This window comes from Paenibacillus phocaeensis (assembly GCF_900021165.1).
GTDB lineage: Bacteria > Bacillota > Bacilli > Paenibacillales > Paenibacillaceae > Fontibacillus > Fontibacillus phocaensis.
Genome location: NZ_FCOQ01000023.1, coordinates 1 through 57,671, shown reverse-complemented (window position 1 = coordinate 57,671; position 57,671 = coordinate 1). Strand labels below are relative to the sequence as shown.

Here is a 57,671-nt window from a genome sequence, read left to right as displayed (position 1 = left end):
TGCGGATGATCCCGCGACATGCGTTTGAGCAAGTCGACGTTCGGGGTAAATACGTCGTCGTGATGTCGCACAACCTGGACCTGGACCGGGAGGCGGTTCACCGGATGCTGACGCCGGAGGTCGCATATGTTGGCCTGGTCGGTTCCCGCTACCGGCTGGAGAAGATTCTGGAGCCGAGCCGGTCGGGAGATGAGCCGGACGGCGGGATCGATCCTAAGCTGCTGAACAAGCTGTATTCTCCAGTAGGCTTGGACATTGGCGCGGAAACCCCCGAGGAAATCGCCATGAGCATTCTGGCGGAGATGACCGCGGTCAAAAACGGCCGCAGCGGCGGTTTCCTTCGCGATCGTAAAGGAGCGGTCGGCGTTGGAAGTGGCGAAAGCGCTTTGACGTATTCGCGTTCTCCATTCCTTGACGCACCTTTATTCCCGGAGTCCTGCCGTGTGTGAACATGAAGCAGGAAAGCGAGCGGACGTCTGGGCGCTGATTCTGGCAGGCGGCGCTTCCCGGAGGATGGGAGAACCCAAGCTGCTGCTGCCGGCCCCGCACGGCAACCTGCTCAGGCAGACTGTGCATCAAGCGCTGGAGGCCGGGAACCTTCGTGTGGCGGTGATTGCCGCCGAAGGCGGTCCGGTTCGTCGAGAGCATATCCAGGGGCTTGCGGTGGAATGGCTGACCACATCGCACGCCGGGCGAGGGTTGGGTGCTTCGTTGGCAGCCGGGATCCGGCAGTTGGAAGAGCGCTTTGCCCCGGCAGCCGTCCTGATTCTGCTGGGGGATCAGCCGGAAATCTCGCCGGCAGCCGTCCGGCAAACGGCAGAAGCCTTCGCCGAAACCGGTGCCGGGATCGTTCAAACGCGCTATGACGATCGTCCGGCGCATCCCGTATTATTTGCGGCGCAGCTGTTCCCCAAATTGATGGCGCTGGACGGCGATGCCGGTGCCAAAGAGCTGCTGCAGCAATACAAGGACCAGATCTCTGAGGTGAAGATTTCCGGTCCAGCACCGCGGGATATCGACACCCCGGAGGAGTACGAACGGTATTTTCTGTCGGCATTTCCTAAAAGTTGACTTCGCAAAGGAGACACGATATCCTTAGGGCATCCAAGCATGAGGGGGACGGGACATGCCGCTGAATTACCGAATCGATCCAGAACGGGTTCGGATCCGCGAGACGACGAATGACGATGACGTGGAGTTCGAATTGACTTTCCTGCAGGATGAACCGCTTTTATCGAAAATGCGGGAAGTGCAGAAAGAGTTCGAGGACAACGACGTGTATACCGATGTTTTGTTTTATTTGAATCGGGATCAGGAACGCCAATACAAGATTATCGTTCGCAAAGATTTCTATGCGGACTTCCTGCTTGCATTATTGAAATATCGAATTCTGGAAGGGCTCGAATGGGCGGAATAACCAAGTCTTGAAGATGACGAACATACGAAAAAAATCCGTACCAGCGTTAAGATCACCCGGTACGGATTTTCTCATTTTTCTATGATACCTCCTAAACCGAAGACCGAACCTGTCCGCGCCGCTGTGCGCGTCTTGCAGCCCAGAACCTCCAGCCCGTCAGAAGCGCGGCCACGAGACAAATCGACGCCGACGTCATGAACACCACATGCATGCCGGACAGAAACAGGTCGGGGCGATCCGGCACCAGGCCGGTCACCCGCCGGCCGGCTCGGCTGCTCATAACGCTGAACAAGGTGGTGGTTGCGACGGTAATGCCGACAACCATGCCGATATTGCGCACGAGCGAGTTGATACTGCCGGCAATGCCGAGTTGGGTTTTCGGAATCTTCGACATCACCAGCGAATTGTTGGGCGATTGGAACAGGCCGCTGCCCAGGCCCAGCATGGCGATCCATACGCCCACCAGCGCTATGGGGCTGCTGCCGTGCAGACGGGCGAGCCCGATCTGTGCGATCACCATCACGATCAAGCCGGCGAACGTCAACAGCTCGGAGCCGATCTTATCGGATAACGCGCCGCTGAGCGGGGCGACGATGACCATGATAATCGGGAACAACATCATCAGAAATCCCGCGTGAGAAGGGGAGAGGTTGAGAATGCTCTGCGTATAGAACGGCGCCATGATATTAAAGCAGAAGTTGGCGACGAACACCAGGAATCCGGTCAGGATGCTTAAGCTGAACAACGGATTGCGGAACAAAGTAAGCTGAAGCATCGGCGCTTCGCTGCGTTTTTCGATCCATAGAAACACGATGAACACGACGGCTGCCAGCACGAGCGCCCCGATGATCCGAACGTCCTGATAACCGATCTGCTGACCCAGCAGCAACCCGGCGAACAACGCCAGGATGAAGAGGGGAAACAGCAGGCTGCCCGCTTTATCAATCTTCACCTTCAGTTTGGTCCGATCCGCCGGGAGCAGCTTCCAACCGATGGCGATGGCGATGAGGCCGACGGGCAGGTTGACCCAGAAAATATATTCCCAGCCCAAGGCGGAGACGATGACGCCTCCCAGACTGGGGCCGGCGATACTGCCCAGGGAGACGAACGTGCCGATGAGCCCGAGCGCCTTGCCCCGTTCTCCCGCCGGGAAGATATCGGTGACAATCCCCTGGCTGTTGGCCATCGTCATCGATGCCCCAAGCGCTTGCAGCAGCCGCGAGCCCACGAGCAGCGGCAAGCTGGAGCTGAAGCCGCACAGCAGGGAGCCAACAGTGAATATGACCATTCCCCATTTGAACACTTGTATTTTACCCACGATATCCCCCAATTTGCCGAAAAAGAGGATGGCCGCGCATATCATCATCAAATACGCGGTGACGACCCATTCAGCCTGGGCTACAGACAGTTCCAGCTCCTTGGAGATAACCGGAAGGGCAATATTGACGATGCTGCCGTCTAACGTCGACATAAACGTAAACAAATTTAACACAATGAGGATCAGCCAGCGTTTACGCTGAATGTCCGGATCCTCTTGATAGGAAGTCGTGCGAAGGTCCGAGCCTTGGAAACTTCGATTCATCTCAATACACCTCTCTATTCTCCATCCCACTTCGTTGCGTCTGCAACTAATTAAAGCATCCCCAGTGTACTCCAAATTAGTTGCGAGCGCAACAGATATCAGGTAAAATTTGCGTAAACCCAAAATGGCAAAGAGGTGCACGGGGATGAATAACCCTTCCGTGGGCAAATTGATTGCCTATCTTCAACGGATGAACCAAAAGGAAATGGCCGCGCTGTTGAAGCCGTACGAAATTGGCGGCGGGGGCAACCACAGCTATCTGTTGGCGATCTTAACAACGCCGGGGCTGAACCAGGATCAATTGACCAGTCTGGTTCAATTCGACAAGGCGACCACCACGCGTTCCGTCAAACAATTGGAGGAGGCCGGGTATATTGAACGCCGGGTCGATGAGCATGACCGCAGATCCATTCTGTTGTATCCAACGGCGAAAGGTCGGGCTTTTGAGCCTACTCTGCGCCAAATTCTTGCTGATTCTAACCGTCGATTGACGGCGGTATTAAGCGAAGCGGAGAAAGCCCAGCTTGAAGCGCTGCTGATCAAAATATATGAAAGCAAGCAGTCTGGTCATTAAGAGATCAAGTATTATTTCCCCTGGAACGATCGATGATGAAATGACGTGATCTCCCGAAACAGAGATTGGCCGTCGTCGGTGACCCTGAAGCGATCATTCAGCGGGAGATATAGAGCCCGGTAAGGTTCCGGGACCCAGATATATTGATGGACATAAGGGGTGACTCTGAAACCGCAATCGATCCAAAATCGGAGACGTTCGCGGTTTGTCTCGGTGTCCTCCGCTTCCGCCTCGATCACGATGGCTTCGGCTTGGTGTTCCTGCTCGGCATAGCCGCGGATTTGGGAGAAGAAGAGGTGGCCGAGACCGTGCCCCCTTTGATCTTGGCGAACCGCCATATAATCGAGAATCAACCGCTTGCGGCCCGGATTGCCGCTGATGCCGGTTACGGCCATCGCGATCGCCTCATGCTCATGATGTCCCGCATGCAGGCAGGCGATCCGGCGATCGAGCATCCCCCGCAGGATTTTCTCCGGTTTGGCCCCGTGCGGGAACGCTTCCCGATAAATCGGTCCGAGCTTGTCCCACCAGGCTTCATCCCACTCGGTTAAGGTTGTGAATGTCCATTGCATATGATGATCCCCTCGCTTGATGCTGTAGTTTACCTTTATTTTAACCGCTTTTCGCTTGTGCAGGACATATGTCCTTTCCAAACGGCAGAAGATATCCTTTAATAAGGTATTGATATAAAGGATCGGAAGATCCGTGAATGAGGAGAGAGACGATGAGGGGGATTTTGTTTGCGTTTTTGGCCGGGGCGTTTATCACCCTGCAGGGAGTGGCCAATACACGAATCAGTGCGGATATCGGCACATGGCCGGCGGCAGCGCTGACCCAGTTTACCGGTTTTGTCGCGGCGTTGCTCATTTGGGTGTTCGTGCGCGACGGAGGGATGAAGGATTTGCGGCAGGTACGCCCGCTATATATCAGCGGAGGGGCCTTGGCGGCGATTATCATTTTTAGCAATGTTACAGCGATCCAGCAGGTTGGGGTTACCTTAACCATCTCGGCGGTCCTGATCGCCCAGCTGTGTATTACCTTTCTCATCGACAGTCTGGGATGGTTCGGCGTACCCAAGCAAAAAATGCGGCTACCGCAATTTATCGGCATCGGCATGATGATCGCGGGAGTTATCATCCTCAAGTTTTAGCAGAGGCATCATGACCCCTGCGTCGGAGAGGAGAACGAACATGAAAGAAGTAGCGGACCCGGCCTTGTTGGCTGATTATATCGAAACGTATGGACTGCGAAAAGTTTTTCCCGAAGCATTGCTGCCTTACTTGTCGCTTTACGGATTTGAGCGGGGAGAACTGATCTGCACCCAAGGGGAACCTTCGCATTCCATGTACGTGCTGGTCCGAGGGAAGATCAAAATCTTCAACACTTCTCCGGAAGGACGCACGCTGGTGATCTCCTTTAAAAACCCGCTGGAGGTCGTGGGGGATGTTGAGTTTATTCGCGACGGGGATATAGTCAATACGGTTGAGGCGGTGTCTCCCGTTCATATGATCGGCGTGGAATATCGCTGGCTGCATCGATACGGTGCGGATCATTCGCCGCTGCTGTATTTTCTGCTGGACATCATCACGAAGAAGTTCTACATGAAATCCAGCTCCATGAGCTTCAACTTGCTGTATCCGGTAGAAATTCGACTGGCGAGCTATCTGTTGTCCGTTTCCTTTGACGAAGCGGATGCCCTGTTCCTCGGGAAGCTGGGGACGGCGGATCTGGCCGATGCCGCGAATTTGATCGGGACCAGCTATCGGCATTTAAACCGCGTGCTGCAGAAATTTGCAGGGCTGGGGTTGATCGAACGAAACCGGGAGGGCATCACGGTCAAGGATCGGGATGGCCTCCAGAATCTGGTCAGCCGGAATATTTATGAGTAGGGGGATATCAATGTGCTGTTAGGAATCTTGTTTGCGTTAACGGCCGGTGCGCTGGTCGGAATGCAAAATGTGTTCAATACGAAGGTGAATGAGCGGACGGGGAACTGGACAACAACGATGCTGGTGTTAGGTTTGGGATTTGCGGCTTCCTTCGCAATTGGCCTGTTCGTCGAAGGCAAAGGGATGTTTACCTCGTTAACCGGGATGCACCTCTGGTTCTGGTTCAGCGGTTTGATCGGAGTTGGGGTCGTCACCTGTATGGTGCAGGGGGTGAAGCTGCTGGGACCGACCTATGCCGTAGCCATCGTCATGACCTCGGAGCTGGGATTTGCCTTGCTGTTTGACTCCCTGGGCTGGTTAGGCCTGCAGAAGGTGCCGTTTACGCTTCATCAATTGATGGGCGTGCTTGTCATTGTCGGCGGAATTTTCGTATTTAAATTAGGCGGGCGGCGCGACAGCACTGAGAGCGTTGCTCGGAAGCAAGAAGTTATGAATTAGCGGGTTGGAAGGTTGAACGGAGATCTAGTTAGAGGAGGGTTCGTTATGGAGGGAATTATGGAGGCAAACATCGATAAAATCGCCTGGATCTGCCTGCGGGACGGCCGCATGTTGAACGTGCGTTCCAAGGGGAAGGAGCTTTTTTATGTGCCGGGCGGCAAAAGGGATGCAGGCGAGTCGGATCTTGAAACCTTGCAGCGGGAAATTCAGGAGGAGTTATCCGCCTCGGTCAAGCCCGATACGGCCGAATATTTTGCTACGTTCGAAGCGCAGGCCGACGGCAAGCCGGAGGGCGTGCTCGTGCGCATGACTTGTTACTTCGCCGAGGTGGAAGGCGAGCTTCAGCCGGCTTCCGAGATCGAGGAGATGGCTTGGCTCAGCTATGCGGAGCGCGATCGTACTTCGCTGATCAGCCGAATGATCTTTGACCGGCTGCATGAACTGAAATTGCTGTGACGAAAGGAGCGGTCATAACCATGCACATCAGACCTCTGCAAGCGGAGGATAACGCAGCGCTGGAGGCGGTGATCCGCGATTGCCTGATCGAGTTTGGCGGGAACCGGGAAGGGCTGGCTTGGCAAGATGACAGCTTGAGTTGCCTTTCCCGCTATTACGAGCCGGAGGGACGAGCCTATTGGGTGGTGGAGCAGAACGGCCGAGTGCTTGGCGGTGCGGGGATTGCCCCGTTTGCCGGGTCCGACGAGGTGTGCGAGCTCCAGAAAATGTATCTGCGGAGCGAGCTCCGCGGGACGGGGATTGCGGCTCGTTTGCTTCAGAAGTGCCTGGATTTCGCCAAGCTGCACTATGAGCAATGTTATCTGGAAACGCTGCAGACGATGGAGGCGGCAAATCGCTTTTATCGGAAGCAGGGCTTTCGTCAGCTGCAAGCACCTCTGGCAGGTTCGGAGCACTTCGCCTGCGATGCGTGGTATATTAGGGATTTACGATCATAACGATAGCAATTCAGCTCAAAAAAACGCCGTCCGGCGTTTTTTTGACGTTATAGGGCATTCTCCGACAACCTAAGGGATTTCCCTGATGGGAAGCGGAAGCGAAGAGTTCCATAATGGAATCAGAAGCTCGAATACCATTGATTCCCCGTCAAAGGCATTCATTTGGGCGATGAAGGAGTGAACGCTTCCGTGAAACGAAGATCAGGACTTAGCTTTTTTAAGAAGCCGGAAACGATTTCGGGAAACTGGACGAAAATCGAAGAGAAAAGCCGGGAATGGGAAAATATGTACCGCGGCCGCTGGTCGCACGATAAAGTGGTGCGGACAACGCATGGCGTGAACTGCACCGGTTCTTGCAGTTGGAAGGTATTTGTGAAAAATGGCATTATCACTTGGGAGAACCAGCAAATCGATTATCCGTCCTGCGGACCGGACATGCCGGAGTTCGAACCCCGCGGCTGTCCGCGAGGAGCTTCGTTCTCTTGGTACGAATACAGCCCGCTGCGGGTGAAATACCCTTATATGCGCGGTAAGCTGCTGCGCCTGTGGCGCGAAGCGATGACCAAACATCACGGGAATCCCCTGGAAGCCTGGGCAAGCATCGTGGAGAATCCGGAAGCCGCACAATCTTATAAACAGGCCCGAGGGAAAGGCGGTCATGTGCGCGTCACCTGGGAAGAAGCAACTCAGCTGATTTCGGCGCAATTACTTTATACCATTAAGAAATATGGACCTGACCGGATTGCCGGGTTTACGCCGATTCCGGCGATGTCGATGATCAGCTACGCCTCAGGCGCGCGCTTCATCTCATTGCTGGGCGGCGAAATGCTCAGCTTCTACGATTGGTATGCGGATCTGCCGCCGGCGTCCCCGCAAATTTGGGGCGAGCAAACCGACGTGCCGGAGTCGTCCGACTGGTACAACGCCGGATACCTCATCATGTGGGGCTCCAACGTCCCGCTGACGCGGACGCCAGATGCTCACTTTATGACCGAAGTTCGATATAAAGGCACGAAGGTAGTGTCGGTAGCGCCGGACCATGCGGAGAACGTGAAATTTGCCGATAACTGGCTGGCTCCGCATCCGGGGACGGACGCGGCGGTTGCGCAAGCGATGACGCATGTTATCCTTGACGAGTTCTATGTACAGCGCCAGGAACCGATGTTCCTGAACTACGCCAAGCAATACACGGACATGCCGTTCCTGATCTTGCTGGATCCGCACGAAGGCAGCTATAAGGCCGGACGGTTCCTGCGGGCAAGCGATTTGGGTCAGACAAGCGAGCATGCCGAATGGAAGCCGGTCATCTATGATGAGGCGGCTGGCGAATTGGTCGTACCGAACGGAACGATGGGTCAACGCTGGGAGAAGGATGTGAAGTGGAACCTGATTCTGGAGCGGGAAGACGGCAGCCGGATCCAACCGGCCCTATCGATCGAGCCCCATGGCGGCGAGTGGACAGAGATCGTATTCCCTTACTTCGACGCTGCTGGCAACGGCACCTTTACCCGGTCAATTCCGGCCAAAACCGTAACTCTGGCCGACGGTTCAACCCGGCTGGCCGCGACGGTTCACGATTTGATGCTCAGTCAATACGGCGTCAATCGCCCGGGCAGCACGTATGCTGCCAAGGGGTACGAGGATGCTGAATCGCATTATACCCCGGCCTGGCAAGAGCGGATCACCGGCGTTAAGGCGTCGCTTGTGGTGCAGATCGCCCGCGAGTTTGCGCAGAACGCGCTCGATACCGGCGGACGCTCGATGATTATCATGGGTGCCGGGATCAACCACTGGTTTAACAGCGATACGATCTACCGCTCGATTCTGAACCTAGTGGTCCTGACGGCTTCCCAAGGCGTGAATGGCGGCGGCTGGGCCCACTACGTCGGGCAGGAGAAATGCCGGCCGATCGAAGGCTGGTCGACCATCGCTTTCGCCCGCGACTGGCAGGTGCCGCCGCGGCTGCAGAACGCGACTTCGTTCTTCTATTTCGCCACGGACCAATGGAAATACGAGGAGATGAGCGCGGATTCGCTGAAATCGCCGACCGGCGGCGACATTCCGTACCGTCATCCGGCGGATTACAATGTGCTGGCGGCTCGTCTGGGCTGGTTGCCGTCGTATCCGCAGTTCAACAAAAGCAGCCTGGCGTTCGCCGAAGAAGCCGCCGCCCTGGGCAAAACGGACAATGCCGAGATCGTTCAGCATGCGTATGAGCAAGTGATATCCGGCGAAACGAAGTTTGCCGTAGAGGATCCGGACGCGCCGGAGAACTTCCCGCGTTCGTTGTTCGTCTGGCGCTCCAACTTGATCTCCAGCTCGGCGAAGGGGCAAGAGTTCTTCATGAAGCATCTGCTCGGTACGCATAACGGACTGTTGTCGAACCCGAATGAAGAAGAGAAGCCGGAAGAGATCGTCTGGCGCGATGAGGTTGAAGGCAAGCTGGATCTGCTGGTATCGCTGGATTTCCGCATGACGGCGACGCCGATGTATGCAGACATCGTGCTTCCGGCGGCAACCTGGTACGAGAAAGTCGATATTTCCTCAACCGATATGCATCCGTTCGTGCATCCGTTTAATCCGGCGATCGATCCGCTGTGGGAATCGCGGACGGACTGGGATATATACCGGACACTGGCTAACGTTTTGTCCGAAATGGCGAAGGAGCATATGCCGGGGGTGTATAAAGATCTGGTCACCTCTCCGCTCGGTCACGATTCCATGGCGGAGATTGCTCAGCCTTACGGGGAAGTGAAGGATTGGAAACGCGGAGAAGTGAAACCGGTCCTCGGCAAGACCATGCCTGGCTTTGCGGTCGTCGAACGCGATTATACGAAGATCTATGACAAGTACATTACGCTGGGGCCGAACCTGGAATCCGGCAAGGTTGGCGCGCACGGGGTTTCGTTCTCCGTGAAGGAAGAGTATGAGGATCTGAAAAAAATCAACGGTTCGTATATCGACGATACGATTAAAAACGGCCGGCCGAAGCTGCGTACGGCCAGACAGGCGGCCAATGCCGTACTTCACCTGTCCTCGGCAACCAACGGCAAGGTCTCGCAGCGCGCCTGGGAATCGGCGGAACAGGATACGGGCGTGGAACTGAAGGATATTTCGGCCGACCGTGCAGCCGAACGGATTACGTTCGCCAATATCACTGCGCAGCCGCGCGAAGTCATTCCGACCCCGGTGTTCAGCGGCTCGAACAAATCGGGACGCCGCTATTCGCCGTTTACAACAAACATCGAACGGCTCGTGCCGTTCCGGACGCTGACCGGACGCCAGCATTTCTATCTGGATCATCAAATCTTCCTGCAATTCGGGGAAGCGCTCCCGGTCTACAAACCAACGCTGCCGCCGATGGTGTTCGGTCCGCGCGACAAACAAGTCGAAGGGGGCAAGGATGCGCTGGTGCTGCGGTATTTAACACCGCACGGCAAATGGAACATCCACAGCACCTATCAGGATAATCAGCATATGCTCACCTTGTTCCGCGGAGGTCCGACGGTATGGATCAGCAACGAGGATGCCGAAGCGCACCAGATCAACGATAACGATTGGCTGGAGGTCTATAACCGCAACGGCGTTGTGACGGCAAGGGCGGTGGTCAGCCACCGGATGCCGAAAGGCACGATGTTTATGTATCATGCCCAGGACAAACACATCAATGTGCCGGGCTCGGAAATCACCCAGGAGCGGGGCGGAAGCCACAATGCTCCGACGCGGATTCACTTGAAGCCAACGCAGCTCGTCGGAGGTTATGCGCAGCTCAGCTACGGCTTCAACTACTACGGACCGATCGGCAACCAGCGCGATGTCTACGTTGCCGTGCGCAAACTGAAGGAGGTTGACTGGCTTGAAGATTAAAGCGCAAATCGCCATGGTGATGAACCTGGACAAATGCATCGGCTGTCACACCTGCAGCGTGACCTGCAAGAGCACCTGGACCAACCGGGAAGGCGCCGAATATATGTGGTTTAACAACGTGGAAACGAAGCCGGGCATCGGTTACCCGAAACGTTGGGAGGACCAGGAGCACTACAAAGGCGGCTGGACGCTGCGCAACGGCAAGCTGGAGCTGAAGTCCGGCAGCAAGCTGTCCAAGATCGCGCTCGGCAAAATTTTCTACAATCCGGACATGCCGGAAATGAAGGATTACTATGAACCCTGGACTTATGATTATGAGAAGCTGACGAATTCGGGGGAGAAGAAACATCAGCCTGTTGCACGGCCTAAATCCGTCGTGACCGGCGACAAGATGGACCTGGACTGGGGGCCGAACTGGGAAGACGATCTGGCAGGCGGCCATATCACCGGGCCGAAGGACCCGAATATTGAGAAGATCGAAGAAGAGATCAAATTCAACTTCGAGCAGTCGTTCATGATGTATTTGCCGCGCCTCTGCGAGCATTGCCTGAATCCAAGCTGCGTGGCCTCCTGTCCGTCGGGCGCCATCTACAAACGCGATGAGGACGGCATCGTCCTCGTCGACCAGGAAGCTTGCCGCGGCTGGCGTTACTGCATGACGGGCTGCCCTTACAAGAAGGTCTACTTCAACTGGAAAACCAATAAAGCGGAGAAGTGTACATTCTGCTTCCCAAGAATTGAAGCGGGTCTTCCGACCGTATGCTCCGAGACATGTACCGGACGCATTCGCTATCTGGGCGTGCTGCTGTATGATGCCGATCGCGTGCAAGAAGCGGCTTCCACTCCGGAGGAGAAGGATTTATACGAGGCGCAGCTCGGCTTGTTCCTCGATCCGCAAGATCCGAAAATCATCGAACAAGCCCGCAAGGACGGCCTGTCCGAGGAATGGATCGAAGGGGCGCAAAATTCACCGGTCTACAAGCTGGCGATCGAATACAAGCTGGCGTTCCCGCTGCATCCGGAATACCGCACGCTGCCGATGGTTTGGTACGTGCCGCCGCTCAGCCCGATTATGAGCCATTTTGAAGGCAAAGATTCGATTGAGAATCCGGACCTGATCTTCCCGGCGATTGAAGAAATGAGAACGCCGCTGCAATATCTGGCCAATCTGTTGACGGCAGGGGATACGGAAACGGTCAAAATCGCTCTGCAGCGCATGGCGATGATGCGTTCCTACCAACGCGCGCAATTCTCCAAACAAGCCTTCGATGAAAGCCGTTTAGCTCGCGTTGGACTTACCGCGCAGCAGATCGAGGAAATGTACCGCTTGCTGGCCATCGCGAAATACGAGGATCGGTTCGTGATCCCGACATCGCATAAAGAAGGGTACATGGACCCCTACCGGGCTCAGGGCACGACCGGGTTCGGCATGGACTGTGACGGCTGCGGTCCGGCTACCCCGATTCCCGCCAGCTCGTCGAAGAGCGGCCGAGATTTGTACGAACAAAACTTCTATGGGGGGATCTGGCGTGATTGATCTGGCCAAACTGGATGAACATCGCGAGCTGTTTGGCTTCTTTGCCGGGCAGCTCATCTACCCCGATAAGGAAACGTTCGCATTGATCCGCGAGATTGAGGAAGCGGACCTTCCCCAAACGGTGAAGGAGCCGTTGTTCAAGTACCGCGAACAGATGCTGCTGCTGACCATGGAAGAGATAGAAGAGCTGTACGTAGATACTTTTGATTTTGAGAAATCCTCCACTCTTTACATGACCTACTTTAAATATGAAGAATCCAAAGAGCGCGGACAACTGCTGACTTCGCTCAAAGCGGTCTATGAGATGTTCGGGATGGAGATGGTTGATCGAGAATTGCCGGATTTTCTGCCCCTTATGCTGGAGTTCCTGTATGTGGCGGATTGGCTGGACCATCCTCATGCCGAGGCGGGCATGCATACGGTGATTACGATCTTAGAAGACGGTACTTATGAGTTGATGAAGGCTTTGGAGCCCAAGGGGAACCCGTATTACGATCTGATCAAAGCGCTTCGGGAGACGTTTAAACGATGCTTGTCACAGGAGGTGAAGGTTCATGAATCTGTTTGAGCAATTTCTATGGGTAATCTTCCCTTATCTATGCGTGGCAACGTTTGTGGTGGGACATATTTTCCGCTACCGTTATGATCAGTTTAACTGGACGGCCAAATCCAGCGAATTTATCGAGAAGAAGAGGCTGATGCTGGGCAGTATGCTGTTTCATATCGGGATCATCCCGGTCATCATGGGTCACGTGGCAGGGTTAGGCATTCCGAAGGAATGGATGACCGCGATTGGCGTGAGCGAGCATTTGTATCATATCGGAGCGATGTACGGCGGCGGCTTCTTCGGCGTCGTCACGTTCGCCGGGATGCTAATCCTGACGATGCGCCGTTTGACCAAGAAAAACGTACGCCGCCTCAGCTCCGCGTCGGATATGATCGTGAACGGACTACTGCTGTTCATCATTTTCATGGGAATGTTCTCCACGTTGGTTACGAACAACGTACAGCCGGATTTTGATTATCGGGAGACGATCTCCGTCTGGTTCCGCAACCTGTTGATCCTCCGTCCGGAGGCATCCTACATGGCGGAGGTGCCGATCTCGTTCCAAATCCACATCTTGGCGGGGTTCCTGATCTTCTCCTTGTGGCCGTTTACTCGTCTTGTCCACGTCTGGAGCGTCCCCTTGAATTATGCCCGGAGAAGCTATATCCTTTATAGGAAGAATCGCTCGCATACTGCGGGACGTTAAGGATTTGAAGTTAGGGAGACGAGTACATGAATCCAACCTCCAGTTGCTACCAGGATATGATCGACCAGTTAAGAGAACAGATGGGGTATGACTTCGTGTCGCTAGCCTTCGCCGAATCGGCGGTTAACGATTTCGTCCTTACCTGGAAATACGCCTCGGGCAACTTGAATAACCGCTACAAACGCATCGTTCTCCAGTCGGGAAAGGGGATTGCCGGCATCGTGTTTAAGACCGGCAGTCCCATGTTAGTTCCCCGTGTTGTCGAAGGGCTTCCTCCCCAGGAGATGTACAATTATCCGATTCTGATCTCGGAACGGTTAACCAGCCTGGCGGCGATTCCGTTGTACTTGGCGGATCGGGTGGAAGGCGTGCTTCTGGCAGGCTATCGCGGGGAGCAGCGGATGTCGCAGGACGGGGTGCGCCGGCTGTATGAGAAGCTTCAGGGCAGGTTTGGCGATTTTGAGATCAAGGAGCTGATCCCGTGAATCCGTTATCCTTGAAGGTTCCGATCGAGCTGCTGCAGAAGCAATTTGAACACAGCTCCGACGCGATCATCTTCTTTGACGCCAGCCATCGGGTCATGGCGATGAATCCCCAGGCTGAACGTCTGCTGGATCGCCGGGTACTGGAGGAACCGGCCGGTTCAGACAGCAATGCGTTCTGTTTCTCCTGCCGAGGTTATACAAGTGAAGAAGAACCGATGTCCTGTTTGAATTGCTACCTTTCCAATACGGAGAAGGACTTCAGCTCCTTTCAACTGTACCTGGAGACGAGAACCAAAGGCGTGGTGCCGTTTTCGGCCAGTTTTCAGACGGTGGACGGGGCGGCGGGGATCCGGGTGCTGATCCTGCGCGATTTGACGAATCAGCTCATGACACAGCAGATGCTGAATCGCAACACCATGATGAAGAGCGTAATCAAAGCTCAGGAAGACGAACGCAAACGGATCTCCCGCGAGCTGCACGACAGCGTAGCCCAAGAGCTGATCAGCTCCCTGGTAGATCTGCGGGTGTTGAAATATTTGAATGTCCAGGAGGAAGCTTTGCAGAAAATCCAGCAAACCGAAGCTTCCCTTACGAGACTGCTGGAGCAAATCCGAAACCTGTCGGTGGAGCTGCGGCCCGCCTCGCTGGATGATCTCGGTTTGGACGCCGCCTTCCGCTCGCATTTTAAATGGATTGAGAAGAACTATGGCGTGCTGGTCCGTTTTGTTGCGGAGCTTAGCGGTCAACGATTTAATAGTGAAGTAGAGACGGTCGTTTACCGGGTATGTCAGGAGTCGGTGCTTAATGCCCTGAAATATGCCGACGTTGACGAGGTTGACGTACGTTTATTTGCCTCCGAACATCTGCTGGAGCTTATCGTTTCCGATGAAGGCAGCGGATTTGACGTGAACACGAACGATCCGAAGGGAACCGGGCTTGGTATCTACGGGATGAAGGAACGGGCCGAGCTGGTGGGCGGAGAGATTATTCTGACTTCAGAGCGGGGGAGAGGCACAACCGTGCATTTGCGGATCCCGCTTGCAGCGGTCTCTCCTTGAACGTCTGCTGCAAACGATGAAGGGCAGGGAGGTAAGGGAAGTGAAAGTGGTAATCGCGGATGATCATGCCGTCGTCCGAAGCGGTTTTGCAATGATCATTAATTTTCAAGAGGATATGGAAGTTGTGGCGACGGCTGCAGACGGGATCGAGGCGTACAAAATGGTTGCCAAACACCGGCCCGACATTCTGCTGATGGATCTCAGCATGCCCCCGGGGGAAAGCGGCTTAATCGCCACGGCCAAAATCCATGAGGATTTTCCCGAAACCCATATCATTATCCTGACGATGCATGATGACGAGGAATATTTGTTTCATGTACTTAAGAAAGGCGCGCGCGGGTATGTCCTGAAGAACTCTCCGGATGAACAGCTCGTCTCGGCCATTCGCATGGTGCATCAAGGCGGGGTTTATATTCACCCGAAGCTCGCTTCTTCCCTTGTTCGTGAATTCGTGAACCAAGATCAGCAGGCGGATGAGAGCAACCCGTACCAACTGTTGTCCACCCGTGAGGTCGAGATTCTGCCGCTGGTGGCCAAGGGTTACGGAAATAAGGAAATTGCCGAAATGCTGCATATCTCCGTCAAAACGGTGGAAGCACATAAAGCCAAAATCATGGAAAAACTGAATTTGAAATCAAGACCTGAGCTGGTGGAGTACGCCATCAAGAAAAAGCTGTTGGATTTCTAACGGAGGCTGGGGACATGGAACAAGGAACACTGCTGAGCGAATTGCCCGCCATGCGTATTCTGGAGAATGAGCATCGGTATTTGGCCAGCTTAATGAATGATTGGCATTCCATTGTGCTAGACTTTCAAAATGACCGCTATACAATCGAGCCGGCAAAGTCCCAATTCGCCCGATTGCGCGGGCTGCTGAGCGATTTCAAATCTCCTTTGCGCAAGCATTTTCACAAAGAAGAGGCTTATTTTTTTCAACGATTAGGGAAAAAGATCGGATACGATCAGGGACCGATCGTTTCGATCGAGCAGGAGCATGAGGAAATCTTAGCTTACCTTGACCATTTTCTTCATTATGCGAACGGCGAGTTTACGCTGGAAGAGATGAGGGTTTTATCCAGAGATGCGGGCGAAGCGTTCGAGATTTTGACGGTGCATTTCGTCAAGGAGGAAACCGTGTTGTTTCCGATGACCGGACAGGTGATGAAACTGACAGAACAAGAGCAGTTGAATAAGGAGCTGTACACCCTGATTGTTGAATAGATTCCTGTTCAATGAGCAGCCCATAAACATCAACCGATGCTTATGGGCTTTTTTGTGTCTAAATCGGTCCGTTAGGGAGTTTCCCGGGGCGAACGGGGGAAAACCCTATTCAGGCTCGATCAGGGAATCGGCTAAAATACGGGTGGGGAATTCGATGGTTATTCAGAAAGTCAATTTGGAAAAAGGTGATCGATTTGATAAGAAAAGTTCAATTACCATTGCAAACCTTAAATCTGATTGTCGGTTTTATGGTGTGGGTCATTATCTCCTCGCTCCTGTCGTTTATGGGCGACGATATTTCCATTCCTCCCGACAAGGTCGCGATCATTACGGCGATTCCCGTCGTCTTGGGTTCCGTACTCCGTATCCCGATCGGGTATTATGCCAACATCTTCGGGGCGCGGATCGTCTTCTTGATCAGCTTTATTCTGCTGCTATTTCCGGTGTATTACATCAGTGAAGCAAGTACGTATGTAGATCTGATCATTGGCGGGTTGTTCCTCGGGATTGGCGGGGCCGTGTTCTCTGTAGGCGTGACCTCGCTGCCGAAATATTATCCGAAAGAGCGCCACGGCCTGGTTAACGGCGTGTATGGTCTGGGGAATCTCGGGACTGCGGTGACCTCGTTCTCCGCGCCGGTTATCGCCACGCAAATAGGCTGGTCGGCGACGGTGAAGCTGTATTTGATCCTTCTGCTGATCTTTGCAGCGCTGAATCTCTTCTTCGGGGACCGCAAGGAACCGAAAGTGAAAACGGCGATGATGGAGCAAATCAAAGGGGTATACAAAAACGAAAAGCTTTGGCTGTTCTCTCTCTTGTACTTTATTACTTTTGGTTCGTTTGTCGCCTTCACCGTGTATCTGCCCAATTTCCTGGTGACGAATTTTGATCTGACCAAAGTGGATGCGGGAATGCGCACCGCGGGTTTTATCGCGCTGGCCACGTTTATGCGTCCGGTTGGCGGATGGCTGGCGGACCGGTTTAATGCCTTGATGCTGCTGATTGTCGTATTTGCAGGCTTCACGTTAGCGGCGATCGTGCTGGCTTTCTCTCCGACATTTCCCCTCTATACGGTTGGCTGCCTCGTCATCGCCATGGTTGCGGGAACAGGCAACGGGGTGATCTTTAAGCTCGTCCCGCAATATTTCAACAAGCAGGCGGGGATCGTCAACGGGATCGTCTCGATGATGGGCGGCTTGGGCGGATTCTTCCCGCCGCTGCTGCTGTCCTACATCCATTCGGTGACCGGCCAGTATTCCATCGGCTTTATGCTGTTGTCGCAAGTAGCGCTGGCCAGCTTGATTCTTGTGCTCTGGATGATCTACTCCGATAAGCTGAGCTTATCTTCGGAGGTCTTCAACAATACGGCACAGGGCATTTTGGTGACGGACCCGAAAGGCACGATTGTGGCGGTGAATCCGGCGTTTACGGCGGTAACCGGGTTTAATGAGCGGGAAGCCCTCGGTCAGAAGCCAAGCATTTTGCGTGCGAATCGGCAAGCTCCTGATTTTTATGTGCGCATGTGGAAGAGCATCAAGGAATCCGGCATGTGGCAGGGCGAAATCTGGAATAAACGCAAGAACGGCGAAATCTATCGGCAATGGTTGAACATCAGCGCTGTAAAAGATGAGACCGGAGAGGATATTCATTATGTGGGGACGTTCTCCGAGCTTCCGGATGCGAAATCGGAGAGATAAAGGCTGGCCAGGAAGGGAAAAGCGATTAAACAGGAACGGCTGTTTAATCGCTTTTTTTCTAAGTTAAATCACATAAATACATTCTTCGGCGGGCTTCGACCGGATGCCGAATTCAAACGTATCCTGACGAAGTCCCCGCCGCATCGTTTCCAGCGACAGAATATCCTGCGGCTGAATATTGCCCAAGTGAACGCCCGCGCCGAATTTCCGCAGCAGCAGCACCTGTTGATGCTTCAGCGGAGCTTCCCACATCAGCCTTGTCGTATCAGGGACAAACTTAAGGATATTGTCCAATATATCCTGGCGGCATTCACCTTGCTCATCGAAGATGCCCACGCCCATCCCGGATTCCCGGGCTTCGACCGTCATCAATTCGGCACCGGCTTCAAGATCGGCCTCCTGGGTTTCCGCCAAATGGGTCGCATCGATTAAGGAGCCGGATAATTTCTTACCAAATTCGGTGACGACACGCAAGCCCCTGCTTTTGCCTTCTTGAATCAATTCCGTACGACGTTTGCGGGGGAGCTCAATGGTGCCGTCCGACACCTCAATGCCGTTAAAGCCAAGCCGGCAGATGGTATTAAAGAATTCCGAGACCACATCCTGTTGAACCGCCGTCTCCAGCAAGGTTCCACCAGGCATCACCATGATGCCTTGCTGCTTGGCAAGGTTGATCTTGTACATCAACAGTTCGGTGCTGTAGAGCGGGGCGGTGCCGAACCCCAATTTGATGCAATTTACGTAACCCGCGGCCAGTTCAATGAAATCCGTAAAGGCGGTCCGCCCGAGTCCTTTATCGATGACCATTGTCAAGCCCGTGCCGGTAACCGGCAGCTCCGGCAAGCTCTCTTTGGGCTCAACCGATTGACGCCGTCCGCTCGGATCAAACAACTCGGCAGGCCATACGGCACGTAAGGTACTCTTCATACTGGAATCTCCTCGTTTCCTATTGACTTATCGTTTCACCGATGACATAGGCATCATATGCGAATCAGCCGCAGCAGGTGCCCATAAATTTACCAATTCATGGTGAATGATCAGTTGATTTGACGAGGAGGCTTGATCAGGAAAAATACCAGTCCCAACGTAACCAAAGACAAGCTGGACACGCTGATGAACACGACGCGGTCGGAGATGTCCATCATCCACCCGAATAGGGGGGGACCAAAGGCAACGCCCAAAAAGCGCAAGCTGTTGTACAGCGAGGTAATCATGCCGCGTTCGCTTTTTTGGACCGAACCGGTGATCATCGTATTCAGGCAGGGCAGAAGCAAGCCGGTTCCAATGCTGCTGACCGTCAGCAAACCGATAAATACATAAATGTTCTTAAAGAAGAAGATCGTTGCCGCCAGCGACAGGGTCATCATCACCAGTCCGATATTCATCAGCCAGCGGATCAGCAGCCCTTTCTTCTTGATCAAGCTGCCTGTCGTATAGGAAGTGATCACCATGCCGAGCAGGGGGATCGCCAGAATGGCGCCCTTAAGGACCCCGTCGATATGGTAAGGCGCATCTTCCAAGGTGTTGGACAAGTAAAACAGAACTCCAAATAAAATGAAAAGTCCCAATGACCCGGCGAAAAAGCAGGTGATCAACCAGCTTCCTTTTTTGCGGAAAATTTGCCCGATTTTATGAACGTAAGCCTTTAACTTTTGGGGTTCGCCCAGCTTGGGTTCCTTGATCAGAAACAGGACGGCCAGCAAAGACAAGGCGCAGAACACGGGGAATGCGAAAAACGAGGCATACCAAACAATCAGCACCAGTAAGGACCCTATAATCGGGCTAAGCACCTTGCCGACGCCGTTGGAAGCCTCAATCAGGCCCAAGGCTTTGCTCTCGGTCCCGCCTTTGTACAAATCCCCGACTAATGCCATGGCGATAGGTGCCGTTCCCGCCGCAGCCATCCCCTGAATGGCCCGAGCCGTGATGATGACGGCATACGAGTCCCAAATCGCGCCAAAACCGGCCAGAACCCCGGCACCGCCATAGACGATCAATGCCGGAATGATGATTTTCTTGCGTCCAAAACGGTCGGACAGATAACCGATCACCGGAATGAACAGGCCGGCGGCTAAGGAGAAGATCGAAATAATCAAGCTGCTTTGAAATTTGCTGATTCCCAGCTGGCGCTGCATTTCCGGCAAAACCGGCACCAGCATCGAGTTCCCGAATACCAGCACGATCGGAATCGTGGCGATGGCCACAAACTCCCAAATCCGTCCTTTCGATTCGTTTTGCTCCGAGGTTTTCGTTTTCTCCGTTGATGGTTCGGCCGCTTCCTCCTCGGGCAGAGAGATATCGCTCTGGAACGCAATGTGCAGCCTTTTCCGTGATTTGGTGTTATTCATTGGTTTAGCTCCTCAGCGTTGAAGTAAGAACCTAAAGGATATGTTCATTATTTGTCATTCGGAAATCGGGTATGCATCAGTTAAGCACGGCCCCCCACCTGTCGGGCATAAGCTGATATTGTTCATTGCAGAAGGGTAGGGGAAACATGATCCAAATCGTACAGGGGAATAACCACCGGCTGGCAGATGCGGAGATCCATGTGGTGATCGATGTGATCCGCGCCTTTACGGTGGCACATTACGCATTTATTCAGGGAGCAAACCGGATTATTTTGGCCGGTTCGCTGGAAGAGGCGTTTCGCTTCAAAAGGGGCCATCCGGATCATCTGCTGGCGGGTGAAATCAGTGGTTTACCTATTCCGGGTTTTGATTTAGATAATTCGCCTGCACGGATCGCGCAAGCGGACCTCTCCGGGAAAACGCTGATTCAGAAAACAACCAACGGGGTGGAAGCCACATTGAATTCCCTGAATGCCAAGCAGATATTCGTTACGGGATTTTCCAATGCCGCCACGACGGCAGCATGGATCAAAAGCCGGTTGATGGGGGGGCGCCCCGAGCCGTCGATGCATCTCATCGCTTCGCATCCGTCCGGTGATGACGATCTAGCTTGCGCAGAATATATCGCCGGTATTCTGCGGGGAGACGGACAGCCCACCGCGGCGCAAACGCTGGAGCGGATTCGCCGATCGGAGGCGGCCGCCAAGTTTTTTGACCCGGAGCAGCCGGCATTTTGGCCTGAAGATATGGAGCTGTGCTTGCGGGAATGCCCGTCCGATTTTGTGATGAAGGTGGCGATCCATGACGGGGTCCCTGTCATTGAACGGGAGCATATAAAGTAAGGGAGAATCATGTTGGATTCTCCCTTACTGGGTCCTACTCCGGTTTTTTGACAAGCAGCGGTGGGGGAATCAACCAGCCTTTGTCTTTGCTCATGCGCAAGATCCTTAATGCTAGTGCGGTTTTGGTCGCATGGTATTTGGCATACAACGCACCGATATCCTCACGGATCGATAACCCCATCGCCCCGCTGCAGCCGGCCAAGGAAGTGGCGGTATCCATGGCGAGTTTTGCCCCGATTTCCGGATCGGCAAATCTGGCGCCTGGAGGGATATCCTCCAGCTTCACTTCCGGCCGCTCCGGCAGCATCGGGGAAGGGGTGATCCCATTGTCCGTTAACAGCTTGTCCAATTCTTTAATCTCCAGCTTGGCTTGATCCATCAGATCCTTCAGAATCTCCTTGAGATCCTTATCGCCGGCATGATACGTGAACAGCTGATAGCAGGACAAAGTCATTTTGGCCGCCATCGAGCTTTCCCAAATGGTAAATATTTCGCCGTAATGCATCGGCTCGTGCTTCGGATTGCCGTCTAACACACCCATGAAGATTCTCCTTTGCTTTTTCAAATTACCTTGCTATGCGTAGTATGTCTCTGCATGGGAGGTTATATGATGGAGGTTTGTGTGTCCAACTAGGCACTTTTGCAGCAATTCATTTGTTATAGAGTTAGTTAAAGGCAAGGAGGGGAACTTTTTCCTGGATACGCCGTCTATACTTTATAGATTAGCAAGAAAGGAGAAACGAGAATGAAGTTAGGCAAAATTCGGCTGCGGCCGGCGGTTTACGGCGCGTTGGCGACAACGCTCGCCTGGATCATGACCGCGAACCCGGTTGCTGCCGCAGAGGCGGAGTTTTACCATGCCTATACGAACCCGGATACGAAAGAAGCTTACTATAATGCCTATTTAACGGCAGATGACGGAAAATCGGAGCGGAAGGTTTTGTCCTGGACAGAGGACGGGACTTGGTATGTGCTTCCCGATACCGTCAGCGATCTGTGGGGCGACGAAATGAGTCCCTATGTGCGTGTATTGACGCAGGGATTAAATCCGCCTCCGTTCAGCGAAGTCTACCTGGATACGTCCGCAGACCGGTTGGTAGGGAAGACCGGATATCAGAACTCCCCAAGCGGCAAGTTTGGGGTTCGAAAAGTGATTTATTTCGAAGGTTCTTCTTCCAAGCGGGTGGCTTTGTTCGTGAAAAACAACCAGAACGGCGTGATTCGACTGGTTTCTGATGGCGGAGAATGGCCGGTCACCTACTGGCTTCCGGACGGCACCCTGCTCATGGAACGATACAGCGAGGCGGCCAAGCAGAATGAAATCGTACGTCTGAATCCGGATACGCTTGAAACACATCGATTGTTGCTGGCTTCTTTGCTGGGTTATGACGAACAAGAGGGACAACTGCTGTTGACCTATAATGAACCCGCCCGTAAGCCGTATCTCTACGATGTGAGGACTCGAAAGGTGCGGAGCGTCACGGATCAGGAAGTCAAAAATTTCTATGACCCATTGCCGGTTCCGATTCAGACGAAAGCACCTGAGGTTCCTGCGGATTTGGAACTTGAGAAGTTGCCGGTCAAGGCGCTCGAGTACGTTCAGAAGGGGGATGCCAATCTGACGGTAAACGGTACGAAAATCGCCTTGCCGTTCGTCTTTTTTGGCCTCGACCGGAAGTTGTATGTTCCGATTCGCCCTGTTTCTGAAGCTCAGAACTGGCAGGTGAAGCAGGGGGAAGATAAAAATGGGAAGTCCTTCAGTTATACCGTTTCGACAGGGAAACAATCCGTTCAAGTGAATCCATCGAACGCCAAGGTTATCGAAGATCGGTTGTACATTCAAGCCGACGCCTTGAATCGATTGGCTACCGATTGGGCAATCGAATGGGTACCTGTTCAATAATCTTGACTTAGCCAAGAAAGCCGGCTGCTTCGTGCGGTCGGCTTTCTTCGTTCAGGCTAACGATGTAACGTATATTGATTCGCTTTACTAACGCGCCGAATCAACTCGACTTCCCGGGGGCTTAACTCCGGCGCATCGGCTGCGGCAAGATTCTGCAGCAACTGCTCGCGCGAGCTGGCGCCGGGGATGGTCACAGCTACAACCGGATGGGCTAACGAATACCGGATGGCCAGCTGCGTTAAGCTGCGTTCCGGCCGTTCCAGTTCTTGCAGCGCTCGCCGCAGGTCCATAAGCTCGTTCAGCTCGTAATCGAGTACGCCCTTGACCGGTTCGCGCTGAGCCGCCAGCGCACCGCTGGCTAACGGGCCTCGGGCGATAACGCGGATCTGATGCTCCTGAAGCAAAGGAAATACGGCTTCTTCGCCGCGCCGATCCACGATGCTGTAGGGGTTCATGACGCTGACGATCGAGGAGCGGGAGACATATTCACGTATCACATTGGGGCGTATGGAAGAAATCCCGTATTCACGGATAAGACCTTCCTGTTTGAGCTGTTCGAACGCTTCGATGGTTTCGTCAATCGGATCTTCGATCGTCCCGCCATGCAGTTGATATAAATCAATATAGTCGGTACCCAGCCGGCGCAGGCTGTCTCTGACTGCAGAGCGGATATATGCCTTGGAGGGATCCCAGCTCCAGCCTTCCTGACCCGGTATCCGGCGGTTGCCTACCTTGGTTGCCAGGATGACCTGGTCTCGGCGTCCTTTGATGGCCTTGCCGACGATTTCTTCGTTGGTTCCGGCGTCGTACAAATCGGCGGTATCCAGAAAGTTAACGCCCCGGTCCAGCGCTTCGTGGATCAGACCGATCGCTTTCGACTCCTCCGTCCCGAGCGACATGCAGCCAAGTCCAATTTCGCTGACGATCAGGTCGGAGGAGCCCAGACGGTTCTTCTTCATCTGCAGAACTCCTTTTCTCTATCCATGACGTTTTCATGATCTTATAGAAAATATCATAGCATCTTCCTTGTACGTCTGCTAGCAAACACCAGATCTAACAACCTTTCTTACATATACAAGCTCGCCAGCAGGATTCCGAGACTCGCCTCATAGATTTCGTCCAATTGCGACAAGGGCAGGGGATTTACGCCGGACCCCAGCTCAACCGTAAACCCGGGTCGCCGGAAATCATAGATGAACCAATCCTTAAATCCGGCATAACTCTCGACGTTTCGAATCGCTTCGTAACCGCTGACCCGGGCAAATTCGTTCGCCATGGTCTCGGCATAGGCCGGTTCGCGGTTCTCGAAGCCCCAATAGATGACCTCGCCTTGGGTATGAAACGCCAGCACATGGTCAAAGTCGCTCTGCCGAGTCAAGTTGGCCATCGCGATCGCTTCGGGTTCGGTCAGCGGCGCAGTACCCGGGTAATCCCGGGGGCCCCGCTCCACAGGATTCCGGGCGACTTCGCGTTCCCATAATGCCGGGAACTGGTCGTTTAAGTCAACGCCGTTGATATTCGCTTTCCATCCTGTGAAATCCGTATTGCCGCCGTTGTAAGAGAGCACATTGCTGCGATACGGCTCTTGGGCCGGCAATCCATGGATCGCCAGGTCAACGCCATCGGGGTTGACCATCGGCACCATCGAGAAGGTGGCTCCTTCGTAATAAGGCCACATGTTCAGACCGCGAATCGTGCTGCTGTTCGTAAGGGCTAGCAGGTATTGATTCAGAAACTTGATTAGCACGGACGTGGTGATCCATTCGTTTGCATGAAATGAACCGTTGACGTGCACTTGTTTGTTTCCTTTTCCGATACGCAGCTCGGGAATCGGCTTATCCATGACCGTATTCCCAATAGTACGGTAAGCCATAAACGGATAAATATCTATTAATCGGTTCAGGTCGTCCCGGAGCGCCGCATAGTCGTAAGGCTTGCGAATGTCGACCACGAACCAGGTCACCCGCAGCGGAAGCAGCAGGCGTTGTCCAACGCTCAATCGGTTTGGATTTACCTCCTGATTGAGCAGCAGGATTAAATCCATAGGAACTCCGCGATCCCTGGACAGCTTCCAGATGGAATCCCCGGCTTTGATCTGGTATTCGCTTGCTAAATACCCGGGGATGAGGACGGTCTGTCCAACGGCTAACCCCTCCGTTTGAATGCCCGGGTTGGAGTCCACAATCAACTGCAGCGGCAACTGAAAGATCTGACTGTAGTACCATAAAGTATCTCCCGGACGCACTAATATACGCATAACCTATCCCTCCTGCACAATATGCCTTATCACAGCCTATGAAGGAGGAAGCGTGCTCCATGCCAAAATGAATGGGCCCGTTTGAACGGAGGGATAGCGCCCCGTCCGGTTATCCTTTAAACTGAATAAGGAAAGAATCCTAAAAACGTGGTGATTGGTTTGTTTCAAATTATGTTAATCGAGGACGACCCGTCGTTGTTTCAAGAAATTCGCGAGCGGCTGCAGCAATGGTCCTATGGGGTACATGGCGTATCGGATTTCGGCCATGTCCTGCAGGAATTTAGTGCCGTTCGCCCGGATCTGGTGCTGATCGATATCCAACTGCCTAAATTCGACGGATTTCATTGGTGCCGTCAGATCCGGGCGCACTCCAATGTGCCGATCATTTTCCTGTCCTCACGGGATCATCCGACCGACATGGTCATGTCCATGCAGCTGGGGGCGGATGATTTCGTGCAGAAGCCGTTCCATTTCGAGGTGCTGATTGCCAAAATTCAAGCTACGCTTCGCCGGGTTTATAACTATAATACCGAACGCGTCGAGCTGAGAACGTGGCGCGGCGCGACGATTGAATACGGACGTAACGCCGTCACAACGGATCAGGGGACGATTGAACTCACGAAAAATGAGATGCTGATCCTCAAGCTGCTGGTGGAGCAGAAGAACCGCATCGTCAGCCGCGAGGCATTGATCCGAAGCTTGTGGGACAACGAGCATTTCGTCAGTGACAATACCTTGACGGTGAACGTGAACCGCCTGCGCAAAAAGCTCGAAGACCTCGGGCTGGATGCGTATATTGAGACGAAGGTAGGGCAAGGGTATATGGCGACGGAAGAGGTTCAGGCCTGATGATAGCGAAGTATTTGCGTGAACGCTTGAGCTGGATCCTGCTTGTGATCGCCCTGCAGCTGCTGCTCCTCTTCATCGCTGCGATCGACCCGGCGATCCCGTTTATGCCGATGCTGTATATCGTCTTCCTCTCCTTGTTGTCATTCGGGGGATTTCTGCTGATCCGCTATTCGAAGGAAACCCGGTTCTATCAAAGCTTGACCGCCTGGGACGATACGTACGACCTCAATGCCATCGCGGCACCGGAAAGCCCGCTTCAATCCGTCGTAATGGAGCGGCTGAACGAGCAGACGGATAAGTTCCGGCAAGAGACGTCGCAGCTCGTCGCTCAGTTGGAAGAGGAGAAGGACGAACTGATGTCCTGGATTCATGAGGTCAAAACGCCGCTCACCGCCATGCGGCTGATGATCGACCGGATGGGGGACGAGCCGCTCAAGGAGCAGCTTCGGTTGGAATGGCTGCGCATTCATCTGCTTTTGGACCGCCAGCTGCACCAGAAGCGCATCCCGTTTATTGAGAACGATCTATACATCGAACAGGTGAAGCTGGAGCCGTTGTTGATTCAAGAAATTCGCGAGCTGAGAGCCTGGTGCCTGCAGAAGGGTATCGGCTTCGATGTAGCCTTGTCTGTCCAGGAGGTGCTCACGGATGCGAAATGGCTGGCGTTCATCGTTCGGCAGTTGTTAACCAATGCGGTGAAATACAGCGAATCTTCCGAAATCCGCGTGCAATCGGGGATTTCAGCGGAGGGACAGGCTTGGCTGAGCGTCTGCGACGAAGGACGGGGGATCGACGCCAAGGACCTGCCGCGCATCTTCGAGAAAGGGTTCACCTCCACAATGAACCATGAGGATCATGCGGCCACCGGAATGGGGTTATACTTGGCGAAGAAAGCAGCGGATTCCCTGTCGATGCGGATTGGCGTCGATTCGAAGCTCGGCGAAGGCACCGCAGTTACGTTGCATTTTCCGAGAAGCAATGCCTACGTTCATACCTTGGGCATGTGACAACATTGTCACATGCCCGTTTGCTTTGTTCGGTGAATCGCAGGAACCCTCTTCCCGGGTAAGGTAAGATAGGGGCAGGACAAAGGAGTGATGAATCATGGCGATACTCGAAGCCAGCAAAATTCATAAAAGCTACGGCAACAAATTCAATCGTCAGGAAGTATTGAAGGGGATTGACCTGAACGTGGAGAAGGGAGAATTCGTCAGCATCATGGGGGCCTCGGGCTCCGGCAAGACGACCTTGCTCAACGTGCTGTCTTCCATCGACAAGGTCAGCCTTGGCAGCATCCGAATTGAAGGGAAAGAGTTCACGGGCCTGAAGGAGAAGGAGCTGGCGGAGTTTCGCAAAACCCATCTCGGCTTTATTTTTCAGGAGTACAATTTGTTGGATACGTTAACGGTCAAAGAGAACGTCTTGCTGCCGCTATCGATCAAAAACGTCTCTCGCAAAGAGGCGGACCTCAAGTTTCAGGAGATTGCCACCGAGCTGGGCATCTACGAAATCAAGGACAAGTATCCGAACGAAATCTCGGGCGGACAGAAGCAGCGGACGTCGGCCGCGCGGGCGTTCATCCATGATCCGAGCATCATCTTTGCCGATGAGCCGACCGGTGCGCTGGATTCGAAGTCCGCATCCGACTTGCTGAACAAGCTCAGCGAACTGAACCGCAAAATCGCGTCCACGATCATCATGGTCACCCACGATCCGGTGGCAGCCAGTTATACCAGCCGCGTCGTCTTCATCAAGGACGGACAGATTTATTCGCAGCTGAATAAAGGCGATGAACCGCGTCAGGCGTTCTTCAATGACATTATCAAGGCTCAAGGCGTGTTGGGCGGGGTGCAGGAATGAGTTTGACCCATCTGATTTACCGGAATTTGAAGAAAAATCTCAAAAACTATTACTTGTACGTGTTCGCTTTGATCTTCAGCGTCGCTCTCTATTTCGCTTTCGTCACGTTACAGTACGACCCGGCGCTGGACGAGATGAAAGGCTCCGTAAAAGGCGCTGCTGGCCTGGCCGCCGCTTCGGTGCTGCTCGTGGCGATCGTCGCCATCTTCTTGCTCTATGCCAATACCATTTTCATAAAACGGCGAAGCAAGGAGATTGGACTGTTTCAATTAATCGGGTTAACAAAAGGGAGGATCTTCGGCATCCTCAGCAGCGAAAACCTGATCCTTTATTTCGGCTCTCTGTTGATTGGGATGCTCGTCGGATTCTCCTGCTCCCGGCTGCTGCTTCTGATCCTGTTCCGGATTATCGGCGTCGATGCCGAAGCCACGCTGCGGTTCTCCCCACAGGCACTGGTACAGACCATCGTCGTCTTCGCCGCGATCTATTTGTTGATCATGCTGATGAATTTTTTGTTCATTCGACGGCAAAGCATTTTATCGTTATTCCGGGTCACCTCTACAACGGAAAATGCTTACCGCAAAATGCCGTTATCCGAAATTGTTATCGGCGTGCTGGGAATCGGGCTGATTTTCTACGGTTACCGGGTTTCGGCGGATTTGTTCAGCGGCGAGTATATGGAAATGCGGGAGTTATTTCTCGCAATGATCCTGATTTTAGGGTCGGTAATCATCGGGACATACCTGTTTTATAAAGGGTCGGTCAGTTTTCTGTTCAATCTGGTGCGCAAAGCGAAGGGCGGATATCTGTCGCTCAATGAGGTGTTGTCTTTATCCTCCATTATGTTCCGGATGAGATCGAACGCCCTGCTGCTGACGATCATCACAACGGTATCGGCGCTGGCGATCGGCTTGTTATCCCTTAGCTATATCTCTTATTATTCGACGGAAAAATCGGCCGAGCAAACCGTGCCCAATCATTTCACGCTGTTAAACCCTGCTGACGTGGACGCTTTCGTGCAGGCTTTGAAGACAGCCGGGATCGATACGCGGGAAACCCAGCGCCGGGTGCTTACGGCAGAGGCCGATATTTCGCAAATTTTCGGCAACATTCCGGAAGCGAAAGAGCGTGCCACACTGGCCGTCGTTGACGAACAAGAGGTCAAAGGCGTGGAACTGGATCCGGAGGAAGCGCTGTTCGCCGGTTCGAGTAATGCGTTGGAGCAATTCGCGGGCCTTAAGGATCAAGGCGAAGTCACCTTGAAGGGCCGCACCGAAAAGATCCGGGTGACTGTGATCGATACGAAAAAAGATGCGGTCGTGTCGCTGCGTTTTTCCTTAAGCATGCCGTCGCTGATTGTCGATCATACGATTTTTGAACGTTTAGTCCAGGATGCAGATCCGGGGATTCAACTCAGGTACCCGGTTTATTACGGGATCGATGTACTGAATTCCGAGTTGTTGAAGCAGGCGAATCAGATCTATCAAGACGGGGGCTTTGATAAGGGATTGCAATCAGGGTCTCAATATCAGATCATCCAGGATCAGAAAAGCAATATGGGCTTGATCATGTTTATCGTTGGTTTCCTCGGCCTAACCTTCCTGATTACATCAGGGTGTATCCTGTATTTCAAGCAAATGGGCGAAGGGGAAGAGGAGAAGCCAAACTACACGATCTTAAGGAAGCTTGGATTTACGCAGGCCAACCTGCTCCGGGGCATTCAATTCAAGCAGCTGTTCAACTTCGGAATCCCGCTGGCCGTTGGCTTATCGCATAGTTATTTTGCCGTCAGATCGGGCTGGTTCCTATTCGGAACGGAGCTGTGGACTCCGATGATTCTGGTGATGCTGATCTACACGGCGCTGTATTCGATCTTTGGTTTGCTGTCGGTTATGTTCTATAAGCGCGTGATCAAGGAATCGTTGTAAGCTATAAAGCAGGGCCTCCCCCTGTGCAAAACAAGGCGGAACCGTCCTCCTCGGACGATCCCGCCTTGTTGTTGTGGGTTAAGGTTTCTTTGGAAGATCGTAAGCATCCCGAATCAGCGCAAAATAGCTGTCCGCTAACACGACTTCAAATTCCGGTCCCAGCGCTTCCGTGATCGCAACAACGTCCGAAGGTCTCATGCTCCAAGCGTTGACCCCTACGGAAACAAACATCGGCGAGTTCCCGTCCCAAGAAGCTTTCGCTTCATTCAAAATGTTGATTCCATCTTTGGCAGTGGTCGTGCCTTTGAAATAAGACACGGGTAAATTGCCGTTGACGATTTCTACGTAATTAGAGCTCCCGCCGCCCAGGAACAGGCCAGGCACCTTCAAGTGTTTCACATAGGCTTCCGCTTTGGAATCGGTGAGAGGAACGTCCCGGTTGTCTTCACGGTTGATTACAAAAGGATACGACATGCCGGATTTCTTCAAGTACGGATAGGAATCCTTCATGAATTGAGCAAAGTGCTCCTCCGGCCAAACCTGCGGACTGAAATACCCGGCTCCTGACGGTCCGGCCACCAGCAGGTCGTTCTTCGTAGCGGTAGACTGGTAATAGTCTAAGATCGCAGGGGCCGCATCAACGAGGAGCGGGCTGGCCGTCCAGTTCATGGGCACTTGGCCGCGAGCCGGATCCTCCCAAAGGTTGCGCATATGATTTTGATCGTATTGCAGATTATCCCCCTCGCCAAACGTGAAGGTCACGTAGATCTTGTTGCTCAGCTTCGGAGTTGCCGGTTGGGCAGGTTTTGACGGCTTAGCTTTTGTCCCCGCCATTACCGTCATATTATGGAACCAGTCGGAAGGTAAGACGTAAACGCCATAACGGGAGGTCAGGTCAACCCCGGCGATTTCGCCTTCAACATCATTATCGAACCAGCCCAAATACGGTGTTCCCGGTTCCACATCCGCTAAGATTCGTTCGAACAACGCCCTTTGCTCAGGCACTCCGCTGGAGAGCCAGAATACCATCGCTTTGTTGGCCACCGCATAATCGCGGAGGTAACCGTACGGTTCCTTGAGCTCTGAGGAGAGCGGCTTCACGCTGCTGGCGGAGACCTTAAATTGGTTCCACATTTCAACGGTTACGGTGAGTTGCTGGGCATCCGCCGGAGGAACAAATTCGTAGACGAAATAGTTGCCGTTATCGGCAAACCGATGGTCCGCGCCCGGAAGAAATTTGGAGCCTTGACGGTCATATAAATAGGTTTCCTCTTCCGGCGTACCCGTTTCGAAGCGAAGGATTTCCTCGCCGTCCGCCGTCACGCTGATTTCGTGTACAGCAGGCCCCCAGCCGTCTTGGGTGAAGGCATCCTGAAAACGTAGATAAACGGCATCCCCGCCTAAGAACTCGGACAAGTCCAGGTCATACGCTCTTCGGTTGCTCGCATCCCGGATTTGCTCCGGTTCTGTGAGAACCGTTCGGAAGGAATCGAAATTATCCGGTGGGAGGGGGATGGACGTATTCGGGCTGAGCCCAACCAGCATTCGCTGGGTCGTCTGATTCCATAAATGCTCATATTGCCAAGTGTAAGCATCCATCCGATCCCGGAATTTCCCCTGCAGATCCTCGACCACCTTCAAACGATAGGGCGCCGCAGCCAGCTCTTCGGCCAATTCGGGACTGACGACGACGGCGTCCTTCAAACCGGCGAGCGTTGTCGCAACATTGATGGAGTCGGGGACGGCCGGATCGTAGACGATCACGCCTTTGACCTCCCGGGCGTAAGTCTTTACGAGATCCATAGCGTCGTCATGAATCCGATAAGGGACCCGAATATCTTGGATCCATGGATCCTGCTCGTTTTGCTGCACATAAATTCTCGGCTCTTTGCGATTGACGATGCCTTGCAGCGTCGTCAGCAGGATTTTGATATCGCCCGGCTCATTATAAACCTGAGCGACATCCAAACGCCTCGGCTTGGCGAAGGTCGGGAGCTCCTGATCCTTTGGCCAAACGATGCCGCTTTTCTTGTTCAACTCAGCTTGGGCTGAACCTTCTGCAGATGCTCCTAAAGGCAGGGTTAACGTACATACGAGGGCTAAACCTAATGTGATCCATTTGCGTAACATCATTTGTCACCTCTCTTAATCGGGAATAGGTTGCTGAGAACCGTGCAAATCGATAGGCCACCTCCTGGACAAATGGAATTAAGTTTGGTTGAAAAGGCTTACATGTTATATTTAATATATGGTTTATAAACTTTCAATACCTTCGACAAAACTTCGTAATGATCGAGTGAAAAAACTAGATTTTGACCAAGTTTTCGACTATTTTCGTTAATAAACTCCCAGACTCCTCACCGTATGTGTTTTGAAATATGAAATATAGCAAATAGGTCATATGAATCCCGCTATAAATACGGGCACATCCGCCTGCTTGAGGCAGTGATCCGGCTATGCAAGTTCTCAAATGCTGGAAATTTTGATATACTTGGGATGTTCTGTGCTACTAATTTCGGGCAGGTGAATTCATGAAACCGATTACCGTATACGACATCGCCAAGGAAGCGAACGTCTCCGTCGCAACCGTCTCCAGGGTGCTCAACAATACGGCGCCGGTCAAAAAAGAGACTCGCGAGCGCATTAACGAGCTTATCAGCAAATACCAGTTTCAACCCAATGCGCTGGCGCGAAGTTTGTCAAAGAAAGAAACGGGCATGATCGGCCTTATTCTCCCGGATATTACGAATCCCTTCTTCCCGGAAGTGTTGTCCGGCTTCGATCTGGAAGCGCGCAAGCGAGGATACACTTATTTCCTCTGCGATACCGTATCGGCCAGTGTGGACAGCGCGGAGCAATACATTCGGGAATCGCAATATTTATACGCACTGGCCGAGAAGCAGGTCGACGGGATCGTAATGATGGGAGGCAGAGTCGATTTGGCTAAGCCGGATGCCCAGCTTGTCGAAGAAGTTGCCGAAATCGGGAGAAGACTCCCTGTTCTTCTCGTAAACGGCCGGCTTCCCAAATCGGGATTGAACCGGGTGGCTGTGGATGAGCGGCACGGTGCAGAACTGGCTGCCCGGCATCTACTTGAGCTGGGGCATCGCGACATCGCGATCGTGGGAGGCTACCGGTATATGTCCAATACATTGCAGCGGACGTCCGCTTTTATCAAAAGGGTAGAGCAGGCCGGCCTTGAAATCCGCAAAAACCGGGTGCTTCATGGGGGGTTCTCCGTTGCCAGCGGCACGGAGTTCATGAACCAGCTGCTGGAGCTGCCAAAGCGGCCGACCGCGATATTTTGCCTCAACGACCTGGTGGCCATCGGTGTGCTGAAGGCGGCTGTCAAGGCGGGGCTGCGCGTTCCCGAGGATCTGTCGATCATCGGTTATGATGATATTCCGTTTGCCTCCAACAGCATTCCGGAGCTTACGACCGTTTCGCTGCGCACCCATGAACTGGGGCGAACCGCCGGGGAAGTGCTGCACCAAATGATTACGAAATCCAAAGTGAATAAGACCACATTGCTGAAGCCCAAGCTGGTCATTCGCGAGTCTACCGCGGCTCTTAACAAGAGTTAAGAGCTTCAACGCCCTGCGGCAAAAAAAGGGATTGACAACTCAAATCCGGCTGGGCTAGAATAACTGCGAAAGCCCTTACATTTCACTCGTAGTCTATATTCTTCTTTTTTTACCCTCCTAAATGGCAAGGAACGCAAACTTCTTTCACTACCAACTCCAAAGACAAGCTTTTCATCCGAACGACAGGCTGAACAACAGATTTATGGTTTTTCTAAGTGAAACCCGTTTCATTTATTTTGTATTGCATAAAATGTAACGGGTTTCATGAAAGGGGATTCATTAAAATTGCATATGAAAGATCTCAGAAGCTAGGAGGGGTCCGCGATGAGTACGCGTATCGAATCTGAATCCGTCGTAAGTCTATCCGGTCAGGCTGTCAGCATTCATGGGGAAAGCGTCATCCTGCTTTGCGCTTCGCTTTTTTATTTCCGGATTCCCCCTGAATTGTGGCGGGAGCGGCTGGAGCAAGTCAGAGATGTCGGGTACAACTGTATTGATGTCTACTTCCCATGGAATTTCCACGAGCTCCAAGAGGGGGTGTGGGATTTCACCGGAATGCGGGACGCGGATACCTTTCTGCGCCTCGCAAGCGAAGCCGGATTATGGGTTGTTGCCCGTCCGGGTCCGTACATTTGCTCCGAATGGGACGGAGGCGCACTGCCATCTTATCTGTATGCCAAAGAGCCGGCGATGCGGGTCAGGGACAACGATCCGGTATTTTTGCAACATGTGGCCAGATGGTATGCGCAGATCCTGCCGATTCTTCAGCGCCATGAAGTCACGGGTGGTGGCCGTGTCCTCTTCGTTCAGTTGGACAACGAACTCGACTTCTATGATTGCTCCGATCCCGCAGGATATATGGCAGCGCTGCGGGACATGGCCGGTGCGCATGGAATCTCCGTCCCGCTTATCGCCTGTGCCGGGCAAGGGGGCCTGTTGCAGGCATCCGGGTTGACGGATGGCGTTGTGCCGACCTGCAATTTCTATCCCGACGACCGCGATCCCCAGTTTGAGCGCAAGGTTCTGCATTATCGGGAGCTGCTTCATGAAGCGGGGCATCCGTTGCTTGTCACAGAGACGAACCGGAGTCATTACCTGCTGCGCAGACTGCTGTCGGCCGGGGCGAAGCTGCTTGGACCGTACTTGCAGGTATCGGGCACGAATTTCGGCTTCACCAACGCGATTAACAATTGGGGCAAACCGCTGGCTTATCTAACTTCGGATTATGATTTCGGGGGCATGATCTCTCCGGAAGGCCATCTCCGCGATGAAGCCTGGGAGGGCAGGCTTCTTTCCAGATTGATCCGCGCTTACGGTCCGGCGATCGCAGAAGCCGAGCCGGCATCCGGCACTTGGTCCGCCGAAGGGGAAACAGAAGGCGTGTATGGACCGCATGTGCTGCGCTTGCAGGGCGGCGGAGAGCTGATTTTCATCACGAACGGGGAGGATCGTCCGAAGCAAATTCAATTGATTCACCACGAAGATACAGGGATTCCCCCAACCGGAAGATTAACCTTGGCCGCTTCCCGGTCTATGGCGCTGCCGGCGAAGGTTCCGTTGTCCCTCTGGGGACTGCCAGGAAGGGTTATCTCCTCAACGGCGGAGCTCTATATGGCGGAACAACAGGGGGACGGGGCTGTACTCGCGTTTCATATGGAGGGGAATCACGGCAAGATCACGCTTGCCATCGAGGCGGTACATGAGCCGTATGCAGAGGGAATGCACATCTCAGGCGGCGGGGGGCAATGGGAACTGCATCTGTCCCGTGCGGAGACGGCGTTTTGCCGGTTCGAACTGAAGGGGGGCCGGCAACTCACGGTAATCGTCACCAATCGAATGACAGCGCTTCGTACCGAAACGATCCACCTGGACGGTACGATGACGGTAGCTGCGCTCCCATCGCCACCGCGCGAGGCAGAATCGCCGCCGGCGGTCGCATGGCAGTTTGTATCCGGGGAGGGATGGAGGCCGCCCCGGCAAGCGGTGTCGGTTCTAAAGACAGGCTCAAAGCCGGATGCCCTGGAACGGCTGGGCGTCTATCGGGGGTACGCCTGGTATGAGGGCAAGACGAATTGGATCCGCGGCGAGCACAGGCTGCAGGGTCTCCTGGTTCGTCAAGCAAGCGATGTGGTGTCGCTGTATACCGACGGGACTTATGCAGGCACCTTAAGCCCAGGGGGAGGCAGCGTATTTATCCCCATGAGCGGAAGGGATATAGCCAAGATCCAGGCGCGTGTGGAGATTTGGGGACACAGCAACTTCGACGACATCCGGCTGCCCTCCTTGCGTTTGCCTGCGCTCAAGGGGATTAAGGGGGTTGCAGTCATCACGGACGTTCACGACATCACCGCCAATTGGCGCGTGGATCCGAAGGGCGGTATCCCGGGGAAGAATCCGGCTGACAGGCTGGGCGAATCCTTATTGCCCCTCGTTGGATTTGGCAACTGGTTGTCTGCGGATCATCCCTCCCGGCACCTGTTCCGCAACACATTTGTACCTGGGGCCGGCTGGAGTTCGTGGACCCTGCATTTCCGAAATTTGCAAGGGGATGCCCAGCTTTGGGTGAACGGAATTGACGCCGGTTCCATCCATCCGCTGAATCCTTTTATCGAGCTGACGCCTTATGTCATCCCCGGTCAAGTGCTGCAACTGGAGGTCTACCTGCAGCGTACAATGGGCCAAAGCGCCGGACAAGTGCTGATCTACGAAGGCCTCGAGGCGTCAGAGTTCTCGATTGCCGCTGCAGAGGAGGCGCAGCTTAAGGCGGAGGCAGACGAGGCTGCGGCTTCGGCCGATCCGAAGGAAATGCCGCTGACACTTGCTCCAGGAGAGGTGGGCTGGTTATTCGCTTCGATCGATAATTCGGATCAAGGCAAAGGCTGGAGGGTTCATGCGACAGGGACAGGATTGAAATTGACGGTGTTCCTGGATGAGCAGATCGTCGGCCGGCTGTGGCTGCCCGGGGGTGCGGGAAGGCCGACGATGACCGGCGGCAGCCCGGATTCGTTCTATCTGCCAGGGCCTTGGTTTCATCGCGGAGGGGCGCGGCTGTCCATTTTCCTCGAGGCGGTGAATGAGCAGGCTGCGGGCCGATTGGATAAGCTTGAGTTTATCTCCGTATAGAAGGGAGGAGAAGGCACATGGAGATGACGACATCACCCAAAGTGCACAAGCGTCCGCAGCTCCAGCGGATTCGGAATGAGCGGTTCAGACGGCTATGGAACAACAAGACGCTGCTGTTGATGTGTTTGCCGGCCATCATCTTCTTTATCATTTTCGCTTATTTGCCGATGCCCGGCCTCTATCTGGCTTTCATTAAGTATAACTACACGGATGGCATCTTCAGGAGTCCGTTCGTCGGATTTGATAACTTTCGATTCCTGGTGATGACCGGCGATTTGTGGCGGCTGACTTTTAACACCGTGGTCTACAATCTGGCCTTTATCCTGCTTGGGAACGTGCTGCAGATCATCGTCGCCGTGTTTCTCAACGAAATTCGCCTCAAATGGTTCAAAAAGCTCACCCAAACCCTGATGTTCCTCCCCCACTTCATCTCGGCGGTCCTGATCGGCCTGATCGCTTACAATGTGCTGAGTTATGACTACGGTCTGCTGAACAGCATCCTGACCTCGCTGGGATTGGATCCGGTGAAAACCTATTCGAACGCCGGGATCTGGCCGTGGATCATCGTGCTGACGTATTTATGGCAATCGACGGGTTATGGATCCATCGTGTATTTCGCCGCCATTATGGGGCTCGATAACGAGATTATCGAAGCGGCAGAGATCGACGGAGCCGGCGCGTTCCAGCGCATCCGCTATATTGTGCTCCCTTGGCTGAAGCCCACCTTTATCATTCTGCTCTTGTTCTCGCTGGGCGGCATATTGCGCGGGAATTTCGGCTTGTTCTTCAACCTGGTGGGGGCAAACAATACGGCCTTATATGCGACGACGGATATTATCGAAACGTATGTGTTCCGCGCCCTCATGACCAACTTCAATTTCTCGATCGGCAGCGCCGTCAGTCTCTATCAATCGGTCTTCGGATTTATCGTTGTCATGACCGCCAACTGGCTGGTCAAGAAGGTTTCGCCTGACAATTCACTATTCTAGGAGGTGCGAGGTATGGATGACACTTACGAAGCCCGGAGCATCCGTACAGATCTAGGCGGCATCATCGTCAAAATCGTGGGCTACCTGTTCATCGGCTTCTTCTCTTTATGCTGCTTGCTGCCCTTTCTGCTCGTCCTTGGCACATCCTTTACGGCGGAATCAGCGATCAAGCGGTTTGGCTTCAATTTCTGGCCCCGAGAGTTCAGCACTTTCTCTTACAAAATCGTCTTTGAAAATCCGGACCTCATCATCGGCTCTTATCTCGTAACCATCGGCATCACGGTATGCGGCACTGCACTGGGGTTGTTCTTGGTGGCAATGACCGGGTATGCGCTGCAGCGGCCAGATTTTGCCTATCGAAACCGCATCTCCTTCTTTATTTATTTCACGACCTTGTTCACCGGCGGGCTGGTTCCATTCTATCTGCTCGTCACGCAGTATTTAAGCCTGAAGGACAACTATTTGGCCGTCTTGCTGCCCGGATTGCTCAGTCCCTTTCTGATTATTATGATGAAAAGCTTCGTCCGGTCGATTCCCCACGCGATCACTGAATCCGCCAAAATAGACGGGGCCGGGGATTTCACGATTTTCATCCGCCTGATCCTGCCCATGACAACGCCGGCATTGGCGACGATCGGGTTGTTTATCGCACTTGGCTACTGGAATGAATGGTACAACTCGATGTTGTTCTTATCGCCGGATATGAAATACAGGCCGCTGCAGCTGTTCCTGTATAACGTCATTACCAGTGCGGATTTCATCCGCAATTCGGCGGCCGCTTCCAACGTGGAGCTGCGGGATGTCCCGCTCGAATCGATGAAGATGGCGACGGCCATCGTCGCGACAGGACCGGTGATTTTATTCTATCCGTTTGTGCAGCGCTATTTCATCAAGGGGATTACCGTAGGGGCTGTCAAAGGCTGAGGCCGAGGCATCACAATCTGAAATAGATGAAGGAGGTATATGCGCATGGTTGGATGGAAAAAAGCTTCAATTTGGGTGATGGCAAGCCTGTTGGTGCTGCTGCTTGCCTCTTGCGGGAGCGGTTCCAACGGCAACAACGGGACCGGCGGGGATACGGCGAACAATGGGGGGAATTCGGCAAATTCCGGTCAGGAGACAGCCCCCGGAGCGGATACGTCCAAATTCGTGAAGATCAGCTATCTCGTGTTGGGAGATAAGCCGAAGAACGGTCAATTCGAGAAGGTGCTTGCGGAAGTCAACAAAATCATGAAGGAGAAAATCAATGCCGAGCTGGAGTGGAAATGGATCGAATGGGCGGATTGGCAGACCAAATACAATCTGGCGTTAGCCTCCGGCGAGCCGATTGATCTGATTACGATCGGAACCGACTGGCTGGACACCTGGGGGAATGCGCAGCGCGGCGCCTTCATGAATTTGGATGAGCTGCTGCCGAAATACGCCCCGGAAACGTGGAACTCTATCCCGAAGGAGGATTGGGAGGAGAGTAAGTATAACGGCAAGATCGTCTTGATCCCGGAGAACGATTATACCCAGTGGGTGAACCACGGCTTCTTCTACCGCGGCGACTGGGCGAAGGAAGCCGGCATTACGGAACCGATCAAGGATTGGGAAGGCATCGAGAAATATTTGAAGTACATTAAGGACAACAAGCCGGATGTGATTCCGTGGGACGCGGCATCGGGCACTCAGACCTGGGGCGGATTCGTGCAATCCTATACGGATGAGCTGGAGCTTCCGATCTCTACCGGATTCATGCCCGTATTTACAGCGAAATCATTTGAGGAGAAATTCACCGCGACCAGCCCGGTGTTCGAAGACGTCTTCCTGAAGTATGCCACGATGATGAAGAGCTGGGCGGATCAAGGCTTCTGGCGCGAAGATGCTCTGAACAACAAAAACAATAACCGCGATGCGTTGAAAGCCGGTTTGTCTGGGCTCGACCAACACCATACGCAGACGTTCTCAGGGCTTCGCGTGGAAATGGATAAGGCGCAGCCCGGTTCCGAGCTGCAGATGTTCCCGTTCTCCCGGACGCGCGGCACAAACCTGATGGAGCTGTCAATTACCCATGGCGGCACGTCCCTCGGCGCCCACAGTAAAAACCCGGAACGCGCATTGATGGCCTACGACTTGATCCGCAATAATGAAGAAATTTATCATCTAATCAACTATGGAATTGAAGGCGTACAGTATGTCATTAAGGATGGAAAACGTGCGCGTCCGGAAGGGTATGACGAGGCGAGAGACAATTTCTACGCCGATTTCTGGGGCGGCCGGATGGATAAATTTGAGATTCCAAGTGAAACGACCTGGGATCAAATTGAAGAAACGTTATATGCCGAATACGATAAGATCAAAAAGCCATATGTCTATGGACAATTTGTATTTGACAAAACGCCGGTGGAAGCGGAATTAACCGCTGTTTCGCAGGTCACCGGGGAGCTTGGACCGGCCATCGTGATGGGGAAAGTCGGAGATCCGGCGCAAGCGGTGGAGGAGTTCCGCAGCAATCTGAAGCAGGCCGGTTATGACAAGGTGCTAGCCGAGCTGCAAAAGCAGCTGGATGCCTATAAAGCTCAGTTAGGCCAATAGTGTGATTTTGGCAGGAGAAGAACGGACCCGCGTGCTCGGGTCCGTTTTTTTCATGTGGACGGACCGATCCGGCAATTTCAGGAGATTTGAAGCGAAAATGCAATTTCACAAGAAAATTGATTTACATTTTTCATCATGAGGCATATACTATAACTATAAAGTTGCACTGGGGAAACTTTAATGGATATAGACAACTTTGGAGGATTCAAGGGAGGGAAAGACATGATGGAGCAAAGTGTTGCGCCTCAAACTAATCAACTTAGTTCAAATGGAATCGATCATAATTCAACTGTACACGCTGCACTGGATGGCCGGACGAAGGGACTGAAGCGGTTGCTGCCGTTTCTCGGCCCCGCGTTCATTGCGGCGGTTGCTTATATTGATCCTGGAAATTTTGCTACGAATATTACGGCAGGTTCCAAATACGGTTATCTGCTGTTGTGGGTCATTTTTGCTTCGAATTTGATGGCTGTTTTGATTCAGTCGTTATCGGCCAAATTAGGGATTGCAACCGGAAGAAACCTGCCGGAGGTCGCCCATGATCGCTTCCCGAAAGGGGTATCCATCTTCTTATGGATCCAGAGCGAGCTGGTTATCATCGCGACGGATCTGGCTGAGTTTATCGGGGCAGCTCTAGGACTATACCTGCTGTTTGGTATTCCGATGCTGCCGGCCGCCGTAATCACCGCGATCGGTTCCTTTGCCATTCTGGAGCTGCAACGGAGAGGATATCGCGCGCTGGAAGCCGGAATCGCAGCCATGGTGTTAATCGTTGTTCTGGCCTTTGCCTTTCAGGTCATTGCGGCAAATCCGGATTTTGCTGCGGTTGGTGCAGGTATGGTTACTCCGCGGTTTGACGGGGTAGACAGCGTCTTATTGGCGGCGGGGATCTTGGGAGCAACGGTCATGCCGCATGCCATATATCTGCATTCTTCGTTGACGCAGAACCGAATCGTCGGTAGAAATGAAGCGGAGAAGAAGAAGATCTTCAAGCTGGAATTGATCGATATCGTGTTGGCGATGTTGATTGCCGGGGCGGTGAATATGGCGATGGTGGTCGTATCTGCGGGGCTGTTCTTTAAAAATGGGCTGGTGGTTGAAGACTTGGACGTCGCCTTTCACCAGTTCGGAACGATCGCCGGCCCGATGACTGCGATCTCCTTCGGGCTGGGCCTGCTGATTGCCGGCTTGTCCAGCTCCTCCGTTGGCACGATGGCGGGAGACGTGGTTATGCAAGGGTTCATTAATAAACGGATTAATTTGTATTTGCGCCGGGCAATTACTACGATTCCGCCGCTGGCGATCATCATCTCGGGGGTCAATCCCACCAACGCTCTGGTAATGAGCCAAGTCATACTGTCGTTTGGGATAGCGTTTGCCCTGATCCCACTGATTCTGTTCACTTCGAATCGCAAAATCATGGGCGGACTGGTCAATCATCGAGTCACCACAACCCTGGGCTGGATCATTTCCGCTTTGGTTGTATGTTTAAACCTGTTTCTGGTCGTTCAAATGCTGTTTTAAAGTCCTGGACCCAAAGATGCCTGGAGTTACTGTAAGATCCCATTGCATAGAAAAACGAAAGAGAACGGCCCGTCGGCTGTTCTCTTTTTGTCCGTCCTCTTAGAAGCAGGTGAACGAACGAATCCGATTCAAATCGATGCCGAAGTAGGCCCAGAAGAAACCAAACCATCGAAATCCCGCGATCGAGTTCCGTCCGACGAATACCGGGAAGAACCAGAATTGCTCTCCGTTGTTTAACCAAACGTAGGTGTTGCGGAATAGGCAGCGTCGGATTCCGCCGGGATCGATGGCAAAGGTGCTGACCTGCATTTGCGGGACAAATTGGGGAGGAGGAGAAGCCGGCGGCTGAACGCCTGCAGGTGCTCCGCCTGGAGTCCCTGGAAATCCCCCCGGCCCGCCGCCCGGGAACCCTCCGGGACCACCTCCCGGAAACCCGGGCGCTCCCGGTACGCCAGGTCCGCCCGGAAATCCTGGAAATCCTGGACCCCCACCGCCAGGCCCCGGTGTTGGAAAAAATCCCATATTCAATCGCTCCTTTTCGCTAAATAGGCATTATCATCATATGCATTCGCGGAGAGGGCGGTTGGGCGAACGTCCAGACCTTAAGCCCCGAGGCGGGTTTTAATTATCGAATTGAGATTAGCAGACCGGAGTTCTTTTCTCAGGAGTTGGATTTTTCCGGTTTAACGAAAAAGTACTTCATCATTGGCGGAGTAACGATCGTTGTGACCAGTACAACTAACACGATCACGGCAAAAAGCTCGTCTCGAAGCAGACCGGCATCTTGACCGATGGCGGCGATGATTAAGGCAACCTCGCCACGAGAGACCATAGCCGAACCGATCCCTAATGCGCTGCGCCAACCGAATCTGGCCAAGCGCGCTCCGTAAGCCGAACCTACGAGCTTGGTGGCGATGGCCAGCACACTTAATCCAAAGATCAACGGGATCTGGGAGGCCACTCCGGTGAAATCAACCTTAACGCCGATGGAAGTAAAGAATACGGGAACGAAAACCGCATAACCAATCGTTTCGATCTTCTCGGTCACTTCATGCTTGTAATCGGTCAGGCTGAGGGCGACACCCGCGATATAAGCACCAATAATGGCTGCGACACCCGCGTATTCAGCCATGTAGGCAAACAGAAAGCAGATGATCAATGCCGCGGATATCACCGATTCAGACACCCGAAGCGGGGCAAATTTGCGCATGACCCACGGAACGGCTTTCCAGCTTAAAAGGATGGCGACCGCAAAAAATAAAAACTTCTTCGATATCACCAAGCCCAAGTTGACGTCTCCGCCCGCAAAACTCATGACGAAAGCCAGTAGGATGATGACGAGCACGTCATCAATGACGGCTGCTCCGAGAATCGTAGTGCCTTCTCTGGATTTCAGCCTGCCCATTTCTTTTAATGCTTGCACAGATATGCTCACACTTGTTGCCGAGAGAAGGAGCCCGAGAAAAATCGCTTCAAAAATGGGCATGCCCAGAAGCAAGCCAGCTAAATAACCAAACCCGAAGGGGAGGGCTATCCCTGCGAGACCTACGTAGGTTGAGGCTTTCCCCGTTTGTTTAAACTCATCGACATCCGTTTCAAGACCTGCCAGGAACATCAGCAAGATCACGCCGATCTGGCTGATCTCTTCCAATACCTCGGTTTCGTTAATCCAACCCAGTAAAGCCGGCCCCAATAAGATTCCGATCAACAGCTTGCCCAGAACCGCCGGTTGTTTCAATCTAACACTCAGGTCACCCGCTAATTTGGACGCAATCAAAATAATGGACAGTTCTAAGATCAACATCACACAATCCTCCAATTACTGTTAATATTACATAAAATAACAAAAATCAAACGCAAAAAAACCTGCAACCACGGGTAGCATATACCGAAAAACGGCATAGGTTCCCCTTGGTGACAGGCTCCTCCAGATGCAACATATTAAATTTTTAATAACGAAGTTTATTATAACAAACCCGCCTGAAACGCGCCAGACTTTTTTGGGAGCTACTTAAAGCATGGTTTCTTGCGTCCCCTCGCCTCGGCCGATCAGCCGCAAAACCTTCGATTTGTAATCTTCCAATCCAACGCAGCATTCGCACATGCGATTCGCGATCGTCTTTCCGTTGCCGAAGAAGAAACGTTCAAACTGGTTTTGTCTGCCGCCGAATGCGCCGCCGCCTAGCTCCCAGGCTAACCTGAATAGGGCGATACGATCTTTAGCCGCGCTAGAAATTCCCTGCAGATAACTTTCGAGATAAGATTGGTTTTCCGAGTTGAAGTCTGCCTCAAATGGATTCATGATGAGCTGGCTTGCGCTCATCGAGCGGATCATTCGCATCACTACCTCATGCAGGTCGGGAAACTGGATTCCCGCCGCCGTCAGCGGAGCCAGCGCCGGAACATAGCGACCCGAGGGGGTGTAAGAACCTCCGGTTTCGGCGGCAAGACGCAGCGCCTTCAAGTTCTCCAGCCCGGCCATCACTTTGACGAGTTGATTGACGAAGAGGGGTTCTGCCTCCATATTTTGCTCTTCAGCCAACACCTGCAGAAGGCCCAGGAGAAATTCGGTTTTTGCGATATACCGGGTCAGGATGTGATGTCCTGCGTAGGCATGGAAGTTCCCTTCGCGAAACAACCGTTCGCAAAGTTGCTCTTCACCGTAATAAAAAACCCGTTCCCGGGGAACGAGGACTCGGTCGAAGATCACCATCGTATCCATCTCCTCATACCGGCTGGAGAGGGGGTAGTCGTAATTCGAATCGTGTGCATGGCTCTCGCGGCAAATAAACGTCATTCCTTCCAGGTCATTCGGTACCGCAAAGGCAAATGCGGTGGGATTCAATGGCCCTTCCCCCAACATAAAGGTCGGTGTGGGGAGAACGAGGATCTCTTCGCAGGTGGGGCCCTGGGTCGCCATCAGGAATGCGCCGCTCACGACAAGGCCCTCAGGGCGAATATCGATCACCTTGGCGGCAAGGGACTCTTCACGGTCTGCAGGTCCGGACATCTTGCTGGCCAGGGGCTGCACAAAGGCATGCGATAACGTGTTGTCGTTCTCGCGGCAGTATTCGTAATACGCCCGAAGGTTCTGAGCATGCTCCGGCGAGTACTCCTCCAGAGCGGAGGAGGCGGTATAAAATGACATTAAAGCCGTGTTCATATAGTCGGGCGAGCGGCCGAGAAAACCGTGATGGAGATTCGCCCAGATCTCGGACATCTTTCTTCTGCGGACCAGATCTGCGAGATTCGCCGGCGGCAAAAAAGACAAGCCCACGCGCTCCCCGGTTGTCGGCGAAATATACGTCATATCATCCCGATGGTGTTCTTCACACTGCTCATCGTACATCGCAGCCTGCGTCCGAATCAGCCCTCGAAAGGCAGGGTGTTCAGATAACGGAACGTTCACGCGTTCGCCGTTATACCAAAGCCGGATGCGCTGCCGATCAACGCGTTCGATGTACTGTTTTCCATTTTTGATGGGCATGATTATTCCTTGTCCCCTTTGCCTGAATTAATTGAGGTTTTTATATATAGTGCAGGGGAGATCAGGAATGTGCTTCGAAAAATCAAACAGGACCATGCGTCAAACGCATGATCCTGAGAACCTTACAACGATGAGGTAAAAGTCATTCTTATTCGGCAAAAATATGGTTTCCGATCTGAAGCTTCTGCGGCCGCGACCAAATCCACTTGCTGGTAGCCGTCTTCGGATTAAAGTAGTAGAGCGATCCATACGAGGGATCCCAGCCTCGGACTGCATCCAACGCGGCTTGGTAGGCCGTGCTGTCCGGCGTGAGCCAGATTTGTCCGTCATCGACCGCTGTGAAAGCGCCGTCCTGGAATACAACACCGTTGATCGTATCAGGAAATGAGGACGATTGAATCCGGTTCATGACGACTGCACCAACCGCCACCTGTCCCGTATAGGGTTCGCCCCGGGCTTCACTATAGATCACTCGGGCTAACAGATCCATTTCGCTTTGATTTAGCGAATATTTCTTAAGCGCTGCCCAGGTCTGAGCTCCTGCCGCTCCATCGACTTGAAGACCGTAACGCGATTGAAACGTACGTACGGATTGCTGCGTAACCGTGCCGTAATAACCGGTAAGTTGTGTGTTGAAGATGTCCAGTGCCTTCAGCCGGTATTGCAGATCCCAGACATCGCCGTTCGCAGAGCCCAGCTTGAGCGTCTCGGAGGCGGCTTCAGTCTGAGTTGCTCCGCCAAACAGGCCGGTCCCCAGCGCGATCACCATGAGTAGAAGGAATCCTCGGAATTTGTTCATTTCGGGTGACCTCCTTTCCCTACAACATTGTAGGGGAGACCTTGGAGCGGGACAACCCACAACTTTTGTCAGTTGACAGAAGCAGACCTAGAGTTTGGAAAAAATGAAGAAGAAGTTCAGACGCTGCCTCCCGGCCTTCCTGGACTTTGGTCCAGTTTAACTACAGACCATCGCCGTTTTTGTACCGTGGTATTTTATATTATGATAAAGGATAATGACATTGGGAGCGGAACAGGTCCCATACATGGGAAAATAAAAAGCCGAGGGATGCGGGGATATGACGATATTGAAGGAAACTACTGAACTAGGGGACAGGTGGTATCGGCAAGCGGAAAGCAAAGCAGGGCTCTATTTGGCTGCATTGCAGGATCAAATCCGTTCGAAGAGCTACGTGTCCGCGCTGTTCGAGGATTTGACGGAGTGGAGAAGCAAGCACCTTCCGCGCCGCTCGCTGCATTCGTTATGGCGCCGCGGCGCCAAGCCGCCCGATGCCTCCGAGGGTTCGCCGTATCTGGCATGGCTGGCTCGAACAGGGAAGCTGGAGGATTATCTGGAGCGAAGTGTGTCCTACATGTATCTCCGGGATTTGGGCCAAGATTTGTCCGATCCGCGGACCCGCATGAAGATTCAGCACTTGGTGGCGGAGATCAAACGTTGGATGGATCAACCGGCGGGCACGCCTAACGGAGCCTTAGCATCTGAAGTGATGATAAGTCCGGCTTCCGTTTATCGGTGGGCTCAGCGCGAGGGGGTGGAAGAAGCGGCGATTTGGGTCATGGGACGGCTTAAGCGCGCCCGGTCTCATCTCCCTCCGGAAATGGATGCCGAAGAAGCGGAGCGGAAGCTCATCAAAGTGATCCTCGGCGTTGTCATGCACGTCCTCGATGAGATGGACGGGGAGACAAACTCCACGGAACGATCCCGCCGACTGGGAGAGGCAATGAAGATCGGGTATTATTACGGACTCACCTATCCTTATATTGATGACCTCCTGGATTCCGGCGTATTAAATGCCGAAGAGCAGGAACAATATATACGTATGATCCGCATGACGGTCCGAACGGGCATCGTACCCGACATGGGGGAGTGGAGCGGCCGCCATCCGGAGCGGGTCCGATTTATCCAAGCCGAGCTCCGGGAAGCGTATGAATTTATTCGTGGTTATCAGAATCCGGAAACGCAGGATCTCTTTTTCGAGCAATCGTATCTCTTCTTTGAATCTCAGGATGCCGACCGCCAAAAAACCTTGGATCATGGGCATTATTCCAATGAGGAGTTATACCTGCCCATCATCTTGAAATCTGCATCTTCACGACTTATGGTACGTTCTGTGATCTCCGCCCCGCAGGATGAGGAGGTCGACCAGCGCGTTTTCTATTACGGCCTCTACAATCAGTTGGCCGACGATTTCGCGGACATGGATGCCGATCGCGAGGCAGGGGCGGTTACACCCTACACGTATTATTTGACCTACCGGCACGAACGGCCGGATCTCATCAACCCGTTTGAATTATATTGGGCGGTCGTTTCCCATTTGATCCACCACGTCTACCGCTCGGAGCCCCAAACTCGTGAACTCATTTTAACGCGCGCCATCAATGGACTGAAACGAAATCGCAGAAGAGTAGGTGCGGAGCGGTTTCATGAAGTGATGACGATCTTTTCGTTGGGCTCTCCCGCGCTGGAGGAGCTGATCCAACTGCTGGTCCTTCGAGCAGTGGACGTGGATTTCTATGATAAATGGCTGAGGGATCAGATGCTGGCGAAGATGAGAACGAATCGGCAAGAGAAAGAAGAATTCATTCAGCTGGTCCAAAATGCCCGCAGGTACATGAATACGTTGTTGCCGATCTCCACTGCGGCAATGCCACCGATCAAGGAGAACCCCCTGCTGGTCGATGCCGCGAATTACAGCCTGGAAGGAAGCGGGAAGCGGCTTCGACCGATTCTCGCCTGGGTGATGGGTGTGCAGGTGTACGGACTGGATCAGAATGCGCTGTCGCCGTTGTTCCGGGCTCTGGAATACATGCATACGGCTTCCTTGATCTTTGACGATCTGCCTTCGCAGGACAACGCCGCAACCCGGCGGGGCCGGCCGACATTACACGAGTTGCATGGCAGCGCCATCGCCGAGCTGACCGGCATCTTCCTGATCCAGAAGGCGACCCTGGAACAAGCTTCTTTGCAGGCGTTCGACAGTTCCTCTGTGCTTGCACTTCTGCAATACTTATCCCGGAAAGCCGCGGAGATTTGCATAGGGCAAGCGATGGATTTGAACGCCAAAGGGAAGGTGCTGTCGAGAGAGGAGCTGGATCAGGTTTGTTTCTACAAAACGGGGATTGCGTTCGAAGCCTGCTTGGTGGCGCCGGCAATTTTAGCTCGGGTTCCGGAGACGGAAATCGCCATTCTGAAGAAAATCGCCTACCACACGGGCATTGCTTTCCAAATCAAAGACGATCTGCTGGATGAGGAAGGAGATCCGAGTTTACTGGGGAAACCTGCGGGGAAGGACGCCGAGAATGCCAGCTCAACCTATGTAACGGTGCTGGGGCCTAACGCCGCAAGCCAAGCGATGTGGGAGCATTATTGCCTCGCGATGGAAGCGCTCTTGGAGCTCCCGCGACCTCCTGTATTTCTGAAGCATTTGCTGAATTCCATGATCGACCGGAATCATTGACGAACTCTTCATTAGCCGAGCTTTTATTTTATAGCGCCCTTCTCCAAGCGGAGAGGGCGCTTCTTCATGGCCAGCGGTATCGATCCGAAAGCCCTCGCGAACAAATAAAATTTTAAATAAGTCTTGATCTCTGCCACGCTCTCAATTACAATCCTAATTGATAGTGAGAATCAATATCAATTAGGATGAAGGGGGAGACGAATCACCATGTTTAAATTCAGAAACAGGTTTCTGGGTTATACCGCACTTCTTCTGCTCATTGCAGGATTAACCGGCTGTGGAGCCGGGGGAACGTCGGGAGGGACGTCCCATATCGGCAGCCAAGCCGGCTCGCCTGCCGATACAAACCAGGCGGCAGGCGGAGGGGCATTGGTCAGCACCGGGGAAGAAACCCGGATCGTGAAGCATGCGATGGGAGAAACCGAGATCAAAGGCACGCCGCTGAAAGTGGTAACCTTGTTCCAAGGAGCGACCGATGTGGTCGTATCGCTTGGCATGAAACCGGTCGGCGTCGTGGAGTCCTGGGTTCAGCAGCCCGTATATGAGTATCTGCGGGCCGATCTGGAAGGGGTTCCGGTCATTGGCCAGGAGACGCAGCCGAATCTGGAAGAAATACATAAGCTTCAGCCCGATCTGATCTTAGCCACGAAGTCGCGGCATGAAGATATTTATGAGCAGCTGTCGCAAATCGCCCCAACGGTCGTGACGGAAACGCTTTATGACTGGAAGGAAACGCTGGCGAAGGCGGGAGAGGCAATGAACGTCCAAGACAAATCCGACCAACTGCTCGCCGATTGGGAGTCGAGAGTAGCCGACTTCAAGCAGAAAATGGGCGACCGCTTGCCGATCGAAGCGACGATTACCAATTTCAGGGCCGATCAGGTGCGGATTTTCTATATGGGTTATGCGGGGAGAATTCTCAAGGATCTTGGATTTACGAGACCTCCCGGACATGATGATGAGGAAACCTGGGGCGTTCAACTGGCTTCCAAAGAGAGCATTCCGGACATGAACGCCGACATGATCTTCAACTTTAATTCCGGCACCGATACCGCGGCCATTCAGAAAAATTACGAAGAATGGACCAAGAGCAAGCTCTGGACCAACCTGGACGCAGTCAAAAACGGCAAGCTGGTTCAGGTGGATGAAGTGGCATGGAACAGTGCCGGCGGCTACAAAACCGCTCATATGGTGCTCGATGACCTGTACGAATATTTCGAGTTGAAAGAGTGAGGACATGTTTCCGCTTTTTGTACAAGAGAAATCGAAAATAGCGGGACTCGCGGCGCTGTTTATCTTACTTGCCGCCGCGTGTACCGCCAGCATGATATGGGGACGTACGGAAATTACGTTGCCCACGGCGGTGGAGGCCTTCCGGCATTATGACGAGGAGTCCGTCGAACATATCGTGCTTCATACCGAGCGGCTGCCCCGGACAGTCATCGCCGCCGTCGTTGGTGCCGGGCTTGCGGTGGCGGGTGCGCTCATGCAAGCCTTGACCCGCAATTCGCTGGCCTCTCCGAGCGTGTTCGGGATCAATGCCGGAGCGATTTTTTTCATCGTGCTGGCGATTGTGCTGCTGTCCGTGTCCTCCTTAACCACCATGATGTGGTTTGGTTTTGCCGGGGCGGCGATCGCCGCGGGGATCGTATATGCGCTGGGTTCGGTCGGACGGGAGGGCTTATCCCCGATCAAAATCGTTCTAGCCGGTACGGCGATCACCGCGTTGTTTACGTCATTCACGCAAGGGATGCTCGTGCTCAACGGGACCGGGTTGCAAGATGTCCTGTTCTGGCTGGCCGGCTCCGTCAGCGGAAGGACGCTGGAAATGTTGTATCCGGTGTTGCCGTATATGGCGGTAGCCGCCTTGGTGGCTCTATTCATGGGGCGGGCGGTCAACCTGCTGACAACCGGCGATGACATCGCCAAAGGCATGGGGCAGAATGTTCTGCTGGTCAAGACGCTCATGGGAGCCGTTATTGTATTGCTTGCAGGAGGTTCTGTCGCTGTCGCCGGATCCATTGGCCTCGTTGGCCTTGTTGTTCCCCATCTCATGCGCGCTCTGGTCGGGAACGATTATCGCTGGCTCATTCCCTATTCTTTGTTAGGGGGAGCGGTGCTGCTGCTAGGGTCCGATGTGTTCGCGCGATTGATCATCCTGCCGGAGGAACTTCCGCTGGGGGTCGTGACCGCCCTGATTGGCGGACCGTTCTTCGTCTATATCGCCCGCAAGGGAGGGACGAAGTTATGAAGGAAACGCTCGTGGTTCGCACAAAGAAAGAAACGGTATCCTTTCACATCGAGCGTAAGGCGGTGATGGCCATCGCCGTGCTGGTTCTCCTCGTCATTATTGCTGCGGTGGTCGGAACCAGCATGGGCAGCGAGCTGATCTCGCCGCTGGATGTGCTCAGGACGATTTTGGGACTTAACGCCGGGGAGTACGATTTCGTCGTGCTCACGCTCCGGCTGCCGCGCGTGCTGTTGTCTCTGCTTGTCGGGGCGGCGCTGGGCATGTCCGGCGCCATCCTGCAGGGGATCATCCGCAATCCGCTGGCCTCCCCGGATGTCATCGGGATCACCGGCGGCGCGGCGGTAGCGGCGGTTGGCTTCGTCACGCTGCTCGGCGGCGCGATCAGCATCAAGCTGCTGCCGGTATTCGCGGTCGCCGGTGCCCTCGCGACTTCGTTCATCATTTATGCGCTGGCCTGGAAATCCGGGGTGACCCCGATTCGGTTGGTGCTGATCGGGATCGGCATCTCCGCCATTACGGGAGCAGGCACCACGTTCATGCTGATCCTGAGTCCGTTCTTCATCGCCGGGCAAGCCTACATCTGGCTGACGGGCAGCGTGTACGGCGCTTCATGGACCGATGTATACACCCTGGTTCCGGTGATCCTGATTGTCGTGCCGCTGGCCCTGTGGCTTGCACGCAGCCTGAATGCGCAGGCGTTCGGCGACGAGCTGGCCACCGGGCTTGGCGCCGCCGTCCAGCGGCAACGGCTCGGGCTTCTTCTGTGCAGCGTGCTGCTTGCCGGGTTTGCGGTATCCGTCGCCGGTACGCTTGGCTTTGCCGGTCTGATCGCGCCGCACATCGCGAGAAGGTTGGTGGGCCCCTTGTTCGGGAGGCTGCTCCTCGCATCGGCGCCGATCGGAGCTCTGATCGTGCTGGGGGCCGACTTGATCGGACGAACCGCTTTTCTGCCGCTGGATGTTCCGGCCGGGGTATTCACGGCGGGAGTCGGAGCGCCTTTCTTCTTATACTTGCTGTTCAAGAACCGAAACCAATATTGAAGAGGAGGAGAACCGTGAGCATTTTGGAAGCCCAAGACCTCACCATTACTTATGGGGCGGAGCCCGTGATCGAGAACTTGAATTTGACGATACCGAAGGGGAAAATCACGGTCCTGATCGGCAGCAACGGCTGCGGGAAGTCCACGCTGCTGCGGACGATGGCGCGCTTGCAGAAACCGCGCTCAGGCGCGGTGCTGCTGAGCGGGGAAGAGATTGCCAAGCTGCCGACCAAGGAAATCTCAAAGCGGATGTCTATTTTGCCGCAGGGCCCTTCCGCACCGGATGGCCTGACGGTAAGCCAACTTGTTAGACAAGGAAGATATCCGCACCAGAGCTGGCTGAAGCAATGGTCGCGCGAAGACGAACGTAGGGTACGATTTGCGCTTCAGTCCACGCGTTTAACGGAACTGGCGGACCGCCCGGTGGACGCGTTGTCGGGAGGGCAACGCCAGCGCGCCTGGATTGCTATGACACTCGCCCAGGGCGCGGAGATGATGCTGCTCGATGAGCCAACGACCTATCTCGATATGAGTCACCAGATCGAGATCCTTGATCTGCTGTTCGAATTGAACGAGCAGGAGCATCGCACGATCGTAATGGTCCTGCACGATTTGAATCTGGCCTGCCGTTACGCCCATCACATCGTCGCCGTCAACGACAGATCCATTTACGCTCAGGGACGGCCGGAAGATATCGTCACCCGTGAGATGGTCCAAACCGTCTTTCGAATGGATTGCGAGATTGCCGTCGACCCGATGTTCGGCACGCCATTATGCATTCCACATGGGAGGGGCAGGAACATTTATGAAGAACAACAACACTACGGCCACTTGGCTTGAGCCGGATCAATTTCAGGCATTGGCCGCCGACTACCGGCTAACCCGGGAACCCTCCGCCGACCGGGCGTTCTCCATTCCGTTTGCCGATTTGTTGGATCCGGAGCAGAGCTTGAACTATTTTCGCGGGGTAAGCGGTATATTCAAGACCGATTCGCAAACAGCCGCCGTATCGCTGTTCGCCAAACGGTACGCCTTCCTCGTCATTGCCGCCAATTTATACGCGATGTTCCGCTTCAACAAAGGGCTGAACCTGGAGCTTGCGAACGGTTGGATCGAGTCGAGCTACCAGGGGGAAGCCTGGCTGCCCAAGGCGCGGCTCAACGATTGGCAGGTTAGCGAACCCTCGGGCATGCAGCGCGAAGAGTGGCGCGACGAGGTGCTCGAACGGATGTTTGCCGGTAATTTGTCGCGGGTATGGACCGCCGTTTCCCAAACGGTTAAAATTTCCAAAGCGGTGTTATGGGAAAATACGGCGATTTATGTCTACTGGTTGTACGAGAAGAAATTTGCGGAAGGGGCCGATCCCGAGCAGAAGCGGCGGATGGAGGAGGATTATCGCTATCTGCTCCATGACGCGCCGCCCCGAATATTCGGCGAATCGCGGAATCCGCTAAAGCAGTTCGACAGCCCCAAAGTGCTCAGGAGCGGTTATGAGAAACCGTTAAGAGTGCGCAAAACCTGTTGCTTATATTACATTACGTCGGATGAACCGGCCGACTATTGTTCGACATGCCCCAAGCGGACATCCTAAGCTTTACCTTGCAGGGATATGGAAAAATAAGCAGAATATATACGTGAGAGGATTTTCATAAGGAGGAGCTGTTCGATGTCCAACTCCATTTTAGATTGGGAAACCGGGAGCTGGTTAAACCCGCCGTTGTCGGTCAGACGGGAGGGGAGCCAGCTTAAGGTCATTCCGGAAAAAGGCAAGGATTTCTGGAAGAAAACGCTTTACGGTTTTGAATTTGAAGACGGCGCGGCTCTGCTTACCGACTGGCCAACGGACAAAGCGGTGGAGGCGTCCTTTTTGCTGACGACGTTCACCGAGTTGTATGATCAAGCCGGCATCCTGCTATATCACGGACCGGGGCAGTGGATCAAAGCAGGGATCGAAATCAACGACGGAATCCCCCAATTATCCGCCGTAGTCACGGACGGGTATTCGGATTGGTCCTTAACGGCGGTGCCCGAATGGCTGGGAGAAGAGGTCACCCTCCGCGCTTCCCTTATGAAGGATGCCGTCATTATCCGGGCGCGCACGAAGCGCCATGCTTGGCGTACGATCCGGGTGGCCCGGTTCCCTTACCTTTCCGGGAATCAAGCTGGTCCCTTCACATGCTCGCCGACTCGGGACGGCCTGGAGGTTACGTTCACCCGCTGGGCTTTTGCCGAGCAGGATCAGGATCTTCATACGGACCCGCCGACTCCAGAAATGTAATGCGAAAAAATACAACACAAGGAGTAACGCATGCTGAAAGCCTTTATTTTTGATATGGATGGCGTCATCATTGACAGCGAACCGATGCATTTTGAAATGGATCTCTATACGTTACATTCCATCGGCGTCACCTGCAGTAAAGAAAAGCTGGAGCAATATGTGGGAATGACCAATCCGGAGATGTGGAAACTCATTAAGGAAGAATATCGATTGCCGCATTCGGTTGAGGAATTGATTCAATTGCAATTAACGAAAAAATTCGCCTATTTGGATGAAACGGAGATGGAACCGATTGCCGGGATTCGGGAGCTTATTCAGGAGCTTCGTCAAAATAATATTCCGATCGGTCTGGCCTCATCCTCCCCTCGAGCTTTTATTGAGAAGGTGTTGGGCAAATTCGGCCTGCTGCATGAATTCGCGTGCATAACAAGCGGGGAGGAGGTCCCGCAAGGGAAACCCGCTCCGGACGTATACTTGGAAACCGCGAGAGCGATGAACGTGGAGCCTGAGCATTGCTACGTCCTGGAAGATGCCAAACACGGGGTGGCGGCAGCCAAAAGCGCGGGCATGCAATGTATCGGTTTCGTGAATCCCAACTCCGGAAACCAAGATCTGTCGGCAGCTGATTTCACCGTTAAATCGATCCAAGCTATCAACGTCAAGGAGCTTTAACGATGCGGTTTGTTGATATCTTCCGCGAAATGTGATAAGATTCCTGTAACTTATACGAGGGGAGCTGAAAAGGATAATGGATTTTTCTTGCTAAGAAACTTAAAACGGAAAAGCGAAAATTTTTCGCATGTTTTATCTTTCGTAAGCAAGAAAGTTACTTATCCTTTTCACTCCAGCGGAATATTTCGGATCTGACCGACACGACACGTGGGTCGGATTTGCCGTATTTGAATTGAGCTGCGAGAAAGTAACTTTCTTGCGGCTCAATTTTTTTTGCGGGAGGATGGTTTTATGTCATTAATTAAAGTCACGAACCTGACGTTCGCCTACGACGGCACTTACGACAACATTTTCGAGAACGTCAGCTTCCATATCGATACCGATTGGAAATTGGGGTTTACCGGGAGGAACGGACGGGGCAAGACGACTTTTCTTCATCTGCTGATGGGCAAATACGAATACGGCGGGCATATTTCCGCGGATGTCGGTTTCGAGTATTTTCCTTTCGAGATTAAACATCAAGCATACAACACGCTGGATGTCGTGGAGGAGATCGTTCCGGATTACGCTCAGTGGGAGCTGGTGCGCGAGCTTAACCTGCTGCAGGTATCCGACGATGTCTTGTACCGGCCTTTCGACACCTTATCCAACGGGGAGCAGACGAAAGTGATGCTGGCGGCTTTATTCCTGAAGGAAAACCGCTTTCTGCTGATCGACGAACCTACCAACCATCTGGACATGGAGGCGCGGGAACTGGTCGGCGATTATTTAAACCGCAAAAGCGGGTTTATCCTGGTGTCTCATGATCGAGCTTTTCTGGACCGGTGCGTCGACCACGTCCTGTCCATCAATAAGACGAACATCGAGATTCAGAAGGGCAACTTCTCCGTTTGGTGGGAAAATAAAAAGCGCCAGGACAACTACGAGCTGGCCGAAAACGAAAGGCTGCGGAAAGACGTCAAACGCTTGACGGAAGCGGCGAGGCGAACGAGCAACTGGTCGCATGAAGTGGAGAAGACGAAAAACGGTACGCGGAATTCCGGCTCAAAGGTAGATAAGGGCTACATCGGCCATAAAGCAGCTAAGATGATGCAGCGTTCCAAATCGATCGAACAAAGACAGCAAGCGGCCATCGAGGAGAAATCGCAGCTCCTCAAAAATATCGAAACCTCGGAAAGTTTGAAAATCGCACAATTGCCTTACCACAAACCCCAGCTCGCGGAGCTTGACCGTGTTTCGGTTTATTATGGCGAGAAGCAGGCTTGCCGCGATATCAGCTTTACGATTGAGGCAGGAGACCGGATTGCGCTTACCGGGCGAAACGGCTCCGGCAAATCCAGCATTCTGAAGCTGATTTGCGGCGAGGACCTCGCACATACAGGCACGATCCGCAAGGGGAGTCAATTGAAAGTTTCCTATGTGTCCCAGGACACTTCGCGGCTGCAAGGGAACTTGACCGATTTTGCCGGCGCGCATGACCTTGACGAGAGCTTGTTTAAGGCGATTTTGCGAAAGCTGGATTTTTCCAGAATGCAGTTTGAGAAGGATATCGCGGATTACAGCGGCGGCCAAAAGAAGAAGGTGCTGATCGCCAAAAGTCTTTGCGAAAAAGCACATCTGCTCGTATGGGACGAACCGCTGAATTTCATCGACGTAATCTCCCGCATGCAAATCGAAGATTTGCTGCTGGCGTATGCGCCTACGATTTTGTTCGTTGAGCATGACCGGGAATTTTGCGAGAACATCGCCACGAAAGTGATTCAATTGTAATTTGTCCGGCGATTTACAGGGATTCCTAGCGGTGAGAGACAGGATAAGGCTGGTTATAAAAACTATAAAAACGTATAAAAAACGCGCGAGTGTCAGCTCCAGTTGAGAGCTTGATTCGCGCGTTTTTCACGTTGTGATAGAGTCACATGAATAATTTGGGTTGACTCCCTAATTGATAATGAATATCATTATCATATGAGAAAAGGGGGTGAATTTCTGAATACCACAGACGCCAATAAAAAAATGGGGAACCTGTATTACCTCATGATTCTATTTTTGATCGGCCTAATTCTACTGTCTGCCGTATATTCCGTCTCGATCGGGCAGGTGCATATTCCGTTCAAACAAGCCATGCAAATCATGATTCATGCATTGACAAACGGCCAATGGGGGGCGCTGGACCAGGTTGAAAGCGAATCCTACTTGAATATTATTTTGCAAGTCAGGATGCCTCGCGTCATTTTCGCTCTCCTCATCGGCATGGGGCTTTCGTTGTGCGGGGCCGTCATGCAGGCCGTCGTGCAAAATCCGCTCGCTGATCCCTACATCCTCGGCATTTCTTCAGGTGCTTCGCTAGGGGCCACTTTTGCCATTTTGGTCGGGTTTGGAAGCGGCGCTTTATTGTCCCAGTTCGGCGTAGCTTTTGGCGCCTTTGTCGGCGCAATGATCACTTCGTTCGCCGTGCTTGTTCTCTCCAGTATCGGCGGAAAGGCTACTTCGGTGAAGCTCGTATTATCCGGGGTTGTCATCGGCGCTTTGTGCGGCTCGTTTTCGAGCCTGATCATCTATTTTGCCAACAATGCGGAGGGCATTAAGACCGTTACTTTTTGGTCCATGGGCAGTTTGGCTTCATCCAGTTGGGAGAAAGCGCCGGTGCTGGCGG

52 protein-coding genes (1 of these 52 running past the window's edge) are annotated in these 57,671 nt (G+C 53.4%); 40 read left to right on the top strand and 12 right to left on the bottom strand.

Translation table 11 applies throughout. From position 1 onward, the window contains the following. The 3 genes from BN3795_RS16510 to BN3795_RS16500 all read left to right on the top strand — a co-directional run. Positions 1 to 449: part of an XdhC family protein coding region (locus BN3795_RS16510; protein WP_198524738.1), annotated on the top strand (this coding region is incomplete at its 5' end). 234 nt of the annotated region lie to the left of the window's left edge; the window shows 449 of its 683 annotated nt. Continuing rightward, positions 442 to 1,071 (top strand): nucleotidyltransferase family protein, encoded by a 630-nt coding sequence (locus BN3795_RS16505; RefSeq protein WP_068785789.1) that lies wholly within the window; start codon positions 442 to 444, stop codon positions 1,069 to 1,071. The genes BN3795_RS16510 and BN3795_RS16505, both read left to right, overlap by 8 nt. A 55-nt stretch (positions 1,072 to 1,126) precedes the next feature. Continuing rightward, positions 1,127 to 1,417 (top strand): hypothetical protein, encoded by a 291-nt coding sequence (locus tag BN3795_RS16500; RefSeq protein ID WP_068785788.1) that lies wholly within the window; start codon positions 1,127 to 1,129, stop codon positions 1,415 to 1,417. Positions 1,418 to 1,508: 91 nt separating this feature from the next. Here BN3795_RS16500 and BN3795_RS16495 read toward each other — a convergent pair whose 3' ends face one another. Next, positions 1,509 to 2,999, bottom strand: a complete 1,491-nt coding sequence (locus tag BN3795_RS16495; protein ID WP_068785787.1) for an MFS transporter — start codon at positions 2,997 to 2,999, stop codon at positions 1,509 to 1,511. Positions 3,000 to 3,144: 145 nt separating this feature from the next. Between BN3795_RS16495 and BN3795_RS16490 the strand changes: the two genes are divergently transcribed. Next, the gene (locus tag BN3795_RS16490) at positions 3,145 to 3,573 is read left to right on the top strand and encodes a MarR family winged helix-turn-helix transcriptional regulator (protein ID WP_068785786.1); all 429 of its coding nucleotides are present in this window, start codon (positions 3,145 to 3,147) and stop codon (positions 3,571 to 3,573) included. 11 nt (positions 3,574 to 3,584) lie between these two features. Here BN3795_RS16490 and BN3795_RS16485 read toward each other — a convergent pair whose 3' ends face one another. After that, positions 3,585 to 4,145 (bottom strand): GNAT family N-acetyltransferase, encoded by a 561-nt coding sequence (locus BN3795_RS16485; RefSeq protein ID WP_068785785.1) that lies wholly within the window; start codon positions 4,143 to 4,145, stop codon positions 3,585 to 3,587. Between the two features lie 152 nt (positions 4,146 to 4,297). Between BN3795_RS16485 and BN3795_RS16480 the strand changes: the two genes are divergently transcribed. From BN3795_RS16480 to BN3795_RS16415, 14 genes are all read left to right on the top strand, one after another. Next, the gene (locus tag BN3795_RS16480; protein ID WP_068785784.1) at positions 4,298 to 4,723 is read left to right on the top strand and encodes a DMT family transporter; all 426 of its coding nucleotides are present in this window, start codon (positions 4,298 to 4,300) and stop codon (positions 4,721 to 4,723) included. A 40-nt stretch (positions 4,724 to 4,763) separates the two neighbouring features. Further along, entirely contained in the window at positions 4,764 to 5,462 is a 699-nt protein-coding gene (locus BN3795_RS16475; RefSeq protein WP_068785783.1) for a Crp/Fnr family transcriptional regulator, read from the top strand. 12 nt (positions 5,463 to 5,474) lie between these two features. Then, positions 5,475 to 5,960, top strand: a complete 486-nt coding sequence (locus BN3795_RS16470) for a DMT family transporter (RefSeq protein ID WP_068785782.1) — start codon at positions 5,475 to 5,477, stop codon at positions 5,958 to 5,960. 57 nt (positions 5,961 to 6,017) lie between these two features. Continuing rightward, a complete protein-coding gene (locus tag BN3795_RS16465) occupies positions 6,018 to 6,416 on the top strand; it encodes an NUDIX hydrolase (protein ID WP_068785797.1) in 399 nt (132 codons plus the stop codon). Between the two features lie 20 nt (positions 6,417 to 6,436). Then, entirely contained in the window at positions 6,437 to 6,913 is a 477-nt protein-coding gene (locus BN3795_RS16460) for a GNAT family N-acetyltransferase (protein ID WP_068785781.1), read from the top strand. Between the two features lie 189 nt (positions 6,914 to 7,102). Beyond that, complete coding sequence (locus BN3795_RS16455; RefSeq protein WP_068785780.1) at positions 7,103 to 10,780, top strand: nitrate reductase subunit alpha; 3,678 nt, start codon at positions 7,103 to 7,105, stop codon at positions 10,778 to 10,780. After that, a complete protein-coding gene (narH, locus tag BN3795_RS16450; RefSeq protein ID WP_068785779.1) occupies positions 10,770 to 12,317 on the top strand; it encodes a nitrate reductase subunit beta in 1,548 nt (515 codons plus the stop codon). The genes BN3795_RS16455 and narH overlap by 11 nt, the downstream gene beginning before the upstream one ends. Continuing rightward, on the top strand, positions 12,310 to 12,885 hold the full coding sequence (gene narJ / locus BN3795_RS16445) for a nitrate reductase molybdenum cofactor assembly chaperone (RefSeq protein WP_068785778.1): 576 nt from the start codon (positions 12,310 to 12,312) through the stop codon (positions 12,883 to 12,885). The genes narH and narJ overlap by 8 nt, the downstream gene beginning before the upstream one ends. Continuing rightward, positions 12,872 to 13,570, top strand: coding sequence for a respiratory nitrate reductase subunit gamma (gene narI, locus BN3795_RS16440; protein ID WP_068785777.1), 699 nt, complete (start codon positions 12,872 to 12,874; stop codon positions 13,568 to 13,570). The genes narJ and narI overlap by 14 nt, the downstream gene beginning before the upstream one ends. Before the next feature lie 26 nt (positions 13,571 to 13,596). Continuing rightward, the gene (locus tag BN3795_RS16435) at positions 13,597 to 14,055 is read left to right on the top strand and encodes a GAF domain-containing protein (RefSeq protein ID WP_068785776.1); all 459 of its coding nucleotides are present in this window, start codon (positions 13,597 to 13,599) and stop codon (positions 14,053 to 14,055) included. Continuing rightward, complete coding sequence (locus BN3795_RS16430) at positions 14,052 to 15,113, top strand: sensor histidine kinase (RefSeq protein WP_068785775.1); 1,062 nt, start codon at positions 14,052 to 14,054, stop codon at positions 15,111 to 15,113. Before BN3795_RS16435 ends, BN3795_RS16430 begins: the two co-directional genes overlap by 4 nt. A 40-nt stretch (positions 15,114 to 15,153) precedes the next feature. Then, on the top strand, positions 15,154 to 15,801 hold the full coding sequence (locus BN3795_RS16425; RefSeq protein ID WP_068785774.1) for a response regulator: 648 nt from the start codon (positions 15,154 to 15,156) through the stop codon (positions 15,799 to 15,801). Between the two features lie 14 nt (positions 15,802 to 15,815). Beyond that, positions 15,816 to 16,334: a hemerythrin domain-containing protein gene (locus BN3795_RS16420; RefSeq protein ID WP_068785773.1), complete on the top strand. Its 519-nt coding sequence runs from the start codon at positions 15,816 to 15,818 to the stop codon at positions 16,332 to 16,334. Between the two features lie 194 nt (positions 16,335 to 16,528). After that, positions 16,529 to 18,031, top strand: a complete 1,503-nt coding sequence (locus BN3795_RS16415) for a nitrate/nitrite transporter (protein WP_068785796.1) — start codon at positions 16,529 to 16,531, stop codon at positions 18,029 to 18,031. A 63-nt stretch (positions 18,032 to 18,094) separates the two neighbouring features. Here the strand turns inward: BN3795_RS16415 and comA are convergent, their stop codons facing one another. Together comA and BN3795_RS16405 are read right to left on the bottom strand one after the other, a co-directional pair. Further along, positions 18,095 to 18,958, bottom strand: coding sequence for a phosphosulfolactate synthase (gene comA, locus BN3795_RS16410; RefSeq protein ID WP_068785772.1), 864 nt, complete (start codon positions 18,956 to 18,958; stop codon positions 18,095 to 18,097). A 110-nt stretch (positions 18,959 to 19,068) separates the two neighbouring features. Further along, complete coding sequence (locus tag BN3795_RS16405) at positions 19,069 to 20,379, bottom strand: MFS transporter (protein ID WP_068785771.1); 1,311 nt, start codon at positions 20,377 to 20,379, stop codon at positions 19,069 to 19,071. 146 nt (positions 20,380 to 20,525) lie between these two features. On the opposite strand from BN3795_RS16405, the gene BN3795_RS16400 reads away from it, so the two are divergent. Beyond that, positions 20,526 to 21,221 (top strand): 2-phosphosulfolactate phosphatase, encoded by a 696-nt coding sequence (locus BN3795_RS16400; protein ID WP_068785770.1) that lies wholly within the window; start codon positions 20,526 to 20,528, stop codon positions 21,219 to 21,221. 34 nt (positions 21,222 to 21,255) lie between these two features. On the opposite strand, the gene BN3795_RS16395 is transcribed toward BN3795_RS16400, so the two are convergent. Then, entirely contained in the window at positions 21,256 to 21,762 is a 507-nt protein-coding gene (locus tag BN3795_RS16395) for a DUF3231 family protein (protein ID WP_068785769.1), read from the bottom strand. A gap of 204 nt (positions 21,763 to 21,966) precedes the next feature. On the opposite strand from BN3795_RS16395, the gene BN3795_RS16390 reads away from it, so the two are divergent. Further along, positions 21,967 to 23,124: a TolB-like translocation protein gene (locus BN3795_RS16390; protein WP_068785768.1), complete on the top strand. Its 1,158-nt coding sequence runs from the start codon at positions 21,967 to 21,969 to the stop codon at positions 23,122 to 23,124. A gap of 56 nt (positions 23,125 to 23,180) precedes the next feature. On the opposite strand, the gene BN3795_RS16385 is transcribed toward BN3795_RS16390, so the two are convergent. Then, positions 23,181 to 24,083, bottom strand: coding sequence for an aldo/keto reductase (locus tag BN3795_RS16385; RefSeq protein WP_068785767.1), 903 nt, complete (start codon positions 24,081 to 24,083; stop codon positions 23,181 to 23,183). A gap of 107 nt (positions 24,084 to 24,190) precedes the next feature. Then, complete coding sequence (locus BN3795_RS16380; protein ID WP_068785766.1) at positions 24,191 to 25,381, bottom strand: M14 family metallopeptidase; 1,191 nt, start codon at positions 25,379 to 25,381, stop codon at positions 24,191 to 24,193. Positions 25,382 to 25,540: 159 nt separating this feature from the next. Between BN3795_RS16380 and BN3795_RS16375 the strand changes: the two genes are divergently transcribed. The 4 genes from BN3795_RS16375 (at position 25,541) to BN3795_RS16360 (ending at position 30,018) form a co-directional block, all read left to right on the top strand. Beyond that, positions 25,541 to 26,230, top strand: coding sequence for a response regulator transcription factor (locus BN3795_RS16375; RefSeq protein ID WP_068785795.1), 690 nt, complete (start codon positions 25,541 to 25,543; stop codon positions 26,228 to 26,230). Next, positions 26,230 to 27,237 (top strand): sensor histidine kinase, encoded by a 1,008-nt coding sequence (locus BN3795_RS16370; protein ID WP_068785765.1) that lies wholly within the window; start codon positions 26,230 to 26,232, stop codon positions 27,235 to 27,237. Before BN3795_RS16375 ends, BN3795_RS16370 begins: the two co-directional genes overlap by 1 nt. 97 nt (positions 27,238 to 27,334) lie before the next feature. Further along, positions 27,335 to 28,090, top strand: a complete 756-nt coding sequence (locus BN3795_RS16365; protein ID WP_068785764.1) for an ABC transporter ATP-binding protein — start codon at positions 27,335 to 27,337, stop codon at positions 28,088 to 28,090. Further along, the gene (locus tag BN3795_RS16360; RefSeq protein WP_068785763.1) at positions 28,087 to 30,018 is read left to right on the top strand and encodes an FtsX-like permease family protein; all 1,932 of its coding nucleotides are present in this window, start codon (positions 28,087 to 28,089) and stop codon (positions 30,016 to 30,018) included. The genes BN3795_RS16365 and BN3795_RS16360 overlap by 4 nt, the downstream gene beginning before the upstream one ends. Before the next feature lie 78 nt (positions 30,019 to 30,096). Here the strand turns inward: BN3795_RS16360 and BN3795_RS16355 are convergent, their stop codons facing one another. Then, positions 30,097 to 32,151 (bottom strand): GxGYxYP domain-containing protein, encoded by a 2,055-nt coding sequence (locus BN3795_RS16355; protein WP_232729956.1) that lies wholly within the window; start codon positions 32,149 to 32,151, stop codon positions 30,097 to 30,099. Positions 32,152 to 32,549: 398 nt separating this feature from the next. On the opposite strand from BN3795_RS16355, the gene BN3795_RS16350 reads away from it, so the two are divergent. From BN3795_RS16350 to BN3795_RS16325, 6 genes are all read left to right on the top strand, one after another. Continuing rightward, positions 32,550 to 33,602, top strand: coding sequence for a LacI family DNA-binding transcriptional regulator (locus BN3795_RS16350; RefSeq protein ID WP_068785762.1), 1,053 nt, complete (start codon positions 32,550 to 32,552; stop codon positions 33,600 to 33,602). A gap of 324 nt (positions 33,603 to 33,926) precedes the next feature. Next, entirely contained in the window at positions 33,927 to 36,725 is a 2,799-nt protein-coding gene (locus BN3795_RS16345) for a beta-galactosidase (protein WP_068785761.1), read from the top strand. Between the two features lie 23 nt (positions 36,726 to 36,748). Beyond that, on the top strand, positions 36,749 to 37,714 hold the full coding sequence (locus BN3795_RS16340) for an ABC transporter permease (protein ID WP_068785793.1): 966 nt from the start codon (positions 36,749 to 36,751) through the stop codon (positions 37,712 to 37,714). Positions 37,715 to 37,726: 12 nt separating this feature from the next. Next, on the top strand, positions 37,727 to 38,638 hold the full coding sequence (locus tag BN3795_RS16335) for a carbohydrate ABC transporter permease (protein WP_068785760.1): 912 nt from the start codon (positions 37,727 to 37,729) through the stop codon (positions 38,636 to 38,638). A 45-nt stretch (positions 38,639 to 38,683) separates the two neighbouring features. Beyond that, a complete protein-coding gene (locus BN3795_RS16330; RefSeq protein ID WP_068785759.1) occupies positions 38,684 to 40,291 on the top strand; it encodes a DUF3502 domain-containing protein in 1,608 nt (535 codons plus the stop codon). A 225-nt stretch (positions 40,292 to 40,516) separates the two neighbouring features. After that, positions 40,517 to 41,815, top strand: a complete 1,299-nt coding sequence (locus BN3795_RS16325; protein WP_408635040.1) for an Nramp family divalent metal transporter — start codon at positions 40,517 to 40,519, stop codon at positions 41,813 to 41,815. A gap of 99 nt (positions 41,816 to 41,914) precedes the next feature. On the opposite strand, the gene BN3795_RS16320 is transcribed toward BN3795_RS16325, so the two are convergent. The 4 genes from BN3795_RS16320 to sleB all read right to left on the bottom strand — a co-directional run bounded on the left by BN3795_RS16320 (position 41,915) and on the right by sleB (position 46,071). Beyond that, positions 41,915 to 42,337: a transporter gene (locus tag BN3795_RS16320; protein ID WP_068785758.1), complete on the bottom strand. Its 423-nt coding sequence runs from the start codon at positions 42,335 to 42,337 to the stop codon at positions 41,915 to 41,917. Between the two features lie 139 nt (positions 42,338 to 42,476). Further along, positions 42,477 to 43,619 carry a cation:proton antiporter gene (locus tag BN3795_RS16315; RefSeq protein WP_068785757.1) on the bottom strand — a complete coding sequence of 381 codons (1,143 nt, stop codon included), beginning with the start codon at positions 43,617 to 43,619 and terminating at the stop codon, positions 42,477 to 42,479. Between the two features lie 207 nt (positions 43,620 to 43,826). Then, positions 43,827 to 45,302, bottom strand: a complete 1,476-nt coding sequence (locus BN3795_RS16310; RefSeq protein WP_068785756.1) for a 4-hydroxyphenylacetate 3-hydroxylase family protein — start codon at positions 45,300 to 45,302, stop codon at positions 43,827 to 43,829. Between the two features lie 148 nt (positions 45,303 to 45,450). Beyond that, positions 45,451 to 46,071 (bottom strand): spore cortex-lytic enzyme, encoded by a 621-nt coding sequence (gene sleB / locus BN3795_RS16305; protein WP_068785791.1) that lies wholly within the window; start codon positions 46,069 to 46,071, stop codon positions 45,451 to 45,453. Positions 46,072 to 46,378: 307 nt separating this feature from the next. Here sleB and BN3795_RS16300 point away from each other — a divergent pair, with 307 nt between their 5' ends. From BN3795_RS16300 to BN3795_RS16255, 10 genes are all read left to right on the top strand, one after another. Beyond that, positions 46,379 to 48,778: a polyprenyl synthetase family protein gene (locus BN3795_RS16300; RefSeq protein WP_068785755.1), complete on the top strand. Its 2,400-nt coding sequence runs from the start codon at positions 46,379 to 46,381 to the stop codon at positions 48,776 to 48,778. Positions 48,779 to 48,985: 207 nt separating this feature from the next. Continuing rightward, positions 48,986 to 50,011: an ABC transporter substrate-binding protein gene (locus BN3795_RS16295; RefSeq protein ID WP_068785754.1), complete on the top strand. Its 1,026-nt coding sequence runs from the start codon at positions 48,986 to 48,988 to the stop codon at positions 50,009 to 50,011. Between the two features lie 4 nt (positions 50,012 to 50,015). After that, the gene (locus tag BN3795_RS16290) at positions 50,016 to 51,029 is read left to right on the top strand and encodes a FecCD family ABC transporter permease (protein WP_068785753.1); all 1,014 of its coding nucleotides are present in this window, start codon (positions 50,016 to 50,018) and stop codon (positions 51,027 to 51,029) included. Further along, a complete protein-coding gene (locus BN3795_RS16285) occupies positions 51,026 to 52,069 on the top strand; it encodes a FecCD family ABC transporter permease (RefSeq protein WP_068785752.1) in 1,044 nt (347 codons plus the stop codon). Before BN3795_RS16290 ends, BN3795_RS16285 begins: the two co-directional genes overlap by 4 nt. Positions 52,070 to 52,083: 14 nt before the next feature. Beyond that, positions 52,084 to 52,908, top strand: coding sequence for an ABC transporter ATP-binding protein (locus BN3795_RS16280; protein WP_068785751.1), 825 nt, complete (start codon positions 52,084 to 52,086; stop codon positions 52,906 to 52,908). Next, entirely contained in the window at positions 52,874 to 53,659 is a 786-nt protein-coding gene (locus BN3795_RS16275) for an IucA/IucC family C-terminal-domain containing protein (RefSeq protein WP_110945212.1), read from the top strand. The genes BN3795_RS16280 and BN3795_RS16275 overlap by 35 nt, the downstream gene beginning before the upstream one ends. Before the next feature lie 75 nt (positions 53,660 to 53,734). After that, complete coding sequence (locus BN3795_RS16270) at positions 53,735 to 54,346, top strand: DUF1349 domain-containing protein (protein ID WP_068785750.1); 612 nt, start codon at positions 53,735 to 53,737, stop codon at positions 54,344 to 54,346. A 30-nt stretch (positions 54,347 to 54,376) separates the two neighbouring features. After that, complete coding sequence (locus tag BN3795_RS16265; protein ID WP_068785749.1) at positions 54,377 to 55,018, top strand: HAD family hydrolase; 642 nt, start codon at positions 54,377 to 54,379, stop codon at positions 55,016 to 55,018. A gap of 291 nt (positions 55,019 to 55,309) precedes the next feature. After that, complete coding sequence (locus tag BN3795_RS16260; RefSeq protein WP_068785748.1) at positions 55,310 to 56,788, top strand: Lsa family ABC-F type ribosomal protection protein; 1,479 nt, start codon at positions 55,310 to 55,312, stop codon at positions 56,786 to 56,788. Positions 56,789 to 57,031: 243 nt separating this feature from the next. Then, positions 57,032 to 57,671 (top strand): FecCD family ABC transporter permease (locus BN3795_RS16255; RefSeq protein ID WP_408635039.1); only part of this gene is annotated, 640 nt, incomplete at its 3' end.

Coding starts and splice junctions, on each gene's coding strand:
- BN3795_RS16500 (WP_068785788.1), top strand. CDS start 1,127: ATGCCGCTGAATTACCGAATCGATCCAGAACGGGTTCGGATCCGCGAG.
- BN3795_RS16495 (WP_068785787.1), bottom strand. CDS start 2,999: ATGAATCGAAGTTTCCAAGGCTCGGACCTTCGCACGACTTCCTATCAA.
- BN3795_RS16490 (WP_068785786.1), top strand. CDS start 3,145: ATGAATAACCCTTCCGTGGGCAAATTGATTGCCTATCTTCAACGGATG.
- BN3795_RS16485 (WP_068785785.1), bottom strand. CDS start 4,145: ATGCAATGGACATTCACAACCTTAACCGAGTGGGATGAAGCCTGGTGG.
- BN3795_RS16480 (WP_068785784.1), top strand. CDS start 4,298: ATGAGGGGGATTTTGTTTGCGTTTTTGGCCGGGGCGTTTATCACCCTG.
- BN3795_RS16475 (WP_068785783.1), top strand. CDS start 4,764: ATGAAAGAAGTAGCGGACCCGGCCTTGTTGGCTGATTATATCGAAACG.
- BN3795_RS16465 (WP_068785797.1), top strand. CDS start 6,018: ATGGAGGCAAACATCGATAAAATCGCCTGGATCTGCCTGCGGGACGGC.
- BN3795_RS16460 (WP_068785781.1), top strand. CDS start 6,437: ATGCACATCAGACCTCTGCAAGCGGAGGATAACGCAGCGCTGGAGGCG.
- narI (WP_068785777.1), top strand. CDS start 12,872: ATGAATCTGTTTGAGCAATTTCTATGGGTAATCTTCCCTTATCTATGC.
- BN3795_RS16435 (WP_068785776.1), top strand. CDS start 13,597: ATGAATCCAACCTCCAGTTGCTACCAGGATATGATCGACCAGTTAAGA.
- BN3795_RS16420 (WP_068785773.1), top strand. CDS start 15,816: ATGGAACAAGGAACACTGCTGAGCGAATTGCCCGCCATGCGTATTCTG.
- comA (WP_068785772.1), bottom strand. CDS start 18,958: ATGAAGAGTACCTTACGTGCCGTATGGCCTGCCGAGTTGTTTGATCCG.
- BN3795_RS16405 (WP_068785771.1), bottom strand. CDS start 20,379: ATGAATAACACCAAATCACGGAAAAGGCTGCACATTGCGTTCCAGAGC.
- BN3795_RS16400 (WP_068785770.1), top strand. CDS start 20,526: ATGATCCAAATCGTACAGGGGAATAACCACCGGCTGGCAGATGCGGAG.
- BN3795_RS16395 (WP_068785769.1), bottom strand. CDS start 21,762: ATGGGTGTGTTAGACGGCAATCCGAAGCACGAGCCGATGCATTACGGC.
- BN3795_RS16390 (WP_068785768.1), top strand. CDS start 21,967: ATGAAGTTAGGCAAAATTCGGCTGCGGCCGGCGGTTTACGGCGCGTTG.
- BN3795_RS16385 (WP_068785767.1), bottom strand. CDS start 24,083: ATGAAGAAGAACCGTCTGGGCTCCTCCGACCTGATCGTCAGCGAAATT.
- BN3795_RS16380 (WP_068785766.1), bottom strand. CDS start 25,381: ATGCGTATATTAGTGCGTCCGGGAGATACTTTATGGTACTACAGTCAG.
- BN3795_RS16370 (WP_068785765.1), top strand. CDS start 26,230: ATGATAGCGAAGTATTTGCGTGAACGCTTGAGCTGGATCCTGCTTGTG.
- BN3795_RS16365 (WP_068785764.1), top strand. CDS start 27,335: ATGGCGATACTCGAAGCCAGCAAAATTCATAAAAGCTACGGCAACAAA.
- BN3795_RS16360 (WP_068785763.1), top strand. CDS start 28,087: ATGAGTTTGACCCATCTGATTTACCGGAATTTGAAGAAAAATCTCAAA.
- BN3795_RS16355 (WP_232729956.1), bottom strand. CDS start 32,151: ATGATGTTACGCAAATGGATCACATTAGGTTTAGCCCTCGTATGTACG.
- BN3795_RS16350 (WP_068785762.1), top strand. CDS start 32,550: ATGAAACCGATTACCGTATACGACATCGCCAAGGAAGCGAACGTCTCC.
- BN3795_RS16345 (WP_068785761.1), top strand. CDS start 33,927: ATGAGTACGCGTATCGAATCTGAATCCGTCGTAAGTCTATCCGGTCAG.
- BN3795_RS16340 (WP_068785793.1), top strand. CDS start 36,749: ATGACGACATCACCCAAAGTGCACAAGCGTCCGCAGCTCCAGCGGATT.
- BN3795_RS16335 (WP_068785760.1), top strand. CDS start 37,727: ATGGATGACACTTACGAAGCCCGGAGCATCCGTACAGATCTAGGCGGC.
- BN3795_RS16330 (WP_068785759.1), top strand. CDS start 38,684: ATGGTTGGATGGAAAAAAGCTTCAATTTGGGTGATGGCAAGCCTGTTG.
- BN3795_RS16325 (WP_408635040.1), top strand. CDS start 40,517: ATGGAGCAAAGTGTTGCGCCTCAAACTAATCAACTTAGTTCAAATGGA.
- BN3795_RS16320 (WP_068785758.1), bottom strand. CDS start 42,337: ATGGGATTTTTTCCAACACCGGGGCCTGGCGGTGGGGGTCCAGGATTT.
- BN3795_RS16315 (WP_068785757.1), bottom strand. CDS start 43,619: ATGTTGATCTTAGAACTGTCCATTATTTTGATTGCGTCCAAATTAGCG.
- BN3795_RS16310 (WP_068785756.1), bottom strand. CDS start 45,302: ATGCCCATCAAAAATGGAAAACAGTACATCGAACGCGTTGATCGGCAG.
- sleB (WP_068785791.1), bottom strand. CDS start 46,071: ATGGTGATCGCGCTGGGGACCGGCCTGTTTGGCGGAGCAACTCAGACT.
- BN3795_RS16300 (WP_068785755.1), top strand. CDS start 46,379: ATGACGATATTGAAGGAAACTACTGAACTAGGGGACAGGTGGTATCGG.
- BN3795_RS16295 (WP_068785754.1), top strand. CDS start 48,986: ATGTTTAAATTCAGAAACAGGTTTCTGGGTTATACCGCACTTCTTCTG.
- BN3795_RS16290 (WP_068785753.1), top strand. CDS start 50,016: ATGTTTCCGCTTTTTGTACAAGAGAAATCGAAAATAGCGGGACTCGCG.
- BN3795_RS16285 (WP_068785752.1), top strand. CDS start 51,026: ATGAAGGAAACGCTCGTGGTTCGCACAAAGAAAGAAACGGTATCCTTT.
- BN3795_RS16275 (WP_110945212.1), top strand. CDS start 52,874: ATGAAGAACAACAACACTACGGCCACTTGGCTTGAGCCGGATCAATTT.
- BN3795_RS16270 (WP_068785750.1), top strand. CDS start 53,735: ATGTCCAACTCCATTTTAGATTGGGAAACCGGGAGCTGGTTAAACCCG.
- BN3795_RS16265 (WP_068785749.1), top strand. CDS start 54,377: ATGCTGAAAGCCTTTATTTTTGATATGGATGGCGTCATCATTGACAGC.
- BN3795_RS16260 (WP_068785748.1), top strand. CDS start 55,310: ATGTCATTAATTAAAGTCACGAACCTGACGTTCGCCTACGACGGCACT.